The organism is Kitasatospora griseola, assembly GCF_014648555.1.
In the GTDB taxonomy this organism is placed as follows: Bacteria; Actinomycetota; Actinomycetes; order Streptomycetales; family Streptomycetaceae; genus Kitasatospora; species Kitasatospora griseola.
On record NZ_BMRI01000001.1, the window covers coordinates 464,851 to 522,239 of the forward strand.

A 57,389-nucleotide genomic window follows, 5' to 3' on the forward strand; every position below is an offset into this window, starting at 1 on the left:
GCCTTGGCCTGCTTGGAGAGGTTGACCAGGACGCCGGCGAGCGCGCTCTCCGGCAGCGACGGGTCGGGGACGGAGTTCATCCGGTGCACGTCCTCGGTGGCGTCCGCCATGGTGACCGGCATCGTGTTGATCACCGCCGCCATCACCTGACCGAAGCGGGCGAGCTGGGCGTCCCGGGTCTCGCCGGGTGCCTGCAGGGTGGCGTAGTCGACGGCGGCACGGCCGCTCAGCAGAACGTCCTTGCCGACCGCGGCGATCACCTTGCCGTCCGGCTTGTTGTTCTCGCGCACCTCGGCGTTGGTGTCCACCCGGACGCCGCCGAGCTGGGCGACCAGCAGTTGCAGATAGGGGGTGTCCAGCCGCCAGGTGCCGGCCACCTTGGCGCCGAGCACGGACGACAGGCCGTCGCGGGTGGCGGAGGCGCCGATCGCGGTCGGGGCCTGGCCGACGGTCGTGATGTCGCCGTTGCTCGGGAGCTGGAGGGTGTCGGGGAGCAGCAGTACGGTCGCCTTCTGCCCGTCCCGGTCATCGACCAACAGCGCGGTGGTGACCTTGCCCTGCGGGTCGATCAGGTGCACCACGTTGACGTACCGGCCGCCGACCGCCTTGTTCGCGTCGTTGTCGTCGCCGAACTTGCCGGACCACCACAGGTAGCCCACCGCACCGGCCGCCAGCACCGCCAGCACCACCAGCAGCGCGACCAGCCGGTTGCGCAGCCGTCGGCGTCGCTCGGCCCGGACCTCGCTGCGGGACTCGGCGAACTTCAGCCAGTCGATGGCGTCCTCGGAGTCCTCCGTCTCCTCGTCGACGAAGTTGAACTCGCCCGTGGTGTAGGAGTCGTCGGCCGCGCCCTTGGCCCGGGCCGCCGCCGCGGCAGCCGCCCGCCCGCCGACCATCTCGGACGGCTCGGGCACCGCCTCGGTCTCCGGCACCGGTGCCGCGGCCGCTCGCGCCCGGGGCGGCATCCCCGCTCCGGCCGGCGCCGCGACCGCACTCACCGGCGGCACCACCCGCCCGGCGGCACCGGCCTGCGTCGGCACCCGGCCGTCGAGCACCTGCCCGCCCGGCGTCTGCCCGCCCGATGTCTGCGTGCCTGATGTCTGCGTGCCCGGCGTCTGCCCGGGCAACTGCGACTGCTGCTGGTAGAACCCCTGCGCGGGCTGCTGCCCGTAGTAGGAGTCATGGGTCTGCTGCCCGTAGACGTCCCCGGTCGGCGACTGCCCGGCCCCCGGCCGGCCGCCGAACTGCTGCCCGTAGCCGCCCTGTTCGAACGCCTGGGCCTCATGGCCGCCGCGCTGCGCGTACCCGGCCTGCTGCCCGTACCCGGGCCGGTCGCCGTGGTCACCGCCGTACGGGTCCGGCGCGTACACCCCGGGCTGCCCGGCCTGCTGCCCGCCCCGCTGGTCGTATCCACCGTACGGATCGGCCTGCCCGTACGACTGCTGCTGCTCGTACCCCGACTGCCCGTACCCCTGCTGCCCCGGCTGCCCGGTCTGCTGCCCGTACCCGGCACCCCCGTACCCGGCCTGGCCGTACCCACCCTGGTCGTACCCGGATGCGTCGTATCCGGACGCGTCGTACCCGCCCTGGTCGTAGCCGTGCTGCTCGAACGACTGCTGCTGGTAAGGCTGTTGTTCGACCGGCTGCTGCTCGTACCCCTGCGGGGGGTAGTACCCGGGCTGCTGCTGGTAGGGCGGTTGGGGCTGGCGGCCGTACCACTGTTCGTCGTCGGACGTTCCGGTCATGCCTTCCCTCCCGGGGATCAGGGCCGGGCCGACGCGTACAGCGCCCGCTTGTGGATGTAACGGACCACGCCGTCCGGCACCAGGTACCAGATGGGTTCGCCCTTGGCGACGCGCATCCGGCAGTCGGTGGAGGAGATGGCGAGGGCGGGCACCTCGACCAGCGAGACGCCGCCGACCGGCAGGCCGGTGTCGGAGAGAGTATGGCCCGGCCTGGTGCAGCCGATGAAGTGGGCGAGGTCGAAGAGTTCCTCGGAGGAGCGCCAGGAGATGATCTGGGCGAGGGCGTCGGCGCCGGTGATGAAGAAGAGCTCGGCGTCGGGGTGCAGGGCCTGCAGCTCACGGAGGGTGTCGACGGTGTAGGTGGGGCCGTTGCGGTCGATGTCGATCCGGCTGACCGAGAACTGCGGGTTCTCGGCGGTGGCGATCACCGTCATCAGGTAGCGGTCCTCGGCCGGTGAGACGTCCCGGTCGGACTTCTGCCAGGGCTGGCCGGTGGGGACGAAGATGACCTCGTCCAGGTGGAAGGCACTGGCCACCTCGCTCGCGGCGACCAGGTGCCCGTGGTGGATGGGGTCGAAGGTGCCGCCCATCACGCCCAGCCGGCGTCGCCCGCGCGGCGCACTGCCCGGCGCGGGGGTGCCCGGCGCCGTGTCCGTCCCGGAGGTGTCGACCTGCTCTCTCATGGCGCCACACCTTACGCGACCCGGATGTCCCGGGGATTCCGCCCGCTCGCGGGCCCCGGGCGCTCCGTGTCCGGTCGCCGCGGACGGCGGCGCGGCCGGGTCAGCGGTCGCGGTTGAAGCGGGTGGTGACGAACAGCAGCAGGAGCAGGATGGCCAGCGCCGCGCCGCCCGTCAGGAAGGGGTTGAGGCTGTCGTGGTTACCGCCCTCCTCGGCGAGGTGGACGAGGGTGGGCAGGGCAGCAGAGGTCATGATCGGCGGGACCTTCTCGGCTCGGTGTGAGGACCAGGCGGTCACGGACCGTGCGGCCCGCGGGCTCATCGTACGGGGGCCTGACACGCAACCGCGCGGCGGCCCACCGCGTCTGACCACCCATGAGCCGTTCCGGGCCCCGCCCGGCCGCCGGGCCCGCCGCCCGAGGCGGCACCGGCCCCGGTTCAGCCCTGCCCGGCACCGGTACGAAACCCTGCCCGGCCCCGGGTTCAGCTCTGCTCGGCGGCCTCGGCCCGGGCCTGCTCGCGCGCGGCCTCGCGCTTGTCGCCGTCGCGGCTCGCCCGGGCGATCGCCCACACCAGCAGTCCGACTCCGACGAAGGAGGCGATCACGATGATCCTCAGGAACAGGCCGGGGCCGTTCTCGCTGGAGATCGGTCCGGCGAGCTGGACCAGGTCGGCAGGGGACATCACGGGGCTCCTTTTCGGTACGGCACAGCCAGGGTAGACCCGTTTATCGCCGTTCCCGCGCCGCACCCCGCCCCGTACGCCCGCCCGGGGGCAGTGCGGGCCGACGGCGTACCGTGACGTCCGGGGACGAGTACGGACACAGCGACGTTAAGAGGAAAGCAGCGGGGGCCGGCCACGGGAGCCGGTGCCGGCGTCGATCCAGGAGGGTACTCAATGACCGACATGACCAAGGGCAACGCGCCGAGCCGCCGCCGCCAGCGGTTCCCGGAGATCTCCACCCGCGCCTGGGAGCACCCGGCGGACCGTTCGGGGCTGGTGGCGCTGCGCAGGCTGAGCGGTTTCGACGACATCCTGAAGAAGCTGGCCGGGCTGGTGTCCGAGCGCAGCGTGCGGCTGCTGTTCCTGGCCACGGCGGTCAAGACGTCGGAGCGGCAGTTCCCTGAGCTGTACGACATGGTGCGGGACGCCGCGTACGTGCTGGACCTGGAGAAGGTCCCGGACCTGTACGTGACCCAGGACCCGAAGGTCAACGCGTACTGCATCGGCATGGACACCCCGGTGATCGTGGTGACCACCGGGCTGATCGACCTGATGGACGAGGAGGAGCTGCGCGCGGTGATCGGCCACGAGGTCGGTCACGCGATGTCGGGGCACGCGGTGTACCAGACGATGCTGCTGATCCTCACCAACCTGGCGGCCCGGATCGGCTGGCTGCCGCTGGGCAACCTGGCGATCACGGCGGTGATCACCGCGCTCAAGGAGTGGTTCCGCAAGGCGGAGCTGTCCAGCGACCGGGCCGGCCTGCTGGCCGGTCAGGACCTGCAGGCGTCGATGCGCGGCCTGATGAAGCTGGCCGGTGGCGCGAACATGGCCGAGATGAACGTGGACGCGTTCCTGGAGCAGGCCGCCGAGTACGACAAGGCGGGCGACCTCCGCGACAGCGTGCTGAAGCTGCTGCAGGTGCTGCCGCAGACCCACCCGTTCGCGGTGGTGCGGGTGGCGCAGCTGAAGAAGTGGGCGGAGAGCGAGGAGTACCGCTCGATCCTGGCGGGCGCGTACCCGCGCCGCGGCGACGACCCGGACACCTCGATCGGCGCGCAGTGGAAGGCCGCCGCCGACTCGTACTCGCAGTCGGTGAAGGAGAGCAAGGACCCGCTGATGGGCCTGCTGCGCGACCTCGGCAACGGCGTGGGCACGGTCGGCGGCAAGCTCCGCGACACCTTCACGGGTGCCGGCCGCAACAACGGGAGCAACGGCAGCGGCGGCGAGCAGCAGGACTGATCCGGGAGCGCTTCAGCGGGTGATCGGCCCGAGCACTCCGCAGGTCTGCCAGGCCGGCCGGCTGTGGTCGGTCGGGTTCACGGCGGGCGGGGTGCTCGGCTGCACGCCGCTCGCCGTGGCCAGCACCGGCTGCAGGTAGTCGCTCTGCACGGTGCCGCACGAGGTGGGCCCGGCCTGGACGGTGGAGCCGACCACCCGGACGCGGCCGGCGTCCAGGTCGGCCCGGTCGACGTCGATCCGCACCTCCCGGCGCACCGCGTACAGGGTGACCGAGGGGTCGCTGGTGGTGCCGGCCGGGCGCAGTGCGTAGACCAGGGTGTGGTCGGCGGTGATCTCCAGCGTGCCGGAGTCGACCTCGCCGACCTGGACGGCGCCGGTGACCTTCACGGTGTCGGTGGCCAGCGCGATCTGCCCGGGGTCGAAGCGGACCATCCAGCCGGTGGCGGCGTGCTGCTGGTCGTCGCGCGGCGTGTTGACGCTCGCGTCGTACTGGGCGAGTTCACCGGACGTGAGCAGCTCGCGGACCTGGCCGGTCTCGTTGGCGGTCAGCGTGGCGGGGGTCAGCTCGGAGACCACCAGGTAGTGCTGGACGGAGTCCAGGGCGCGCTGCACGTCGGTCCCGGCGAAGTGCGAGGTGGGCGAGGCGGGTGGCATGCCGAGGCCGGCCTGGCCGTCGGCGTAGCCGGGTGGCAGCGCCGCGAACGGGTGGGCCGGGTCGGGGACGGCGCCGACCGTGCCGGGCGGGCTGAGCGGGGTGACGGCGGCGGTCAGCTGGGTGCCGCTGGGCGGCACGACCTGGCCGTGCGGCGAGCTGATGCCGAAGTAGACGGCCGCGGCGAACGCCATCGTCACCAGCAGCAGGAGGATCACGGCCTGCCGGGGCAGCGACCCGAACCAGCCCCAGCCGCGCCGCCGGGTGGCCCGTCCGAACGCACCGGCCAGCCGCTCCTGCGCGGACAGCTCCTGGATCCGGGCAGCTTTCACGAACGATTCGTCGAAGACGACGGACCGGAACTCGTCATCATTGGAACCACCCTCGGGCGTGCCCTCGGGAGGCTCGCGCGGGTCACCCATGTGACCAGGGTAGGCTCGCCCGCCGCCCGCGACGAGAGGTGAAAGGGTAACGAGACTGCCACGGTGGGTGATCGACAGCAGTCCTGCGGGCCGGTCAGCCCGCCGGGACGGCCACCGTCACGACCGGGCGCGCGGAAGGCGTCGCGCCGGGGCTGCTGGTCCCGCTGGACGGCCGGGCCGGCGACTCCGGACTGCCGCCGACGCCCCGGTACACGGCGGCGACGGCCAGCGCGACCACGCCGACCCCCATCACCAGGGCCAGCACCCAGGCCACCGGCCGGTGCCAGCGCTGCTGGGCGACCATGCCGCCGCGCAGCGGGTCGAAGGCCCGCAGGCGCGAGCGGCGGGTGCGCCGGTGCTGGCGGTCGCCACCCGACCACGGGTCGGGGTAGAAGCGGTCGTCGTCCAGCCCGCCGGGCAGCGGGCGCAGCTCCAACGGCAGCACCTCGCTCCCGGAGGTGAACTCGTAGCTCCGGGCCGCTCCGGCCTGATCCGGCTCGAACCTGGTCTCGGCGGCGGCGAGTTGCCGCTCCCGGGCGCTCGGCTCGTGCACGGCGGCGGAGCGGACGAAGCTCTCGTCGAAGACCACGGTGGCGAACTCGTCGTCCGCACCACCGTGGTCGGCGCCGTCGGAGTACGGCGAGCCCCCCACATCCTCAGCCACGGACTCAATGTATTACCGGTCGGGGCTTTTGTCTGTGGGTCGGGCCGATCGGGTCTGCTCCGGCGCTCAGCCGCCGACGGTCTGCCGGGCCTCGCCGCGCACGTGGCCGTCGCCGGTGACGATGTACTTGGTGCTGGTCAGCTCCGGCAGGCCCATCGGGCCGCGGGCGTGCAGCTTCTGGGTGGAGATGCCGATCTCCGCGCCGAAGCCGAACTCACTCCCGTCGGTGAACCGGGTCGAGGCGTTGACGGCCACCGTGGTGGAGTCGACGAGCTGGGTGAAGCGGCGGGCGGCGGCCTGCGAGGTGGTGACGATCGCCTCGGTGTGGCCGGAGGACCAGCGGCGGATGTGCTCCACGGCGGCCTCCAGCGAGGGCACCACGGCGGCCGCCAGGTCCAGCGACAGGTACTCGGTGCCCCAGTCCTCCTCGGTCGCCGGGACGGCCGTCACGCCGGTGCCCTCGGCGGCCTTCAGCACCGCGTCGTCGCCGTGCACGGTGACGCCCGCCTCGGCGAGGGCGGCCAGCGCCAACGGCAGGAAGGCGTCCGCGACGTCCTGGTGCACCAGCAGGGTCTCGGCGGCGTTGCAGACGCTGACCCGCTGGGCCTTGGAGTTCAGCAGCACGCCGACGGCCATCGCCAGGTCGGTCTGCGCGTCCACGTACACGTGGCAGTTGCCGGTGCCGGTCTCGATCACGGGGACGGTGGAGCCCTCCACCACGGTGCGGATCAGCGAGGCGCCGCCGCGCGGGATCAGCACGTCCACCAGGCCGCGGGCGCGCATCAGCTGCTGCACCGACTCGCGGCTCTCCCCCGGCACCAGCTGGATCACGTCGGCCGGCAGGCCCGCCCCGGCGACCGCCGCGCGCAGCACCTCCACCAGCGCCGTGTTGGAGCGGTACGCCGAGCCCGAGCCGCGCAGCAGCACCGCGTTGCCGGACTTCAGGCAGAGCGCCGCGGCGTCCACCGTGACGTTCGGCCGGGCCTCGTAGATGATGCCGACCACACCGAGCGGCACCCGCACCTGGCGCACGTCGAGGCCGTTCGGCAGGGTGTAGCCCCGCACCACCTCGCCCACCGGGTCGGGCAGACCGACCACACTGCGCACGTCGGACGCGATGGCGGCGATCCGCTCCTCGGTGAGCGTCAGCCGGTCGATCACCGACTCGGCGGTGCCCGCCTCGCGGGCCCGGGCGACGTCCTCCGCGTTGGCGGCGGTGATCTCCCCGGCCCGGGCGACCAGCGCGTCCGCGATCGCCAGCAGCGCGGCGTCCTTCACCGAACGCGGCACTGGCGCCAGGGCGGCGGCCGCCTCCCGGGCACGGCGCGCGGCGGCGAGGACGGGGCTGTCGGCAGTGGCGGTGAGGTCGCTCATGCACCAAGCCTAGCGAGACACCCACCTCGCCCCGGGGTACATTTCGCCCGCTGAGACGCGGCCCTCCGGGCCGATCAGTACGGGTACACCCCGCCGAGCTGCGGCAGTGGGCCGCCGAAACCCTCCGCGACCCGCTTGTGGTACGTCGGGCGGTCCACCACCTCCAGGCCGACGATCTCCCACGCCGGGAGCTTGGCACTGGCCTTGTGCTTGCCCCACAGCCGCAGCGCGATCGCCGCCGCGTCGTGCAGGTCCCGCGCCTCCTCCCAGTACCGGACCTCGGCGTGGTCGGCGGCGTAGCGGGCCGTCAGGAAGAAGGAGTGGTCGTGCGCCAGCTTCTCCAGCGCCGCCCGCAGCTCCGGCAGCGGCGTCGCCGCCCCGGCCACACTCAGCACCACGTGCCACAGCCGACCCTGCTCCGACTCCTGCACGTCCTCCTGCTCCTCGACGCCCCGGCCGCCCTCGATGCTGGTGAGCCGCCGCTCGGACTTCTGTCCCGGCAGCGCTTCCTCCCGCCTGCGAACCACCGGCGGCCTCCCATTCAGCGTGTCGCGCGGGCCCCCCGGCCCGCTGCTCCCACCCCCCGTACCGGCCCCGCCACCAGCGCTCAGCCGCACAGCACCACCAGGTCGTCACGGTGGACGACCTCGCGTTCGTACGCGGCACCGAGCTCCTGGGCCAGGTCTCGCGTGGACCGACCGAGCAGACGGGGCAACTCCCTCGCATCAAAGTTGACCAGTCCGCGGGCGACGATGTGACCGTTTTCGCCAAGAAGGTCGACGGGATCACCCGCGACGAACTCCCCCTCCACCCCGGTCACTCCGGCCGGGAGAAGCGACTTCCCGCCGTGCACCACCGCCGCCACCGCCCCGTCGTCCAGGGTCAGCGTGCCGCGCGGCGTGGACGCGTGCTCCAGCCACAGCAGCCGGTCCGCGGAGCGGCTGCCGGTCCGCAGGAACAGCGTGCCGGTGCGCCGGCCCGCCAGCGCGTCGGCCGCCTGGCTGGCCGCCGTCAGCACCACCGGGATGCCCGCACCGGTAGCGATCCGGGCCGCCTCCACCTTGGTCACCATGCCGCCGGTGCCGACGCCCGCCTTGCCGGCGCTGCCGACCTCCACGCCCAGCAGGTCCGCCGGGCCGCGCACCACGTCGAGCCGGCTGCTGCCGGGCTTCGCCGGGTCGCCGTCGTACAGGCCGTCCACGTCCGACAGCAGCACCAGCAGGTCGGCCCGCACCAGGTGCGCCACCAGCGCCGCCAGCCGGTCGTTGTCGCCGAACCGGATCTCGGCGGTGGCCACCGTGTCGTTCTCGTTGACGATCGGCATCGCGCCCATCGTCAACAGCTGCTCCAGCGTCCGGAACGCGTTCCGGTAGTGCGCCCGCCGGCTGGCGTCCTCGGCGGTCAGCAGCACCTGCCCGACCCGCACCCCGTACCGCGCGAACGACGCCGTGTAGCGGGCCACCAGCAGGCCCTGCCCGACACTGGCCGCCGCCTGCTGCCGGGCCAGGTCCTTGGGCCGCTTCTCCAGCCCGAGCGGCGCCAGGCCGGCGGCGATCGCCCCGGACGAGACCAGCACGATCTCCGGCGCGTCCTTCCCCGTCCGCACCTTCGCCAGCGCGTCCACCAGGGCGTCCACCCGGTCCGCGTCCAGCCCGCCGGCGGCGGTGGTCAACGACGACGAACCGACCTTCACCACGATCCGCCGCGCCGAGACGACCTCCTCGCGGAGCAACTGATCCACCATCAGTCCGACCCTTCCGACACGACGTCCTGTACGCCCGCAATGTAGCCATCCGGCACGCGGGTAACGAAATCCGGGCGCGAAAGCAGTGGGAGCACACACAGGGGCGCGGGGAACTGCGCGAGCGGCCACGCACCGTCAGCAAGGTCGCGAACACGTGCAAGTCATTGCCCTGCGTCGCGATCTTGCCGGCGGGTGCCTTCCGCTGCGCGCAGTTCTCCGCGCCCCTGGCTTCGCTCCTGCTACTGCTCCAGCTCCTCGCGGCCGGAGCTGAGCGCCGAGAAGTCCAGGAACTCCTGCTCCGCGGCATCGCGCCCGCGCTGCTTCTCGCGGCGGCGGTCGACGGCGGGTCGCTGGGTCTCGAAGCGGTGGTCCTCGCCGCGGCGGCCGAGCATCTCGGCGCCGGAGGCCATGGTGGGCTCCCAGTCGAAGACCACGGCGTTCTCATCGGGGCCGATGATGACGGTGTCGCCTTCCTTGGCGCCGACCTTCCAGAGTTCCTGCTCGACGCCGAGCCGGGCGAGCCGGTCGGCGAGGTAGCCGACGGCCTCGTCGTTGGCGAAGTCGGTCTGGCGGACCCAGCGTTCGGGCTTGACGCCGCGGATGCGGTACGCGCCGTCCTCTTCCTCGATGGTGAAGCCGGCGTCGTCCACGGCGGTCGGCCGGATGACGATGCGGGTGTTCTCCTGGACCGGCTTGGCGGCGCGGGCGGCGGAGACGATCTCGGCGAGGGCGTAGGAGAGTTCGCGCAGGCCCTTGTGGGCGAGCGCGGAGACCTCGAAGACCCGGTAGCCGCGCTCCTCCAGCGAGGCGCGGGTGAGGTCGGCGATGTCCTGGCCGTCCGGGACGTCGATCTTGTTGAGGGCGACCAGTCGCGGCCGGTCCTCCAGACCGCCGTACTGGGCGAGTTCGTCCTCGATGGTCTCCAGGTCGGTGAGCGGGTCGCGGCCCGGCTCCAGGGTGGCGCAGTCGAGGACGTGGACGAGCACCTCACAGCGCTCGACGTGCCGCAGGAACTCCAGGCCGAGGCCCTTGCCCTGGCTGGCGCCGGGGATCAGGCCGGGCACGTCGGCGATCGTGTAGACGGTCGAACCGGCGGTCACCACACCGAGGTTGGGGACGAGGGTGGTGAACGGGTAGTCGGCGATCTTCGGCTTCGCGGCGGAGAGCACCGAGATCAGCGAGGACTTGCCGGCGCTCGGGTAGCCGACCAGCGCGACGTCGGCGACGGACTTGAGCTCCATCACGATGTCGCGGGCCTCGCCGGGCTCGCCGAGCAGGGCGAAGCCGGGGGCCTTGCGACGGGCGGAGGCGAGTGCGGCGTTGCCGAGGCCGCCGCGGCCGCCCTGGGCGGCGACGAAGGTGGTGCCGTGGCCGACCAGGTCGGCCAGCACGTTGCCCTTGCGGTCGAGGACGACGGTGCCGTCCGGGACGGGCAGGACCAGGCCCTGGCCCTCGGCGCCGGTGCGGTGACCGCCGGCGCCGGGCTTGCCGTTGGTGGCCTTGCGCTTGGGCGAGTGGTGGTACTCGAGCAGGGTGGTGACCTGCGAGTCCACCACCAGCGTCACCGAGCCGCCCTCGCCGCCGTTGCCCCCGTCGGGGCCGCCGAGCGGCTTGAACTTCTCACGGTGCACGGAGGCGCAGCCGTGGCCCCCGTTACCCGCGGCGACGTGCAGTTCGACGCGGTCCACGAAGGTGGTCATGTGTCTGCCTCCAGTGCGATGAGAAAAGTGGTCCTGCTGGTAAAGCACGAAGGGTGGGCCCGGATAGTCCCGGCCCACCCTTCACAGCGAGTCTGTACAGACTCAGGCCTCGACGGCCACGATGTTGACGACCTTGCGGCCGCGACGGTTGCCGAACTGCACGGCACCGGCGGTCAGGGCGAACAGGGTGTCGTCGCCACCACGGCCGACGTTCGCACCCGGGTGGAAGTGGGTGCCACGCTGGCGGACGATGATCTCGCCGGCGGAGACGACCTGACCACCGAAGCGCTTCACGCCGAGGCGCTGAGCGTTCGAGTCACGACCGTTGCGAGTGGAACTCGCACCCTTCTTGTGTGCCATCTGGCTATCCCCTTTCTAGGAAGACCGCAGTAAGTGTGATTACTTGCTGACCGAGTCGATGCTGGTGATGCGCACCGCGGTGTACTTCTGGCGGTGGCCCTGACGACGGCGGTAGCCGGTCTTGTTCTTGTAGCGCAGGATGACGATCTTGTCGCCCTTGGTCTGGTCGACGACCTCGGCGTGAGCCTTCACGCCACCGAGCACCCACGGGTCGGAGGTGATGGACTCACCGTCGACGATGAGGATGGTCGAGAGCTCGACCGAGTCACCCGGCTTGGCTTCGATACGGTCGATCTCCAGCACGTCGCCCACGGCAACCTTGTGCTGGCGGCCGCCGGCGCGAACGATCGCGTACATGCGGTACCTACTTTCCTAACTCGGTCGGAGCTCCGGATGCCAGCAGCCTGGGTATGGACACAGGCCGCCTCCCCCGAAAAGAGCCGGAACCGGCCCTCGTCCAGGAGGTGAGGTGCTCAGGAGCATGGCGTCAACACGCCGAGGGTCAAGAATACGGACCGGTCCAGCCGAAGACAAACCGGGCCGTACAGCGGGCCGGGACCGCCACCGGATCGGTGGCGGTCCCGGCCCCGGGGCTCACTCTGCGGCGCCGTCACCTTCGGCGGCCGCGGCCTTCTTGGCCGCCGCGCTCGTCCGCTTGGTGGCGGTCTTGCGGGCGGTGGTCTTCTTGGCGGCCGTGGCGGTGGTCTTCTTCGCCGCGGCCTTCTTGGCGGTGGTGGTCTTCTTCGCGGCCGTCGTCTTGGCAGCCGTCGTCTTGGCGGCCGCCTTGCGGGGGGCCCGCTTCTTCGGCGCCGGCTCCTCGACGGGCTCCTCGGCCTCGGGCTCCACCGCGGCCACGGCCTCGGCCGTCACCTCGGCAGCGGTCTCGGCGACCGGCTGCTCGGCGGCGGACTTCTCCGCGGCGCTCAGCGCGGCCTCCATCGCGGCCTCGGCGCGGGCCTGCAGCACCACGATCTCGGCCTCGCCGGACGCCCCGGCCGGAGCGGTGGCCTTGCGCACCGCGCGGCGCCGGGTGCGAGCCGGGGCCGCCGCGGCCGGCGGGATCTCCACCAGGCTCGGCTTCTCCTCGACGACCGGCTCGGCCGCCACGGGCTCCTCGACCGCGACCGGCTCGACGATCTCCTCGACCTCGACGACGGGCTCCTCGACGGCCTCGACCGGCTCGACGCTCTCGACCGTCTCGACGGCCTCCGCCTCGGCCTGCCCGGCCCCGCCGCGGCCCCGGCGACGGCGCTTGCCGCCGCCCTCGCCCGCAGCGGCGGTGGTGGTGGTCGCCGCGGCGGCGCCGCCGCCGTGGCTGTGCGGCTGGTCCATGTGGACGATCACGCCGCGGCCGTTGCAGTGCACACAGGGCTCGGAGAAGGACTCCAGCAGGCCCTGGCCGACCCGCTTGCGGGTCATCTGGACCAGGCCGAGCGAGGTGACCTCGGCCACCTGGTGCTTGGTGCGGTCGCGGCCCAGGCACTCCAGCAGGCGGCGCAGCACCAGGTCCCGGTTGGACTCCAGCACCATGTCGATGAAGTCGATCACGATGATGCCGCCGAGGTCGCGCAGCCGCAGCTGGCGGACGATCTCCTCGGCCGCCTCGATGTTGTTGCGGGTGACGGTCTCTTCGAGGTTGCCGCCCTGGCCGACGAACTTGCCGGTGTTGACGTCGACGACGACCATCGCCTCGGTCCGGTCGATCACCAGCGAGCCGCCGGAGGGCAGCCAGACCTTGCGGTCCAGCGCCTTCATCAGCTGCTCGTCGATCCGGTACGTGGCGAACACGTCGACATCCGAGGTCCACTTCTGCAGGCGCTCGGTGAGGTCGGGGGCCACGTTGGAGACGTAATCGTGGATGGTGCTCCACGCGTCCGCGCCGCTGACGATGACCTTGGTGAAGTCCTCGTTGAAGATGTCGCGGACCACGCGCACCGTCATGTCGGGCTCGCCGTAGAGCAGCGCCGGGGCGTTGCCGGAGGCGGCCTTCTTCTGGATCTCCTCCCACTGCGTCTGCAGGCGCTGGACGTCGCGGGTCAGCTCCTCCTCGGAGGCGCCCTCGGCGGCGGTGCGGACGATCACGCCCGCGTCGTCCGGGACGATCTTCTTGAGGATCTGCTTGAGGCGGGCCCGCTCGTTCTCCGGCAGCTTGCGGGAGATGCCGGTCATCGAGCCCTCGGGCACGTACACCAGGTAGCGGCCGGGCAGCGAGATCTGGCTGGTCAGGCGGGCGCCCTTGTGGCCGATCGGGTCCTTGGAGACCTGCACCAGCACGGACTGGCCGGACTTCAGCACCGACTCGATCCGGCGCGGGCCGCTGTGGCCGCCGAGCGCGCCGAAGTTGACCTCGCCGGCGTACAGCACGGCGTTGCGGCCCTTGCCGATGTCGACGAACGCGGCCTCCATCGACGGCAGCACGTTCTGCACCTTGCCCAGGTACACGTTGCCGACGTAGCTGGTGGCCTGCTCCTTGTTGACGTAGTGCTCGACCAGCACGCCGTCCTCGAGCACGCCGATCTGGGTGCGGGTGCCGGTCTGGCGGACCACCATGACCCGCTCGACGGACTCGCGACGGGCCAGGAACTCGGCCTCGGTGATGATCGGCACCCGGCGGCGGCCCAGCTCGCGACCCTCGCGGCGGCGCTGCTTCTTGGCCTCCAGGCGGGTGGAGCCCTTGATGGACTGCACCTCGTCCGGGTCGAACGCGGGCTCGGTGGAGCGGCGGCGCGGCTCGCGGACCTTCACCACGGTGCGCACGCCGTCCTCGGTGGTCTCGCCTGCGTCGGCACCGCCCTCGCCGCTGCGGCGGCGACGGCGACGGCGGCGGCGCGAGGAGGACAGGCCGGCGGCCAGGTCGTCCTCGCCTTCGTCCTCGTCCTCGTCGTGGCCGTCCTGGGCCTCGGACTCCTCGTGGGCGCCCTCGACCTCGGTCTCGACGGTCTCGGTCGGCTCGCCCGCGTCCTCGGCGTCACCGCGACGGCGGCGGCGGCCACCCCGACGGCGGCGGCGGGACGGACGGTCGTCCTCCCACTCCGACTCCTGCTCCGGTCCGGCAGCGGGCGCCTCGACCTCGGCCGGGGCCTCGGCCTTCACCGGCGGGGCGGCCTTCACCGGCTCCGCGGCCTTCGCGGGCTGAGCGGCGGCCTTGGCGCCCCTGCCGCCCTTCCCGGCCTGCTGGACGCGCACCTGGGTGCGCACCCGGCGGCGGCGGCCGACGCCGCTGTACTCGAACTCGTCGTCGCCCTCGCCCTCGTCCTCGACCTGCGGCGCGGCGGCCTGGGCCGGCTCGGCCTTGGCAGCGGGCGCGGCCTTGGCAGCGGCGGCAGTGGGCGCGGGCTCCTGGAAGACCGGGGCCTGGAAGATCGCGGTGGAGGGGCGGACGGCACGGCGGCGGGCGCGCGGCGGCTCGGCGGAGGCCTCGACGACGGGCTCGGCGACCGGCTCCTCGACGACCGGCTCGGCCTCGGGCTCCTCCTCGACGACCGGCTCCTCGGCCGCGACGGGGCTCTGGGCGGGCGCGGAGACCCGCTTACGCGCTCGGCGGGCACGAGCGGGCTTCTCCTCGGCGACCGGCTCGGCGGCGGGCTCCTCGGCCGCGGGCTCCTCGACGACCGGCTCCTCGGCCGCGACGGGGCTCTGGGCAGGCGCGGAGACGCGCTTGCGCGCCCGGCGGGCACGAGCGGGCTTCTCCTCCGCGGCCGGCTCGGCGGCGGACTCCTCGACGACCGGCTCGGCGGCGACGGGGGCGGTCTCCGGCGCGCCGGCCGGGGACTCGGCGCGCTTACGGGTGCGCCGGGCCCGGGCGGGCTTCTCGGCGGCCGGCGGCTCCTCGGCGCTCGCCGGGGCGGCCGCGACGACGGTCTCGGCGCCCTCGGTGGCAGCGCCCTGCGGGGAGCCGGCCGGGCGGGAGACCGCCCGGCGACGGCGGCGCGGCGGGGCGGCGGAGGCGCCGTCGTCGGTGTTGTCGGTGTTGTCGGCCGCAGCGGACTGCGGTTCGGTGTTTTCGAGCATGCGGGTGTGTCTCCCGTCAGGCCCCCGGGCTCCGCATCCGGGCACGACGTGCCACCGCTTTCACCAGCCGGCCGCGCCTTTCGGGCGGTTCCGGCTCCCACGGTGCCGTCGTTCGGACGCGAGGCCGCACAGGGGCTCGTAGTCTCGCTCGACCCCCGCACGGCGCGGGAAGTCGAAAAGTCTTCTGGTCTGACCAGTCTTCTCAGTTTTCAAGCGGCCGGGCCGAGGGTGGCCGGGCCTGCACGCAACGACGCTCGCTCCCCTGGGGAGCCGCGGAGGCCGGGGAGCCGCAGGCCCGGAGATGAGCTCCGTGCCTGCGCTCCCGCCCACTCGGCGGACGGCGGATGCGCGCGGCGGGGCGGCCTACCGGCCGACCTCGGCCGCGGCGCGGTCGAGCGCCAGCGGGTCGGTCACCGTGCCGGTCTGCTCGTCGAGCGGCCCCTGCGCCAGCCTGGTCACCTCTGCGGGGACCGGCGGCGCGAGGTCGGCCGTCGAACGGAGGCCGGACAATACGTCGTCGGGTCGTACGGCGGGTGTGGCGTGTCGTACTACCAGGCGCAGTATCGCACAGGGAGCAGCCGTACGAACATCGTCCGCACCCTGGGTGAGTGTGTCGTCACCGATCCCGACCTGCACGGAGCCTTCCGGGAGCAGTTCCATGGCGGCGACGGCGGCACGCGCATCGAAAGTGCGCAGGCCGTTCTTGGTCATCCGCTGCACCTCGACCGCCTCGGCGGCCAGGAAGACGCCGGCGGCCCGCTCGGCCTCCGCGGGCTCGACGCCGGGCAGGCGCAGCAGCCACTCGGACGCCTCCAGCCGCTCGACGAAGTTGCTGGTGCGGACCTCGACGGCGTCGGTGATGTCCAGACCGGGCGGCAGCGACTCGTCGAGTTGGCGACGCAGCGCCTCCGGGTCGCGGGCAGCGGCGAGGCCGATCTCCAGGTACTCGGCCTCACTGGCGGTACCGGTCGGGGCGGCGTTCGCGTAGGAGACCTTCGGGTGCGGGGTGAAGCCCGCGGAGTAGGCCATCGGGACGGCCGAGCGGCGGAGCGCGCGCTCGAACGCCCGCTGGAAGTCCCGGTGGCTGGTGAAGCGCAGACGGCCGCGCTTGGTGTAGCGCAGACGGATGCGCTGCACCGTCGGCGCGGGCGGCGGACCGTCGGGCGTGCGGCGTGCCAGGGAGCTCAGTCCTTCGTCAGTGTGTCCCCGTCCGGCCTCGCACCGCTTGCGGCTCCGGCCGAACTCTGTCGTTCCAAGGGTACGCGGTACCCCACCCCACCCGCGCCGGGCGTCAGGCGACGGTCCCGGGCTCCGCCAGCCAGCGGGTCTTCAGCTCGCTGTGCTCAGCCAGGGTCTCGAAATCCCGGTCGTAGTGCAGCACCGCGAGCCCGTGGTGCATCGCGGTGACGGCGACCAGCAGGTCGACCGTCCCGGCGGAACGGTGACAGCCGGCATCGCCGAGTGCCGTACGCAGCTCCGCGACCCTGCGGCCGGCATCCTCCGGCAGCGTCCACCAGGTGTAGAGCGCGGAGAACTGCGTTGCCATGGCCCGCAGTTCGGCACCGGAGCGGGCCGAGTACAGGAGTTCGTCCTCGGTGGGCCAGCACATCCCGATCAGTCCGGCCGAGAGTTCGTAGCCCCAAGCGGCCAGCAGCGCCGGGGAGCGGGGCAACCTCGCCGCAGCCGAGGTGTCGATCAGGAACTGCTCCCGGCTTCCCATGCCCCGCCCTGCTTTCCGCGCCTGACCTCGGCCTTGAAGCCCGGCTCCACCGCCTTGTCGAACGCACCGTCCTCAGCAAGCCGCACCAACTCCTGCAGCGCGAGCTCCCTGCGGCGCCGCGCCCCTATCTCAGCGAGGGCGGCGTTGACGGTGTCCTTCTTGGTCTTGGTGCCCAGGACCTCGGCGGCCAGCGCCAGGGCCTCGTCATCGATGTCGATCAACGTCTTGGACATATCCTATAGCGCTCCAAGTCATATACATTCCACTGCTATCAGTGTATGTCCAAATCCAATACAAGCACGAGGCCCCCGCCGCAGCGAGTGCGACGGGGGCCAACTTCCGCTTCGGGGACGTCAGTTGTTGACGACCGTCAGGGGCAGGAGCTTCTTGCCGGTGGGGCCGACCTGGATGTGGGTGTCCATCTGGGGGCAGACGCCGCAGTCGAAGCACGGGGTCCAGCGGCAGTCCTCGACCTCGACCTCTTCGAGGGCGTCCTGCCAGTCCTCCCAGAGCCAGTCCTTGTCGAGGCCGCTGTCGAGGTGGTCCCAGGGGAGGACCTCCTCGTAGGTGCGCTCGCGGGTGGTGTACCAGCCGACGTCGACGCCGGTGCCGGCGAGGCCCTTCTCGGCGGAGGCCATCCAGCGGTCGTAGGAGAAGTGCTCGCGCCAGCCGTCGAAGCGGCCGCCGTCCTCGTAGACGGCGCGGATGACGGCGCCGATGCGGCGGTCGCCGCGGGAGAGCAGGCCTTCGACGATGCCGGGCTTGCCGTCGTGGTAGCGGAAGCCGATGTTCTTGCCGAACTTGCGGTCGCCGCGGATGGAGTCGCGGAGCTTGGTGAGCCGCTCGTCGGTGGCCTCGGCGGACAGCTGCGGGGCCCACTGGAAGGGCGTGTGCGGCTTGGGGACGAAGCCGCCGATGGAGACGGTGCAGCGGATGTCGTTGGTGCCGGTGACCTCGCGGCCCTTGGCGATGACGTTCTTCGCCATCGCGCCGATCTGGAGGACGTCCTCGTCGGTCTCGGTGGGCAGGCCGCACATGAAGTACAGCTTCACCTGGCGCCAGCCGTTGCCGTACGCGGTGGCCACCGTGTTGATGAGGTCCTCCTCGGACACCATCTTGTTGATGACCTTGCGGATCCGCTCGGAGCCGCCTTCGGGGGCGAAGGTGAGGCCGGAGCGGCGGCCGTTGCGGGAGAGCTCGTTGGCGAGGTCGATGTTGAAGGCGTCGACCCGGGTGGAGGGCAGCGAGAGGCCGATCTTGTCCTCGGCGTAGCGGTCGGCGAGGCCCTTGGTGACGTCGGCGATCTCGGAGTGGTCGGCGGAGGACAGCGAGAGCAGGCCGACCTCCTCGAAGCCGGTGGCCTTCAGGCCGCGCTCGACCATTTCGCCGATGCCGGTGATGCTTCGCTCCCGCACGGGGCGCGTGATCATGCCGGCCTGGCAGAAACGGCAGCCGCGGGTGCAGCCGCGGAAGATCTCCACGGACATCCGCTCGTGCACGGTCTCGGCGAGCGGGACGAGCGGCTGCTTGGGGTAGGGCCACTCGTCGAGGTCCATGACGGTGTGCTTGGACACCCGCCACGGCACGCCGGGGCGGTTGGGGACGACCCGGCCGATCCGGCCGTCCGGCAGGTACTCGACGTCGTAGAACCGCGGGATGTACACGCCGCCGGTCTTGGCGAGGCGCAGCAGCAGTTCGTCGCGGCCGCCGGGGCGGCCCTCGGCCTTCCAGGCGCGGACGATGTCGGTGATGTCGAGGACGGCCTGCTCGCCGTCGCCGATGACGGCGGCGTCGATGAAGTCGGCGATCGGCTCGGGGTTGAACGCGGCGTGGCCGCCGGCCAGCACGACCGGGTCGTCCATGGTGCGGTCCGCGGCGTTCAGCGGGATGCCGGCCAGGTCGAGCGCGGTCAGCATGTTGGTGTAGCCGAGCTCGGTGGAGAACGACAGGCCGAACACGTCGAAGGCCTTGATCGGGCGGTGCGCGTCGACCGTGAACTGCGGGACGCCGTGCTCGCGCATCAGGGCTTCGAGGTCGGGCCAGACGCTGTAGCTGCGCTCGGCGAGGACGCCCTCGCGCTCGTTCAGCACCTCGTAGAGGATCATGGTGCCCTGGTTGGGGAGCCCGACCTCGTAGGCGTCGGGGTACATCAGCGCCCAGCGGACGTCGCAGGCGTCCCAGTCCTTGACGGTCGAGTTGAGCTCGCCACCGACGTACTGGATCGGCTTCTGGACGTGCGGGAGGAGGGCCTCCAGGCGTGGGAAGACCGATTCGACAGTCATGCGCAAGGACCTTTACGGCAGAAAAAGCAGTGACCCTTCAGGGTAGCCGAGCCCTGAGGGTCACTGTTTCGCCGCGTGGAGGGTCAGATCGCTATCGGCCGCTGCGAGCGGACGGACTGCAGCAGTCCGATCGCGATCCACACCGCGAACATCGACGAGCCGCCGTAGGAGACGAACGGCAGCGGGATGCCCGCGACCGGCATGATGCCGAGGTTCATGCCGATGTTCTCGAAGGCCTGGAAGGCGAACCAGGTGACCGCGCCGGCCGCCAGGATCGTGCCGAACAGGTCGGTGGCCTGACGCGCTATCCGGCAGGCCCGCCACAGGATGACGCCGAGCAGGCCGATCATCACCAGGGCGCCGATGAAGCCGAGCTCCTCGCCGGCCACACTGAACACGAAGTCGGTCTGCTGCTCGGGCACGAACTGGCCGGTGGTCTGGGTGCCGTGGAACAGGCCCATGCCGGTCAGGCCGCCGGAGCCGATGGCGATCCGGGCCTGGGCGGTGTTGTAGCCGACGCCGGACGGGTCGAGCGCCGGGTTGGCGAACGCCGCGAAGCGGTCGATCTGGTACTGGTCGAGGACGCCGAGCTTCCACACCGCGAGGGCGCCGGCCACGCCTCCCGCCAGCAGGCCGAACGTCCAGCGGTTGGCGGCGCCGGAGGCCGTCAGCACGCCGAGCGTGGTGACGGCCATCACCATCACCGAGCCGAGGTCGGGCATCAGCATGACCACGCCCATCGGGAACGCCGCCACGGCCAGCGCCTGCAGCACGCTGCGGGTGGGCGGGTACTCCCGCTCGCCGGCGTCCACCCGCGCGGACAGCAGCACGGCCATCCCCAGCACGATCGCCAGCTTGGCGAACTCGGCGGGCTGGATGGAGAATCCGCCGCCGAACTGGATCCAGGAGTGCGCGCCGTTGATGGTCGAGCCGAGCGGGCTGAGCACCGCGAACAGCATCAGGACCACGGCCAGGTAGACGAACGGCACCGCGGTGCGCAGCCGCCGGGTGCCCAGCGCGATCACCGCGACGCACAGGCCGACGCCGATCACCAGGTTGGTCAGGTGCCGGTACAGGAAGTACTGCGGGTCCCCGTGGGTCAGCGAGTCGCGGCCGCGGGTGGCGGACCAGACCAGCAGCGAGCCCATCAGGGAGAGCGCCAGCGCCGCCAGGATCATGATCCAGTCGAGCCGGCGCAGCGGGGAGTCCTTGGCCAGCGCCCGGGACAGCGAGGAGCGCCGCGGCGAGAGCCGGACGGTCCGGTACGAGCCGTAGGAGGTCATGACCGGCCCCTTCCGTTGCTTCCGGCCCGGGTGGGTTCGAGCGCGGCCAGCGCCACCGCGGTGGCCGGGTCGGCCTGGGCCGGGCGGGCCGGGTCCAGGAAGGTCCGGTCGCCCTCGTAGGTGTACGCGGTCGGGACGATCGCGGTGCCGTCCGGGTTGAACTTGGGCAGTTCGGCCTGCGGCCGGGGCAGCAGCGCCTTGGCGTTGTCGATGTTGCCCTTGTCGTCGACGCCGTACAGCGCCTGGTAGATCCGGCGCACCGAGTCGCCGGAGCCGCCGGAGCCGGTGCCGCCTTGACTTATCGTCATGACCACCGCGTAGTCCTTGCTGTAGGTGGTCAGCCAGGAGGTGGTCTGCTTGCCGACGACCTCGGCGGTGCCGGTCTTGGCGTGCAGTTCGATCTTGCCCTGCGGCCAGCCGGCGCCGGTGAACTTCCAGGCGGCGGTACCGGCGGTGACGACGCCGGCGGTGGCCTGGTCGATGTACTCGAGCAGCTGCCCCTGGGCGGGGATCTTGCCGTCCTCGTGCGGGGCGATGTCGCGCACCAGGGTGCCGTCGGGGCTGACGATCGCCTTGCCCACGGTGGGCCGGTACAGGGTGCCGCCGTTGGCGAGCGCCGAGTAGATCCGGGCCATCTGCAGCGGGGTGACCAGGGTGTCGCCCTGGCCGATGGCGAAGTTGACCATGTCACCGGCGCGCATCTGGTTTCCGTCCGCGCAGTTCTCGCGGGCGATCTCGTCGGTGTACTCGTGGCCGCCCTTGGCCGCCTGGTCGCACCAGGACTGCTTCATGGCGTCGTAGTAGGACTGCTTCCACTGCCGGTCGGGGACCCGGCCGGCCACCTCGCCCGGCAGGTCGACGCCGGTCTTGGCGCCGAGGCCGAACTCGTGGGCGGTCTTGAAGAACCAGTCCGGGGCGTCCTTCTTGGGCTTGAGGCCGCCGTCCTTCATCCACTGGTCGTAGGCCAGGCCGTAGAAGACGGTGTCGCAGGAGACTTCGAGTGCCTTCTCCAGGGAGATGTCGCCGAACTGCTCGGACTCGAAGTTCTTGAACTCGCGGCCGCCGATGGTCAGCGACTTCGGGCACGGGTAGTGCCCGTTGAGGTCGTAGCCGGCCTGCACGGCGGCGGTGGTGGAGATCACCTTGAAGGTCGAGCCGGGGGCGGACTGACCCTGTATGGCCCGGTTGATCAGCGGGTAGTTGGAGTCCTTGCTGTTCAGCGCCTCGTAGTCCTTGGCGGTGATGCCGCCGACCCACAGGTTGGGGTCGTAGGTGGGGGCGCTGGCCATCGCGACGATCCGGCCGGTGTGCACGTCCATCACCACGGCGGCGCCGGAGTCGGCGACGTAGTTCTTGCTGGTCTCCTTGTCGTAGACCTTGCGGGCCTCGACCATGGCCTGGTTGAGCTGGTCCTCGACCACCTTCTGCACCCGGGCGTCGATCGAGGTGACCAGGTTGTTGCCGGACTGCGCGGGCGTGGTGCCGGCGCTGCCGATCACCCGGCCGAGGTTGTCGACCTCCAGCCGGTCGACGCCGGTGGTGCCGCGCAGGTCGTCGTCGTAGACGGACTCCAGGCCGGCCCGGCCGATCTGGTCGGACGGCAGGCGGCGTTCGCGGCCGGACTTGTCGGCGGTCTTGGTGACCTCCTCGTCGGTGACCGGCGACAGGTAGCCGAGGATCTGGGCGGCGCTGGCGCCCTCCGCGCCGGTGTAGCGGCGCAGCGCGGTCGGCTGGGCGGTGACGCCGGGGAAGTCCTCGCGGCGCTCCATTATCTGCATCGCCTGCTGGGTGGTGGCCTGCTGGGTGACCGGGATCGGCTGGTACGGGGAGCCGTTCCAGCACGGCTGCGGGGTCTTCGCGTCGCACAGCCGGACCTTGTTCTTCACCTCGTCGGCGGGCACGCCGAGGACGTCGGCGAGCCGGGTCAGCACCGCCTTGCCGTGGTCCTTCTGCTGCATCAGCGCGGTGCGGGACACCGACACCACCAGCTTGGTCTCGTTGCCGGCCAGGATCCGTCCGGAGGCGTCCAGGATCTCGCCGCGGACGGCGGGCTCCACCACCTCGCGGATGTGGTTGCCCTGGGCCTTGGCGGTGAACTCCTTGCCGTTGCGGATCTGCAGGTACCACAGCCGGCCGCCGAGGGTCGCCAGCAGCGACAGCACCAGGATCTGCAGCACCACCAGCCGGATCGTCACCCGTCGGGTGCGGCCGGTCTCGGGAATGTTCGTCACGTGTGCGGACTCCGTCCCGGACTCAGGGGCGCTTGGCGAGGCCGAGCGCGCGCCTCTTCTTGTAGGACGCGGTGGACGACGGATCGCGGGTCGTCTTGTAGCGGGCCAGCGCGCCGAGGCCGGAGCCGCCGTCCGCGCCGCGCACCGTCTCGTTGACCACCCGGTCGCCGTCGAAGCGGCGGGCCATCAGCATCACCAGCGGCACCGTGAACGGGGCCAGCAGCACGTCGTACAGCAGGGCGCTGATCACCAGGCCGGTCAGGCCGACGTGCCGGGCCGCGGTGTCGCCGACCAGGGCGCCGACGGTGGCGTACAGCAGGGTGGAGACCACCGCGGCGACCGCGACCACGCCGATCGCGCTGAGCGCAGAGCGCTGCCGGCCGCCCTCCGGGCGGAGCAGTCCGGCGCCGTAGCCGACCAGGCAGAGCACCAGCGCGTACCGGCCGACCGCGTGGTCGGACGGCGGGGCGAGGTCGGCCAGCAGGCCGGCGGAGAAGCCCGCCAGGCAGCCGCCGGTCGAGCCGTACACCAGGCCCAGGCCGACCACCACCAGCATCAGCAGGTCCGGGGTGGCGCCGGGCAGTTGGAGCCGGCCGAGGACGCTGACCTGGATCACCAGGGCGAGCACCAGCAGGACGGCGGACAGCAGGATCCGAGACGGACGAAACATCAGTTCCCCCCGGTGGTGGGCGGTACGACGGCGATCGGCGCCTGCGGGTTGCCCGCGGCGCCGGCGGAGGGGGCGGGGACCGGCGGCAGCACGGCGTCCCGCGGGTCGGTGCGCGGTGGGACGACCACCACGCCGATCAGGTCGAGGCGGGTGAACTGCACGTACGGCTCGACCAGGACGGTCTTGGTGAGCTGGCCCGGGGTGGCCTGCACCTCCTTGACGGTGCCGACCGGCACGCCGGGGACGAACGGGCGTCCGCTCTGCGAGCCGAAGGTGACCAGCCGGTCGCCGGCCTTCACCTGGGCGCGGCCGTTGAGCAGCTCGATCTTCATCGGCGAGGCGCCCTGGCCGGCCGCGAAGCCGATCTCGTTGTTGCCCTCCAGCCGGACGCCGGCGGTGAAGCCGGGGTCGGAGGCCAGCAGCACGGTGGCGGTGGTCGGGGCGACGGTGGTGATCCGGCCGACCAGGCCCTGGCCGTCGATGACGGTCATGTCGCGGGTCAGGCCGTCGTCGCTGCCGGCGTCGATGGTGATGGTCCAGGAGAAGCCTTGGGCGGCGCCGACCGCGATCACCTGCGCGGCCTTGATGGTGTAGCCGCCGGTGCCGGCGGTGCGCAGCATGTCGTCCAGCTGCTTGGTGCGGCCGGCCGCGGCGTCCGAGGAGGCCAGCTTCTGGCGCAGCTCGGTGTTCTCCCGGGTGATCTGGTCCAGGCGCTGCTGGTGGGTGCTGGCGTCGCGGATCGCCCGGATGTATCCGGCGACCGGGTCGACGGCGCCCGCCGCCGCGTTCTCCACCGGGCCGAGCACGGAAGCCGCCGCCCGGCGCGGGGCGCCGAGCGGCGAGTCCTGGCCGCCCTTGATGTCGACGGTGATCAGGGCGAATGCGAGCGCGACCAGGAGGACCAGCAGTAGTCGACTCTGTCGGGTGTCCCTCACGGTGCTGGTGCCGCCCCTTCGTGCCGATTGTCCATCTGCTGGTCCATCAGCTCTGTCAACTCTGTCTGTTCTTCAGTTGGAAAGTTGTCTAGCGACGCGGCTGGGCGTCGAGTACCTGCTGCAGTGCCTCGAACTCCTCGACGCACTTGCCCGCCCCCAGGGCGACCGAGTCGAGCGGGTTCTCGGCGATGTGCACCGGCATGCCGGTCTCCCGGCGCAGCCGCTCGTCCAGGCCGCGCAGCAGGGCGCCGCCGCCGGTGAGCACGATGCCGCGGTCCATCACGTCACCGGCCAGCTCCGGCGGGCACTGGTCGAGGGTGGTCTTCACCGCGTCGATGATCGAGTTCACCGGCTCGTCGATGGCCGCGCGGACCTCGGCGGCGGAGATCACCACGGTCTTCGGCAGGCCGGAGACCAGGTCGCGGCCGCGGATCTCGGCGTGCTCGTCCTTCTCGCCCTCCAGGCCGAACGCGGAGCCGATCGACATCTTGATCTGCTCGGCGCTGCGCTCGCCCAGCAGCAGGCTGTACTCCTTCTTGATGTGCTGGACGATCGCGTTGTCCAGCTCGTCGCCGGCCACCCGCAGCGACTGGGCGGTGACGATGCCGCCGAGCGAGATCACCGCGACCTCGGTGGTGCCGCCGCCGATGTCGACGACCATGTTGCCGGTCGGCTCGTGCACCGGCAGGCCGGCGCCGATCGCGGCGGCCATCGGCTCCTCGATGATGTGCACCTGGCGGGCGCCGGCCAGCATGCTGGCCTCCACCACGGCGCGGCGCTCGACGCCGGTGATGCCGGACGGCACGCAGACCACGACCCGCGGGCGGGCCAGGTAGCGGCGACGGTGGATCTTCAGGATGAAGTACCGCAGCATCCGCTCGGTGATCTCGAAGTCGGCGATCACGCCGTCCTTCAGCGGGCGGATCGCCACGATGTTGCCGGGGGTGCGACCGATCATCTGCTTGGCCTCGGCGCCCACCGCGAGGATGCCGCCGGTGTTGGTGTTCACCGCGACCACCGACGGCTCGTTCAGCACGATGCCCTTGCCCCGGACGTACACCAGTGTGTTCGCGGTGCCGAGGTCGATCGCCAGGTCCCGGCCGAGGAACGACAGGTTGTTCGCCATGGGATGTCGAATGCCTTCCCGAATGTGGATCAAGGGCGGGGGGAGAGCGCCGCCGCGCGGGCCCGACGGGCTGACGGCGGCTGAGCAGCCGCTCCGCGCCCGTGAGTTGGGGTCCATCGTAATCACGCCGAACAGTGCGAGCGGCGGGTACGGCGTGCCGCCCATTCTCCGGGGCCGGATCGGCTTCTCCTGGCATTGGGACGCCGTGTCGGAGAGTAGGGTTCCGTGATTTGAGGATTAACGCCCAGTTGGGCGAAGTGCCCCTGCCGAGGCAGGGGCACCGGGGTCGTGCAGGACTCCTACCGGGTCCTCGCCCTGCGTCCTCAGACGTGGGCCGGGAAGAAGATCTTGATCTCGCGCTCGGCCGACTCCGGGGAGTCCGAGGCGTGGATCAGGTTCTCGCGGGTGATCGTCGCATAGTCGCCGCGGATGGTGCCCGCGCCCGCCTGCAGCGGGTCGGTGGCGCCGGCCAGCGCACGGATGCCCGGGATCACGTTCTCGCCCTCGACGATCAGCGCGATCGACGGGCCGGAAGTCATGAACTCCAGCAGCGGCTCGTAGAACGGGCGGCCGACGTGCTCGGCGTAGTGCTGCTCCAGGGTGCCGCGGTCGAAGGTGCGGAGCTCCATCGCAGCGAAGCGCCAGCCGGCCTTGCGCTCGATCCGGCTGATGATCTCGCCGGCCAGGCCGCGCTTGACGGCGTCGGGCTTGAGCAGGACGAGAGTGCGCTGGGACACGGGGCGGCTCCTGAGGAGGTCGGCGGTGCGGTGTGTGCACCTGACACTACCCCGGGCGGGAGGCCGCCCCCGCGCCCAGCCCGGTCAGGCGGCGGCCGGGGCGGGCGCCTCGGCGGCCGCGGCGCGCTGCGCCTTGAACTCGTCGATCTTGCGTCCGTAGTGCACCGAGCACCACCACAGGCCGCCGAACACCACGCCGAAGGCGTACATCGTCGGCAGCACCAGGCCGCTGGCCAGCACGCCGAGTTGCAGCGCCCAGCCGACCCAGACCGCGCCGGGCCGGGTGATCACGCCGCACAGCAGCACGCACAGCAGGATGGCGACGCCGCTGACCGCCCAGATGGCGCCGGTGCCGACGTCGGTCAGCTTCATCGCGACCAGGCCGGCGAACATGATCAGCAGTGCCTCGCCGATCAGCGTGGAGGAGCACAGGGTGCGCATCGGCGGCTACTTCTTCCTTCCGAACAGCAGGCGCGCCTCGCCCACCGTGATGACGGAGCCGGTGACCAGGACGCCGGCGCCGCCGAGGTCCTCCTCCTCGGCGAGGGTGACCGCGGCGTCGATGGCGTCGTCCAGTCGGGGCTCGACCTGCACCCGGTCCTCGCCGAACACCTCGACGGCCAGCGCGGCCAGCTCGTCGACGGGCATCGCGCGGTGGGTGGAGTTCTGGGTGATGACGACCTCGGCCAGGACCGGCTCGAAGGCCTCCAGCAGGCCGGTGACGTCCTTGTCGCCGCTGGTGCCGATCACGCCGACCAGCTTGGTGAAGCCGAACGCCTCGCCGAGCGCGGAGACCGCGGCCTGCGCGCCGTGCGGGTTGTGCGCGGCGTCCAGGATCACGGTGGGGCTGCGGCGAACCACCTCCAGGCGGCCCGGGGAGGAGACGCCGGAGAACGCCTGCCGGACCTTGTCCTCGTCCAGGTGCTCGGCGCCGCCCTGGCCGACGCCGAAGAACGCCTCGACGGCGCTCAGCGCGAGGGCCGCGTTCTGCGCCTGGTGGTCGCCGTGCAGCGGCAGGAAGAGGTCCTGGTACTCGTGGCCGCCGAGGCCGCGCAGGGTGACCAGCTGGCCGCCGACCGCGACCTCGCGGCGCAACACGCCGAACTCCATGCCCTCGCGGGCCACCGTGGCGTCCACCTCGACGGCGTGGCGCAGGATGGTCTCGGCGGCGTCCAGCTGCTGCTGGGCGACCACGGCGAGCGCGCCCGGCTTGATGATCCCGGACTTCTCGACCGCGATCTTGCCGGTGGTGTCGCCGAGCTTGTCGGTGTGGTCCAGGCCGATCGGGGTGATCACCGACACCTGGGCGTCGATCACGTTGGTGGCGTCCCAGGAGCCGCCCATGCCGACCTCGACCACCGCGACGTCCACCGGGGCGTCCGCGAAGGCCGCGTACGCCATGCCGGTGAGCACCTCGAAGAAGGACATCGCGACCGGCTGCGCCGCGTCCACCATCTGCACGTACGGCTCGATGTCGCGGTAGGTCTCGACGAACTTCTCCGGGCTGATCGGCGCCCCGTCCAGGCTGATCCGCTCGGTGACGGACTCCACGTGCGGGGAGGTGTACCGGCCGGTGCGCAGTTCGAAGGCGCCGAGCAGCTGCTCGATCATCCGGGCGGTGGAGGTCTTGCCGTTGGTGCCGGTGATGTGGATGGACGGGTAGGAGCGCTGCGGCTGGCCCAGGATGTCCATCAGCGCCTCGATCCGGTCGAGCGAGGGCTCCAGCTTGTTCTCCGGCCAGCGGGTGGCCAGCTCCGCCTCGACGGCGCGCAGTTCGGAGTCGGTGCCGCCTGCGTCGGCGGGACGGACGGTGTAGGGGTTGGGCTCGGCCTTGTCGCTCACCCCGCCAGTCTAAGGACTCCCGACGCCGGGCCCCGACGGCCACCCCGGAGGCCGGCGAACCGGCCCGGGCCCTCTTGACAGCGGAATTGGTCTACTCCACCGTGTGAGTCGCTCGTCCCGCTCCTCGGCTCCCCCGCACCGCACCCCCATCGACACTCCCCCACATGGAGATGGCATGCGTGCACCACATCGACACCCGCGCGGCGCGCGGGCCCTGCTCGCCGGGCTGCTGTCGGCCGCGCTGGCCCTGGTCGGCATGGTGCTGACCGGCACCGGCACGGCCACCGCCGCGAACGTGGACGTGATCCAGAACGGCGACTTCTCGGCCGGCAACCACATCGCGCCGTGGACCTGCGGCCCGACCGTCACCGCGGTGAACAACTCCGCCACCGGCTGGGACCTGCAGGGCGCCCCGGCCGGCTCGGACTACGCCAACTGCAGCCAGCAGGTCACCGTGCTGCCCAACTCGACGTACACCCTGTCCGCGGCGGTGCAGGGCACGTACGTGTTCCTGGGCGCCACCGGCACCGGCGGCACCGACCCGTCCACCTGGAGCTCCAACACCGGGTGGAACACGCTCAGCAGCACCTTCACCACGGGCGCCGCCACCACCTCGGTGCAGGTGTGGTTCCACGGCTGGTACGGCCAGTCCGCGTACCTGGTGGACAAGGTGACGATGGTCGGCCCGGGCACCGGCTCGCCCAGCCCGTCCGCCTCCGGCTCGTCCTCGGTGTCGCCGAAGCCGTCCGACTCCGCCTCGCCGTCCCCGTCGACGTCCACCTCCTCGTCGCCGTCGCCGAGCAGCTCGACCACCACGCAGCCGCCCAGGCAGAAGCACACGCTGACCGGCTACTGGCAGAACTTCTACAACGGGGCGACGCCGCAGCGGATCAGTGACGTCCCGGCGGCGTACGACATCATCGCGGTGGCCTTCGCGGACGCCACCGGCACCCAGGGCGCGATCTCCTTCACCCTGGACCCGGCGCTGTCCTCGAAGCTGAACGGCTACACCGACGCCCAGTTCAAGGCCGACATCGCGGCCAAGCACGCGGCCGGCAAGAAGGTGATCATTTCGGTCGGCGGGCAGAACGGCACGATCTCGGTGGCGAGTTCGGCCGCGGCGAGCAACTTCGCCAACTCCGCGTACAGCCTGATCCAGACCTACGGCTTCGACGGGATCGACATCGACCTGGAGAACGGCGTCAACGCCACCTACATGGCGCAGGCGCTGCACACCCTGGCGGCCAAGGTCGGGACCGGGTTCGTGCTCACCATGGCGCCGCAGACCATCGACATGCAGTCCACCGGCACCGAGTACTTCAAGCTGGCGCTGGCCACCAAGGACATCCTGACCATCGTCAACATGCAGTACTACAACTCCGGCGCGATGCTCGGCTGCGACGGCGGCGTGTACTCGCAGGGCACCGAGAACTTCCTCACCGGCCTGGCCTGCATCCAGTTGCAGGGCGGCCTCGACCCGAGCCAGGTCGGCCTCGGGGTGCCCGCCTCGACCAGCGCGGCCGGCGGCGGCTACACCAGCCCGGCGACCGTGAACGCGGCCCTGGACTGCCTGGCCGCCGGCACCAACTGCGGTTCCTTCAAGCCCTCGAAGACCTGGCCGGGCATCGGCGGCGCGATGACCTGGTCCACCAACTGGGACGCCCTCGCGGGCGGCGGCATCGCGGGCACCGTCGGCTCCCACCTGCACGCCATGCCGTAACGACGGGTCAGCACCGGGCCCGGCGCGGGAGGTTCCGCGCCGGGCCCCGGCAGTGACGATCCGTCACGTCGTGACGCGGGGCGTGGGCAGTCGGGCGGCGTGGCGGCGGCGCAGTTCGGCGGCGATCTCCTCGGCCTCGCCGTCCGGCAGCAGCGGCAGCATCATCGCCACCGCCTGCACCAGGCCGCCCAGCAGGTAGGTGGTGTCGGCCGTACCGGCCACCAGGGCGCGGACCGCGGCGACGTCCCCGTCCGCGACGGCCTCCAGCAGCAGCGCGGCGCTCGCCGCCTCCTCGTCCACCGCGACCTCGCAGGCGCCGTACGGGGCGCGCCGGGCCAGGCCGCGCAGCACCCGGTCGGCGACGTCGGGGGCGTAGGCCTTGCGGACCGCCTCGGCGGCGATCCACACCAGCAGGGTGGTCGTCTCGCGCTCGGCGTCCTCGGCGAGCAGCAGGTCGAGTTCGGTGTCGAAGGCGAGCTGGTTTCCGTGCCGGAATGCCAGCAGGAGGGTCGCCGCCCGGGCCTTGGCCGCCTCCACCTCTTCCATCGGAAGTTCGTCGGCCAACTCCCTGGTCGCCACCATGCGTCTGCCCTCCGTTCGATGCCCCGCCCGAATGGGAACTCCGCCCACCGTACACATTCGATGTGCGAAGTTCGCTGAACGCGCGGGGGGCGGCAACCCGTTGTATTCCCTTTGGCGGAGTGCGCCAATTGCCGGGAATACCGGACGAATAGCCGCAGCGAAACCGTTACGACGACGCGCGGCCAAGGGAATTGACAAGCCGTCGGGGCCAACTCGGGAAAGGCGAAGGGCCGCCGCCCGCGCGATGCGGGAGCGGCGACCCTTCCTGACGCGCGGTCAGCCCTGCGGCAGCGCCGCGAGCTGGGCGGTGATCCGGGCGATGTCGGCCTCGGCGGCCTCCAACCGGGTGCGGATCTTGGCGACCACCTCGTCCGGCGCCTTGGCCAGGAAGGCCTCGTTGCCGAGCTTGCCGTTGCTCTGCGCCTTCTCCTTCTCGGCCGCCGCCAAGTCCTTCTGCAGGCGCTTGCGTTCGGCCGCCACGTCGATGGTGCCGGAGAGGTCGAGCGAGACGGTGGTGCCGGCGATCGGCAGCGAGGCGGTGGCGTGGAAGCCCTCCTCCGGCTGCGTCAGCCGCACCCGGGAGCGGATCGCCGCCTCGTGCGCCTCCAGCCGGTGGCCGGCCAGCTCCAGCTGCGCCGGGACCTTCTGGGTGTCGCGCAGGCCCTGGGCCTCGCGGAACCGGCGGATCTCCACGATCAGCTGCTGGAGCTGCGCGATCTCCGACTCGGCGTCGGCGTCCCGGTAGCCGGAGTCCTTCGGCCACTCGGCGATCACCACCGACTCGGCGCCGGTGAGCGTCGTCCACAGCGCGTCGGTGACGAACGGGACGATCGGGTGCAGCAGGCGCAGCGTCACGTCCAGCACCTCGCCGAGCACCCGGCGGGCGTGGTCGGCCTGCGCGCCGCCCTTGCCCAGGGTGGTCTTGGAGAGTTCGACGTACCAGTCGAAGACCTCGTCCCAGGCGAAGTGGAACAGCGTGTCGGAGACCTTCGCGAACTCGAAGTCCTCGTACAGCGCGTCGACTTCGGCGATGGTGGCGTTCAGCCGGGACAGGATCCAGCGGTCTGCGGCGGTGATCTCCTCCGGCGCGGGCAGCGGGCCCTCGACGGTGGCGCCGTTCATCAGCGCGAAGCGGGTGGCGTTCCAGATCTTGTTGCAGAAGTTCCGGGAGCCCTTGACCCAGTCCTCGCCGATCGGCACGTCGGCGCCGGGGTTGGCGCCGCGGGCCAGCGTGAAGCGGACGGCGTCGGCGCCGTAGGCGTCCATCCAGTCCAGCGGGTCGACCGCGTTGCCGGTGGACTTCGACATCTTCTTGCCGAACTGGTCGCGGACCAGGCCGGTCAGCGCGACCGTCTTGAACGGGATCTCGCCGTCCATCGCGTACAGGCCGAACATCATCATCCGGGCGACCCAGAAGAAGATGATGTCGTGGCCGGTCAGCAGGACGTCGGTCGGGTAGAACTTCTCCAGCTCGGGGGTCTTCTCCGGCCAGCCGAGGGTGGAGAACGGCCACAGGCCGGAGGAGAACCAGGTGTCCAGCACGTCCGGGTCCTGGACCCAGCCCTCGCCGGTGGGCGGCTCCTCGTTCGGGCCGACGCAGATCACCTCGCCGTCCGGGCCGTACCAGACCGGGATCCGGTGGCCCCACCACAGCTGGCGCGAGATGCACCAGTCGTGCATGTTGTCGACCCAGTCGAAGTAGCGGCGCTCCAGCTCCTTCGGGTGGATCTCGACCTTACCGTCGCGAACGGCGTCGCCGGCGGCCTTGGCCAGCGGCTCGACCTTGACCCACCACTGCAGCGACAGCCGCGGCTCGACCACGGTGTGGCAGCGCGAGCAGTGGCCGACCGCGTGCTCGTACGGGCGCTTCTCGGCGACGATGCGACCCTGCTCGCGCAGCGCGCCGACCACGGCGGAGCGGGCCTCCAGCCGGTCCAGGCCGAGGAACGGGCCGTGCACGGTGATCGTGCCGCGCTCGTCCATCACGGTCAGGTTCGGCAGGTTGTGGCGCTGGCCGATGGCGAAGTCGTTCGGGTCGTGCGCCGGGGTCACCTTGACGGCGCCGGTGCCGAACTCGGGGTCGACGTGCTCGTCGGCGACGACCGGGATCTCACGGTCCGTCAGCGGCAGCTTGATGGTCCGGCCGACCAGGTGCGCGTAGCGCTCGTCGGACGGGTGGACGGCCACCGCGGTGTCGCCGAGCAGGGTCTCGGCGCGAGTGGTGGCGACCACGATCGAGTTGTCCCCGTCGCCGTAGCGGATCGAGACCAGCTCGCCGGGGAGGTCCTTGTGGTCGACCTCGACGTCGGACAGCGCGGTCAGGCAGCGCGGGCACCAGTTGATGATGCGCTCGGCCCGGTAGATCAGGCCGTCGTCGAAGAGCTTCTTGAAGATGGTCTGGACGGCCTGCGACAGGCCCTCGTCCATGGTGAACCGCTCGCGCGACCAGTCCACGCCGTCGCCGAGACGGCGCATCTGGCCGAGGATCCGGCCGCCGTAGTTCTCCTTCCACTCCCAGACCTTCTCGACGAAGGCCTCGCGGCCCAGGTCGTGCCGGGACAGGCCGGACTCGGCGAGCTGCTGCTCCACCTTGTTCTGGGTGGCGATGCCCGCGTGGTCCATGCCCGGGAGCCAGAGCGCCTCGAAGCCCAGCATCCGCTTGCGGCGGGTCAGCGCGTCCATCAGCGTGTGCTGGAACGCGTGGCCCAGGTGCAGCGCGCCGGTGACGTTCGGCGGCGGAATGACGATGGTGTACGCGGGCTTGTCGCTCTTCGCGTCGGCGGTGAAATAGCCACGCTCCACCCAGCGCTCGTACAGCACGCCCTCTACCTCGGCCGGGGCGTAGGTCGTCGGGAGGGTGGCTGCTTCGTCCCCGGGCTTCGAGCTCTCGGGGCGCTGGTTCGTCGTGTCGGTCACGACGCACAGTTTACGGAAGCCGGAACACCGATCGTGACCCGACAGTGCACCGACCATGCGGGCGCGGCGGGGGGGCCGTACGGTAGCGTGCCCGCATACTCGATCGGACGGGGCCGCGCAACAGAGGCGGCGGGGGAGAACCAAGACGCATGTACGGCCAGGGTCAGGGACCGCAGCAGTATCCACAGGGACAGCCGCAGCAGCCGTACGACGCTCCTCCGCAGCCGCCCGGCTACGGCGCCCCGCAGCAGCAGCCGCCGGGGTACGGCGCACCCCAGCCGCCCGCGTACGGCGCTCCCCAGCAGCAGCCGCCGGCCTACGGCGCACCCCAGCCGCCCGCGTACGGCGCCCCGCAGCAGCAGCCGCCGGCCTACGGCGCACCCCAGCCGCCTGCCTACGGCGCTCCCCAGCAGCAGCCGCCGGCCTACGGCGCACCCCAGCCGCCCGCCGGGCAGCCCGGTTACGGCTACCCGCAGCAGGTGCCGCCCCAGCAGCAGTGGGGCGGCATGCCCCAGCAGCCGGGTCAGCCCGGTCAGCCCGGCTACGGCGGCTACCCGCCGCCGCCCGCCCCGTCCAAGGGCAAGGGCGGGATCATCGCCCTGGTGGTGGTCCTGGTGCTGGCAGTGGGCGGCGGCGTCGGCTGGTGGGCGCTGAGCGGCGGCAAGGGCTCGGACACCGAGGGCAAGTACAAGCTGGCGGCGCCGGAGAGCGCGGCCGGCTACACCAAGAAGAACGCCTCCGAGAAGGGCGAGCTGAAGGGCCTGGACGGCGTCGGCACCTTCGAGGGCTCGCTCACCGCGACGTACCAGAAGACCGCCACCGACGTGGCCAGCTTCAGCGGCTCCTGGGGCAAGGTCCCGGACCCGGCCAAGGCGCTCGACACCGCCACCCAGAAGCTGAACGAGGGCGACGGCTCGGCCAAGGACAAGCCGGTCTGGAAGCAGGAGTTGGCGGACGTCGACGCGAGCGACCCGACCGACCCGGGCGCCAAGCTCCGCTGCGGCGTGGGCTCCTCGGACACCGGCAGCGGCAAGGCTTCGATCGGCGTCCCGATCTGCATGTTCGCCAGCCACTCCACCATCGGCGTGGTCGCGTTCGTCTCCATGGACTCGACCGGCAAGACCATCAACACCACCGAGGCCGCGGCCCGCACGCGTCAGCTCCGCGACGCCGCGACCGTCGCCAAGTAAGCCTCACCGCAGCACACTTCACGCTCGAACGGAGCCCCCGTGTCCGACAACCAGTTCGGCCCGCCGCAGCCCGGCTTCGGCCCGCCCCAGGACGGTCCGATACCCCCGCAGGGCGCGCCCGGCGCGCCCCAGGGTGGCTACGGCCAGCCCGTGCCGCCGCAGCAGCAGGCGTGGGGCGGCGGCGCCGTCCCGCCGCCGGGCTTCCCGCCCGGCGCCCCCGGCGGCTACCCGCCCGGCGTGCCGATGGCGAAGAAGTCCCGCAAGGGCCTGTGGATCGGCCTGTCCGTGGTGGCCGCGGTGGTCCTCGGCGGCGCCGCCACGATCGGCTACCTGATCTACGACACCGCGTCGAACACCGGCAAGAACAAGGTCGTCCTGCCGCAGTCCTTCAAGGACCTGAAGAGCGACCCGGAGGACGCGGACGCCAAGCGCCTGTCCAGCACCCTCCAGAGCGGCCTCGGCGAGGACAAGAACTCGTTCACCAACGCCGAGCCGGTCAGCACCATCTACCGCTCCTCGGACCAGCAGAAGATGCTGCTGGTGTCCGGCATGACCGGCAAGGTGCTGCTCCCGTCCAAGCAGGTCGACGCGGCGTTCAGCAGCTTCTCGGCCGGCGGCGACGGCATCAAGGACCGCAGCGACGTCGACCCGGGCCCGCTGGGCGGCCGGCTGTCCTGCGGCACCACCGAGATCGCCGGCGAGCAGGGCGGCATCTGCGTGTGGGCCGACAGCTCGTCCGTGGTGGTCGTCCTGGAGCTCGACGGCTCCAGCGACTCCGGCGTCTCGAAGGACAAGATCATCGCCGACACCCAGGAGCTGCGCAAGCTCTCCGAGGTCCCCAAGTAGCCTGTGCCGCACGGGACATGAAAGCGGCCCCGCACCGTTCACCGGTGCGGGGCCGCTTTCGTGTCCCGTCGTGGCGCCGTCGTGGCGCCCGGGTCAGGCGCTCTTGTCCCGGCGCTCGCGCTTGATCGTGTCGCGCGGGACCAGGGTCGGGATGGCGTGCTTGGAGACCACGTCCCCGGTGACCACCACGCGGGCGACGTCCTGACGGGACGGCACCTCGTACATCACGGACATCAGCACCTCCTCCATGATGGCCCGCAGACCGCGCGCGCCGGTGCCCCGCAGGATCGCCTGGTCGGCGATCGCCTCCAGCGCGTCCCGGGTGAACTCCAGCTCCACGCCGTCCAGTTCGAACAGCTTGCGATACTGCTTCACCAGCGCGTTCTTCGGCTCGGTGAGGATCTGCAGCAGCGCCTCGCGGTCCAGGTTGTGCACGCTGGTGATGACGGGCAGTCGGCCGATGAACTCCGGGATCATCCCGAACTTCACCAGGTCCTCCGGCATCACCTGACGGAAGTGGTCCGAGGCGTCCAGCTCGCGCTTGGAGCGGATGGTGGCGCCGAAGCCGATGCCCTTGGCGCCCGCCCGGCCCTCGATGATCCGCTCCAGGCCCGCGAACGCGCCGCCCACGATGAACAGCACGTTGGTGGTGTCGATCTGGATGAACTCCTGGTGCGGGTGCTTGCGCCCGCCCTGCGGCGGCACCGAGGCGGTGGTGCCCTCCAGGATCTTCAGCAGGGCCTGCTGCACGCCCTCGCCGGAGACGTCCCGGGTGATCGACGGGTTCTCGCTCTTGCGGGCGACCTTGTCGATCTCGTCGATGTAGATGATCCCTGTCTCGGCCTTCTTGACGTCGTAGTCGGCCGCCTGAATCAGCTTCAGCAGGATGTTCTCGACGTCCTCGCCGACGTAGCCGGCCTCGGTCAGCGCCGTGGCGTCCGCGATCGCGAACGGCACGTTCAGCATCCGGGCCAGGGTCTGCGCGAGCAGCGTCTTGCCGGAGCCGGTCGGGCCCAGCAGCAGGATGTTCGACTTGGCCAGCTCGATCGCGTCGTCCCGGCCGGAGCCGGAACGACCGGCCTCGCCCGCCTGGACGCGCTTGTAGTGGTTGTAGACCGCGACCGACAGCGCCTTCTTGGCGAGGTCCTGGCCGACCACGTACTGGTCCAGGAACTCGTAGATCTCGCGGGGCTTCGGGAGTTCCTCGAAGCGCACCTCGGAGCTCTCGGCGAGCTCCTCCTCGATGATCTCGTTGCACAGGTCGATGCACTCGTCACAGATGTACACGCCTGGCCCGGCGATCAGCTTCTTCACCTGCTTCTGCGACTTGCCGCAGAACGAGCACTTGAGCAGGTCGCCACCGTCTCCGATGCGTGCCACGAGGTGCTTCCCCTTCGCCAGGGGCCCCGCGGGGGTCGGGGCCTGGTGCTGTGAGACCGGCTTCGCCGTCGGCGGTCGGTCTGGTATCCGACGGTACTCTGCCGAGCCGTTGTTTCCGTCGACTTCGGCCGCTCTGCCCTACGCCCTGGGCGAATTGATACCGAACAGATGCCGTCGCGGGTGCATGACCCGACAGCCATTGTGCCGGGGCGGCGGCCCCGACCGGAACGCCCCGGGGCGGGGCGTACGTCACGTACGCACCGCCCCGGGGCGAGCGATCACTCCATGTAGGAGTTCTTGCGGGTCGAGATGATCTGGTCGATCAGGCCGTACTCCAGCGACTCCTCGGCGGTGAGGATCTTGTCGCGCTCGATGTCCTCGCGGACCTGCTCGACCTCCTTGTTGGAGTGCTTGGCCAGCATGGTCTCCAGCTGCTCGCGCATCCGGAAGATCTCCTTGGCCTGGATCTCCAGGTCCGACACCTGACCGCGGCCGGTCTCGGTGTACGGCTGGTGGATCAGCACCCGGGCGTTCGGCAGCGCCATCCGCTTGCCGGGGGTGCCGGCGGCCAGGATGACCGCGGCGGCCGAGGCGGCCTGGCCCATGCAGACCGTCTGGATGTCGGGCTTCACGAACTGCATGGTGTCGTAGATCGCCGTCAGCGCGGTGAACGAGCCACCGGGCGAGTTGATGTACAGCGAGATGTCCCGGTCCGGGTCCATCGACTCCAGGCAGATCAGCTGCGCCATGATGTCGTTCGCGGAGACGTCGTCCACCTGCGAGCCGAGGAAGATGATGCGCTCCTCGAACAGCTTGGCGTACGGGTCGTACTCGCGGATGCCCTGCGAGGTGCGCTCGACGAACCGCGGGACGATGTAGCGGCCCTCGGCCCGCATGTCCTCCAGGCGGGCCTTGGCACCGGACAGGCTGGGGATGTTCATGTTCTCTGGTCCTCCGAAGCGTGCGGTCTGGGTTCCGATGCCGGTCAGCCGGCCTGGCCGGCGCCGGTGCCGCCGCCGCCCGGGACGTCCGCGGCGCTGTGCATGATCTCGTCGATCAGGCCGTACGCCTTGGCCTCCTCCGGCGTGAACCAGCGGTCACGGTCGGAGTCCGCGGTGATCTGCTCGAAGGACTGGCCGCTGTGCTGGGCGATCAGCTCCGACATCCGCTTCTTGGTGCGCAGCAGCTGCTCCGCCTGGATCCGGATGTCGGTGGCGGAGCCGCCGAGGCCCGCGGAGGGCTGGTGCATCAGGATGTTGGCGTTCGGCAGCGAGAAGCGCTTGCCCTTGGCGCCCGCGGTCAGCAGGAACTGGCCCATCGACGCGGCCATGCCCATGGCGATGGTCACCACGTCGTTCTTGATGTACTGCATGGTGTCGTAGATCGCCATGCCGGCCGAGATCGAGCCGCCCGGGGAGTTGATGTAGAGGTAGATGTCCTTCTCGGGGTCCGCCGCGAGCAGCAGGAGCTGGGCGGTGATCTTGTTGGCGATGTCGTCGTCGACCTGCTGGCCGAGGAAGATGATGCGCTCGTTGAGCAGCCGGTTGTAGACCTGGTCGCCCAGGCCGCCGCCCACGTCGCCGCCGGCGGCGTGCGGTGCCATCGGGCCAGGCATCTGCATCTGCGGGAACGTCACTTAGCCACCTGCTCAGTCGATCTGCGTGTGTGTCGCTGTCCACCGACCCTAACGCGCAGGCCCCGCCGCTGAATCCCCCACGCAGAACTGTTCGCTGTGAGCGCAGGGTGACCGGGCCCGACGCGGACGGGCCCGGGCACCATGCGGTGCCCGGGCCCGTCCCGGTGCTGCGTTCCGCCGGATTCCCGGCGGTTACGAGGCTCAGGCCTCGGTGGTCTCCTCGGCGGCGGCCTCGGTGGTGGCGGCCTCGGCGGCCTCCTCCTCCTCGTCCTCGAAGGAGACGACCTCACCGTTGGTGTCGGTGACCTTGGCGGCCTCGACGACCAGGGCCAGCGCCTTGCCGCGGGCGACCTCGCCGACCAGCAGCTGGACCTGGCCGCCCTGGACGACCTGCTGGGCGAACTGGTCCGGGGTCATGCCGGAGCCGGCGGCGCGACGGATGAGGTGCTCGGTGAGCTCCTCCTGGTTGACGCCCAGCTCCTCGTTCTTGACGATCTGGTCCAGGACGAACTGGGTCTTGATGCCCTTCTTCGCCTGCTCCTCGGTCTCCTGGTCGTAGTCCTCGCGGGACTTGTCCTGGGAGGCGAGGTAGGTGTCGAGGGTCAGGCCCATCGGCTCCAGCTGGTGGTGCTCCAGGTTGTGCTTGCGGGTGCCGATCTCGTCCGCGAGCAGCTTCTCCGGGTAGTCCATCTCGACCCGGGTCAGCAGCTCGTCCAGGACCTTCTCCTGGGCCTGGGTGGCCTGGTCGAACTCCTTCATCCGCTCAAGGCGCTTGCGGGAGTCCCCGCGCAGCTCCTCCAGGGTGTCGAACTCCGAGGCGAGCTGCGCGAACTCGTCGTCCAGCTCGGGGAGTTCCTTCTCCTGGACGGTGGTCACGGTGACGGTGACCTCGGAGTCCTGGCCGGCCTGGGTGCCACCCTTGAGGGTGGTGGTGAAGGTCTTGGCCTCACCGGCGGACAGGCCGACCACGGCCTCGTCGATGCCGTCCAGCAGGCGGCCGGAGCCGATCTCGTAGCTCACGCCGGTGGCGGTGCCGTCCTCCGGCACCTCACCGTCGACCTTGGCCTCGAGGTCGACGACCACGACGTCGCCCTCGGCGGCGGCGCGCTCGACGTCCTTCACGGAGCTGAAGCGCTCGCGCAGCTGCTGCAGCGACTTCTCGATGTCCTCGTCGGTGACCTCGACCGGGTCCACCACGACGGCGATCTCGGTGAAGTCCGGCAGGGTGACCTCGGGACGGACGTCGACCTCGGCGGTGAACTTCAGGTCACCGCCGTCGGCCAGGTTCTCGACACCGGCGATGTCGGTGATGTCCGGCTGGCCCAGCACGTCGATCTGGCCCTCGTCGACGGCCTGCGTGTAGAAGCGCGGAAGCGCGTCGTTGACGGCCTCCTCCAGCACCGCGCCACGGCCGAAGCGCTGGTCGATGACCCGGTTCGGGATCTTGCCCTTGCGGAAGCCCGGGACGGTGACCTGCTGGTTGATCTTCTTGTACGCCGCGTCGAGGCTGGGCTTGAGCTCCTCGAAGGGCACCTCGACGGTGAGTCGAACCCGGGTCGGGTTCAGAGTCTCGACGGCGCTCTTCACGGTTGGGTCTCCTAGGGGGGCTTGCGGTCAGGGCGATAGGCGGTTGGGGCTGAAATGCTGTCCGTACTACCGCCAGCGGTCCATCCTACCGGTACCACGAAAGCGACTGCGCCCGGCACCGGGTGCAGGTCGGGACGACTCCCCCCGAACCCGCGCCCACAACGACAACAGGGCCCCGCCCACCGACGAGACCCTGCCGCACGGTCGGGGTGACCGGATTCGAACCGACGGCCTTCCGCTCCCAAAGCGGACGCGCTACCAACCTGCGCCACACCCCGTGGTGCCGAGCAGAAGAGTACACGTCGGCCACCCCTCGACCGGGGCGATATCCGCGAGCCGACAACGCGGAAGAAGTGTGCAATCCACCGGCGCGACCAGGTACCCTGATCCAGTCCTCGCCACCGCGACTGCGGTGCGGGTACGCCTTTGCGGGTGTAGCTCAATGGTAGAGCCCCAGTCTTCCAAACTGGTCACGCGAGTTCGATTCTCGTCACCCGCTCCAGCAGGCCGACGGCCCCGACTGCCCACGCAGTCGGGGCCGTTGGCGTTCCGGCCGGTCACCCCGTCGACCACGCGCCCGGCCACACCCCTCTGTCACACCCCTCCGTCACACCCGCTGCCGCACCCCGGCCGCCCGCCCGGAGCGCCGGACCCCGGGCAGCCCGAAGGCCCCGGGCGGCCGGGTGGCTGCGCGGGGCCTTCGGGGGGTGAGGCGTGGATCAGACGTTGACGCCGTGGGCCGCCAGGTAGGCGACGGGGTCGATGTCGGAGCCGTAGTCCGGGGTGGTGCGGATCTCGAAGTGCAGGTGCGGGCCGGTGACGTTGCCGGTGGCGCCGGAGAGGCCGATCTGCTGGCCCGCCGTCACGGCCTGGCCGGCCGAGACGGAGATCGAGGACAGGTGGGCGTACTGGGCGTACTTGCCGTCGGCCAGCTTGATGACGACCTGGTTGCCGTAGGCGCCGCCGTTGCCGGCCGAGACCACGGTGCCCGCGGCGACGGCCTTGAGGCTGGTGCCGGTGGCGACCGGGAAGTCGATGCCGGTGTGGTAGCCGCTGGACCAGTTGGAGCCGGCCACCTTGTAACCGGTGGTGACCTTGCCCGGCGCGGGGGCCACGTACGCGGCGTTGGCGCTGGTGGTCGCGGCGACCGGAGCGACCGGCACGGTGGTGACGGCCGGAGCCGGGGTCGACGCCTTCGGGGCCGGGGCCGCCTGCTGGGTCTTGGCGGTGTCGGCGACGGCCGGCTTCGTGACGGTGACGGCCGGCTTGGTGGCGGGCTTCGGCGCGGCGGCGGGCTTCGCGGCGGTGTCCGAGGAGGTGGACTTGGCGGCCGGGGCCTTCGCGGGGGCGGCGGCCTGGCCGTTGATGGTCAGCTGCTGGCCGGGGAAGATCAGGTCGGGGTTGCCGCCGACCACGGAGTGGTTGTCCTGGTAGAGCTTCTCCCAGCCGCCGTCCACGTGCTGCGCGGCAGCGATCTTGGACAGGGTGTCGCCGGAGACGACCCGGTAGTCGTGCGCGGAGGCGACCGGCGTCGCGTCCGTCGAGACCTGGGACGCCGGGCGGTTGGCGCCCTGCTCGGTGGCGGTGTGCGCGGAGGCGGCGGTGACCGGGAGACCGATCGCGGCGCCGGCCACACCGGCGGCGATGGCGATGCGGGCGACGGTGGCCAGGCGCGGCTTGCGGTGCTTGCCCTGAACGGACATGAAGCATTCCTCTCCGACGCCTGCGAGGTGAGCTGTCGGGTTCGGGCGAGAGTTGCCCGGCCGCAGAACTGCGGCTTCACCCCGAGCCGTTCCCGGATGTTCCCGGGCCCGGCGACTTACCTGTGGTTCCCCCGCTCCTGCCGTGGCGTGGTATCTGGTCGGCACCGGACGACGGCAGGACTAGGCGTTCCGTCCGGTGGCCCGCCCGGTCACTGGCCGGGCTGCGGACGAAGCAAATCCCACGGCCCGCGAGGCTGGCAAACGCCGACCGGCCCCGTTCCCAAGATCGGGAAGGGGCTGACGGTCCACCAGGTCACGCGGTGTCGACCGGGCCGCTGCGGTGCGCGTACGGGATCATGACGGTGCGCACACGAACCCCGCACGGTGGGCGACTTCGGCCACCGTGCGCGTTCGGTCGTGGACCCGGCGTGACGCCGTGGGTGACCCTGGTCACCTGCGGGCAGGCCGAATGGACGGCGCGGGGGTGCCTCCCGCCCGTCGTGGCGTGTCGCCGGAGAGCCGACGCGGCGTCAACCCGCGATCGAGGCGATGGCCTTGGAGACCGAGGTGAGGAACTGCTGGATCGGGCCGGCCATGGTCGACTGGCTCAGCATGAAGCCGAACAGGGCGGCGACGATGGCGTGCCCGGACTTCAGCTGCTTGTTGCGAATGAAGATCGCGACGATGATGCCGAACAGGACAAGCGCGGAGACGGAGAAGGCCACCGGGACTCACTTCCTCGATTCGTGGCGGGGGTTCGGGTGAAAGCCGGCGATGGCTCCCAGGCGGAAACCGGCCCCAGCCCCCCGTGTCCCCACCACTCCATCCGGACTCAGTGTGGTCGCTCGTGCGGAGTGCGTAAAGAACTTGCCCGGGGCTCCTGCGCCCGAACCCGCCTGGTAGGACTGATTTTCGCCGACCGCGACGATAGCGGACGGGTTCTGACGGTCCGTCGGCGGGCGGCGGTCCGCGCAGGCCGGCGCGGTAAACCGGCAGGCAGATCCGGGGTCACCGGCAGGCCCGGACACCGCACCGGAATTGGCCGAAGATCAACGCCCGGGTTTGACACTCCGTGGACACTCCGCGCTCACCGGGTCTGCACTCGCCGCGGGTTCAGCGGCGCCAGATCAGCAGCACCGCGCGGTCGTCGTTGACGTGCTTGGCGACGGTGTCGATCAGCCGGACCGCGGCCCCGGACCGGATCGCCGCCGGTGCGGCGGCGACCAGCCGGTCGGCCTCGCCCATCAGCCGGTCCATGCCCTCGGCGAGGTCGCGGCCGGGGATCTCCACCATGCCGTCCGTGCACAGCATCAGGACGTCGCCGGGGCCGAGGGTGCCGCGCACCCCCTCGAACTTGGCCTCGTCGTAGACGCCGAGCAGCGGGCCCTCGGCCTCCTTGACCTCCCAGTAACCGGCCCCCGCGAGGCGGTGCATGCCGGGCAGGTGCCCGGCGGAGAGCAGTTCGTACTCGCCGGTGTCCAGGTCCACCACCAGATGGACGGCGGTGGCGAAGCCCTCCGCCCAGTCCTGGCGCAGCAGGTAGCCGTTGGCGGCGGGCAGGAAGTCGTGGGCGGGCAGCGAGCCGAGCAGTCCGCCGAAGGCGCCGGACAGCAGCAGCGAGCGGCTGCCGGCGTCCATGCCCTTGCCGGAGACGTCGGCGAGGACGATTTCGAGCACCCGCCCGCCGGGGCCGGTGCGGGCTGCGGCCATGAAGTCACCGGAGAAGGACTGGCCGCCGGCCGGGCGCAGCGCGGTGTCGGTGTGCCAGCCGTCGGGCAGTTGCGGGATGCGGCCCTGGACCCGGATCCGCTCGCGCAGGTCGAACAGCATGGTGGAGCCGCCCCGCCAGGGCACGCCGATCCGGCGGCGGAACTGGGCGACCAGCAGTCCGGCGACGCCGACCGCGCCGACCACCAGGGCGGCACCCGGGGTCACGCCGTGGGTGTAGGCCTCGGGCTGCGCGCTGGCGACGCGCTCCCCGGTGTGCACCAGGGACTCGGCGATCAGCCCGCCCGCCGCGACGGCGTACAGCAGCACCAGGGTGCCGGGGCGCAGCAGCAGGGCGCCGGCCAGCACCGGCAGCACCAGGGCGGTGGGTGGGGCCCAGTCGGGGATCGCGATGTTCAGCAGTACCAGCACGGGCACGGCGAGGGCGAGGGCGGCGAACGCCCACCAGTCGGCGCCGTCACCGCGGAAGTAGTCGACGCCGGTGCGGCGCAGCCTGCGTCGGGCCCGGTACAGCGCAGCGCGCAGCCGGGCCGTCACGGGCTCGCGGGGCGGTCTGCCGCCCCGGCCCGTCGCTCCGGTGCGCGCGCTGTCGGCCATGGGGACCGACCTTATCCACCGGCGGTGCCCGCGTCGACGGCCCGGGTGGCACCGAGTGCAACGGGAGCGGCACTCTCCGGTGGGTTTCGGCCGCGAGCGCCGCGACGGGGAGCACCGGAGACCGGAGCACGGCATGGGCGCGACAAATCGGTCGCACGCTTCCGGTTCGGGTGGTAGGCAGGGCCTCATGACGATTCGACACCCCGAACTGACCCTGCGACCGTTGCGCGCCGAGGAGTGGGAGACCTGGTACAGCACCCTGGACGTGGCCTTCGGCGGCAGCGGGGAGGCCCCCGCGGAGCGCGCGCTGTGGCACGAGTTGACGGAGGTGGAGCGTTCGCTGGCGATCTGCGAGGGCGAGCGCATCGTCGGCGGCGGCTCGGCGTTCAGCTTCCGACTGGTGGTGCCGGGCGGCGCGGTGGTCCCGGCGGCGGGCGTGACGATGGTGGGCGTGCTGCCCACCCACCGGCGCCGGGGCGCGCTGACCGCCATGATGCGCCGTCTGCTGGCGGACGTACGGGCGGCCGGGGAGTCGCTGGCGGTGCTGACGGCGTCCGAGCCGGCGATCTACGGGCGGTTCGGCTACGGGCAGGGCACCCGCAAGGCGGTGGTGTCGATGCTCCGCGGCCGGGTGAAGGTGCACACGCCGGAGCGCCGCGGCGAGCTGGTGCTGCGGCTGGCCGATCCGACGGCCGAACTGGCGCGCTGCGAGGAGCTGTACGCCCGCCTCGCCACCCGCCGCCCGGGCACCCTGCTGCGGCAGCCCGGCTGGGAGAAGCTCCCGGTGCTGGACGCGCCGGAGTCCCGCAGCGGCTTCTCCCCGCTGCAGTCGGTGCTGGCGGAGGACCCGGAGACCGGTGAGCTGCTCGGCTACGCGCGGTACGCGGTGAAGGACGACTGGAACGAGCGCGGCGCGGCCGGCGTGGTCCGGGTCCGCGCGGTGCAGGCGGAGCAGCCCTGGGTGTACGCCCGGCTGTGGGAGTTCCTGCTGGACCTGGACCTGACGGAGCGGGTGGAGGCGTTCAACCTGCCGGCGGACGACCCGCTGCTGCACCTGGTGTCGGACGTCCGGCACCTGACGCCCCGGATGGTGGACGCCATGTTCGTGCGGCTGGTGGACCTGCCGAAGGCGCTCGGGGCGCGCGGCTGGGCGCAGCCGGTGGACGCGGTGCTGGAGGTCACCGACGCGTTCTGCCCGTGGAACGCGGGCCGTTGGCGGCTGACGGCCTCGCCGGGTAAGCCGGCCTCCTGCGTGCCGACCGACGAGCCGGCCGATCTGGCGCTGGACGTGCGCGAGTTGGGCTCGGCCTACCTGGGCGGCACCTCGCTGACGGCGTTGGCCGCGGCGGGTCTGGTGCACGAGCTGCGGCCGGGTGTGCTGGAGCCGGTGTCGGCGGCGTTCCGCTCGGGGCTGGAGCCCTGGCTGCCGCACGGCTTCTGACCGGCTGCCGGAAGACGCGCGCCCGCCCGGAGCAACTCCCGGGCGGGCGCGGTGCGTTGTGGCCGGATCAGCCCTGCGGGTGGTGCGCCGGAATGGGCGGCAGCTCGCCGGTGGTCTCGTACTCGGAGAGCATCTCGATCCGGCGGGTGTGCCGGGGCTCGCCGCTGTACGGGGTGTTGAGGAAGATCTCGACGAACTTGGTGGCCTCGTCCAGGGTGTGCATCCGGCCGCCGACCGAGATCACGTTGGCGTTGTTGTGCTCGCGGCCGAGGGCGGCGGTCTGCTCGCTCCAGGCCAGCGCGGCGCGGACGCCCTTGACCTTGTTGGCGGCGATCGCCTCGCCGTTGCCGGAGCCGCCGATCACCACGCCCAGCGCCTCGGGGTCGGCGGCGGTGCGCTCGGCCGCCCGCAGGCAGAACGGCGGGTAGTCGTCCTCGGCGTCGTAGATGTGCGGGCCGCAGTCGACCGGCTCGTGCCCGGCCTCCTTCAGCCACTCGACGAGGTGGTTCTTCAGTTCGTATCCGGCGTGGTCGGAGCCCAGGTAGACGCGCATGGACACGAGTGTGACATGCCACCGGGCCCGCGCCCCGGCAGGGGCGGCGGGCCCGGTTCGGACGGGTCGTCAGCGGCGGCCGAGGAGCTTCCAGGTGAGCGGCAGGGCGCCCATCGCGAGCGCCATCTTCAGCGCGTCGCCGATCAGGTACGGGTACATGCCGAGGCTTGCGGCCCTGGCCAGCGGGACGTCCAGGGCGAACGCCAGGTACGGCACGCCGACCGCGTAGATCACCAGGCTGCCGAGCGCCATCGCGCCGGCGGTGCGCAGCGGGCTGCGGTCGGCGCCGCGGCGGGCCAGCGCGCCGGTGAGGGCGGCGGCCAGCACGAAGCCGATCACGTAGCCGAAGGTGGCCATGCCCGCGCCGGAGGCGCCCTCGGCGAACCAGGGCAGGCCGGCCGCGCCGGCCGCCAGGTAGAGGCCGAGCGCGGCGGCGCCGCGGCGGGCGCCGAGCGCGGTGCCGACCAGCAGCGCGGCGAAGGTCTGTCCGGTCACCGGCACCGGCGAGCCCGGCACGGGGACGGACAGCTGGGCCGCGATGCCGGTCAGCGCGGCGCCGCCCACCACCAGGGCCAGGTCGCGGGTCCGCGCGCCGATCCGGGTGGACGCCTGCGGCAGCAGGTCGGCAAGGACGGCGGTGGACGGTGTCGACGCGGCGATGGCCATGGCTGCTCCCGGGATTCCGACGGAATGGATCATCTGTGAACCTACGCGCTGTCAGGGCTCCGCCACCGCGTCGGGGCACGACAAAGCCGACCGGGCCGGGCTTGTCGGGTCCGGCCTGTGACCAAGCCCTCACCGGGTGCTCACGGTGGCTCCGCCGTCACTGTCCGTCGGAACGGCGTCCGGATGCCGGTCCCGGTTGGGGCGTCCACGTCACATGCCGAATAGTGGACAGATCCCTCCGAAATGGTCGGACCGTCACACAGTCTGGAAAACCCTCCGCATGACCCGTACTCCCCCCACCGCCAAGGCGACCGCCCGGCCGGCCGTCGACGGCGCGGCCGAGGACACCGGCCTGGCCCACGGACTCAAGCAGCGCCACCTGTCGATGATCGCGCTCGGCGGAGTGATCGGCGCCGGCCTGTTCGTCGGCTCCGGCTCCGGCATCGCCGCCGCCGGCCCCGCCGTGGTGCTCGCCTTCGCCGCCTCCGGGCTGCTGGTGATGCTGGTGATGCGGATGCTCGGCGAGATGTCCGCGGCCCGGCCCGCCTCCGGCTCGTTCTCGGTGCACGCCGACCGGGAGATCGGCCCGTGGGCCGGCTTCACCGTCGGCTGGCTGTTCTGGGTGCTGCTGTGCGTGGGCGTCGCGGTGGAGGCGATCGGTGCGGCCGGCATCGTCTCCGGCTGGCTGCCCGCCGTGCCGTCCTGGGCCTGGGTCGCGATCTTCATGGCGTTCTTCTGCGCCACCAACCTGGCGGCCGTCCGCAACTTCGGCGAGTTCGAGTTCTGGTTCGCCGCGATCAAGGTGCTGGCGATCAGCGCCTTCCTGGTGATCGGCGTGCTGGCCGTGCTCGGCCTGCTGCCCGGCACCGCCTCCCCCGGCGCCGACAACCTGACCGGCCACCACGGCTTCCTGCCGCACGGCGCGAGCGGGCTGGTCACCGGCCTGCTCGCCTCGGTCTTCGCGTACGGCGGTCTGGAGACCGTCACCATCGCCGCCGCCGAGTCCGAGAACCCCCGGCGCAGCGTGGCCCTCGCGGTGCGCACCGCGATGTGGCGGATCGCCCTGTTCTACGTCGGCTCGATGGCGGTGATCGTCACCCTGGTGCCGTGGGACGACCCGGCCGTGGTCCGGCCCGGCCCCTACGTGGCCGTGCTGCAGACCCTCGGCATCCCGGGCGCCGCGCAGCTGATGAACGTGGTGGTGCTGATCGCGCTGCTGTCCGCGATGAACGCCAACATCTACGGCTCGTCCCGGATGGCGCACTCGCTGGTCGCCCGCGGCCACGGCCCCCGGGCGATGGCCCGGCTGTCCGGCGGCGTCCCGCGGCGCGCGGTGCTGGCGTCCTGCGCGTTCGGGTTCCTCGCCGTGCTGCTCTCCTACTGGTGGCCGGAGACGGTCTTCACCTGGCTGCTCAACATGGTCGGCGCGGCCGTCCTGGTGGTCTGGGCCTTCATCGCCGTCGCCCAGCTCCGGATGCGCCGCCACGTGCCCGCGGCGCAGCTCCCCGTCCGGATGTGGGCGTTCCCGTACCTGACGTACGCCGCGCTGGCGGCGATCGCGGTGGTCCTGGTGCTGATGACGATGGACTCCGCCAACCGCATCCAGCTGTACTTCACCGCCGGCCTGACGGTCGCGCTGGCGGTCGTCGGCCACCTGCGCAGCCGCCGACCGGCGGTCTGACGCACCTGGCGGAGCCCCCGCACCCCGGAGCGGGTGCGGGGGCTCCGCCGTGCCCGGCTACTCGAACGAGGGCCCCGCGGTGCGGGTGCGCTTGATCTCGTAGAAGCCGGGCGTCGACGCCACCAGCAGCGTGCCGTCCCAGAGCCGGGCCGCGGCCTCGCCGCGCGGCGTCGGGGTGACGACCGGGCCGAAGAAGGCGACCCGGTCGCCGTCCGGGCCCTCCACGGCGATGACCGGGGTGCCGACGTCCTCGCCGACCAGGCCGATGCCCTCCCGGTGGGAGGCGCGCAGCTGCTCGTCGAACGCGTCCGTGTCGGCGGCGTCCGCGAGCTCGGCGGGCAGCCCGGCGGCGGTGAGCGCGGCGACCACGGTCTCCCGGGTGTTGGGCAGGCCCTGGTTGTGGAAGCGGAGGCCGAGTTCGGTGTAGAGCCGGCCGAGCACCTCCTCGCCGTGCGCCTCGGCGGCGGCGATCAGCACCCGGACCGGGCCCCAGCCGGCGGCCAGCAGCTCGCGGTACTGCTCGGGCACGTCGTCCCGGTCCTCGTTGAGGACGGACAGGCTCATCACGTGCCAGCGGACGTCCACCGGGCGGAGCCGCTCGACCTCCAGCATCCAGCGGGAGGTCATCCAGGCCCACGGGCAGATCGGGTCGAACCAGAAGTCGGCGGTCTTGCGGCTGTCGGCAGTGCTCACGTGCGGTGTCCCCATGAATCGGCGGTCGAGCGGTGCGGGGTCTCCCCCGCGGAGCTGCAACCCGGACCCGGCCGTGATGATTCCTCGCCCAGTGCAATGGCACCGTGGGGAGGGCGTGAAAGGATTGCCCCCGACGGGGTGCCATGAACACTCCGAAAGCCGTGTGTTCCGTACAGAGGAGTACCGCCGTGCCGGGCAAGAACCTGAGCCGTGAGGAGGCCCGAGACCGGGCCGGGATCATCCGGGTGGAGAGCTACCGCGTCCACCTGGACGTGAGTGCGGCGGCCGACCCCGGCCGACCCACCTTCCGTTCCACCACCCGGATTTCGTTCGACTGCAGCACCCCGGGCGCGTCGAGCTTCGCCGACCTGCTCGCCCCCGAGGTGGTCTCCGTCGAGCTGAACGGGCGCCGGCTCGACCCGGCCGAGGTGTTCGACGGGGCCCGGGTCGCGCTGCCGGAGCTCGCCGCGCACAACGAGCTGACGGTGGTCGCCGAGTGCGCCTACAGCCGCACCGGCGAGGGCCTGCACCGCTTCGTCGACCCGGTGGACGGCGAGACCTACCTGTACACCCACTACGAGCCGGCCGACGCCCGCCGGGTGTTCGCCGACTTCGAACAGCCCGATCTGAAGGCCCCGTTCAGCTTCACGGTGACCGCTCCCGCGGCCTGGGACGTGTACGCCAACGCGGTGCACGAGAGGATCACCGAGGACGGCGCCGCCCGCACCTGGGAGTTCGCGCCGACCGAGCCGATCTCCACCTACCTGACCGCCGTGGTGGCCGGCCCGTACCACGTGGTGCGCGACCACTACTCGCGCAGGCTGGCCGACGGCAGCGTGCTGGAGATCCCGCTCGCCGCCACCTGCCGCCGGTCGCTGGCCCCCTACTTCGACGCCGACGAGATCCTCACCGTCACCAAGCAGGGCCTGGACTTCTTCCACGACGAGTTCGACTACCCGTACCCGTTCGGCAAGTACGACCAGTGCTTCGTCCCCGAGTACAACATCGGTGCGATGGAGAACCCCGGCTGCGTGACCTTCCGCGAGGAGTTCATCTACCGCTCGAAGGTCACCGAGGCCGCCTACGAGGCGCGCGCCAACGTGATCCTGCACGAGATGGCGCACATGTGGTTCGGCGACCTGGTCACCATGAAGTGGTGGGACGACCTGTGGCTGAAGGAGTCGTTCGCCGACTTCATGGGCTCCTTCGCGCAGATCGAGGCCACCAAGTACAGCGCCGCCTGGATCACCTTCGCCAACCGCCGCAAGGCCTGGGCGTACCGGCAGGACCAGTTCCCCACCACCCACCCGATCACCGCGGACATCCGCGACCTGGAGGACGCCAAGCTCAACTTCGACGGCATCACCTACGCCAAGGGCGCGTCCGTCCTCAAGCAGCTGGTCGCCTACGTCGGCCGGGACGCGTTCTTCGAGGGCGCCCGCCGCTACTTCAAGAAGCACGCCTTCGGCAACACCGTCCTCGGCGACCTGCTGGACGCCCTGGAGGAGACCAGCGGCCGCGACCTGCGCAGCTGGTCCGCCGCCTGGCTGCAGACCTCCGGCGTCAACACCCTCACCCCCGAGATCACCTACGACGCCGAGGGCCGGATCACCGAACTGGCGATCCGCCAGGACGGCGAGGTCATCCGCCCGCACCGGATCGCGGTCGGTCTGTACGACCTCGCCGAGGACGGCGCGCTGCGCCGCACCGACCGCTACGAGCTGGACGTCACCGGCGCCCGCACCGTGGTCGCCGACGCGGCCGGCCGTTCCCTGCCCGCGCTGGTGCTGCTCAACGACGACGACCTGACGTACTGCAAGGTCCGCTTCGACGAGCGCTCGCTGGAGACCCTGCGCACCGGCCTCGGCGACCTCACCGGCGAGACCGGCCTGGCCCGGGCGCTGGCCTGGTCCGCGGTGTGGAACCTGACCCGGGACGGGCTGATGCCCACCCGCGACTACCTCGACCTGGTGCAGCGCTTCGCCGGCCGGGAGTCCGACATCGGCGTGCTGCAGTCCCTGCACCAGCAGGCCGGCACCGCCCTGGAGCTGTACGCCGACCCGGCCCGCCGCGCCGAGTACGGCACCGCGCTCGCCGAGGTCGCGCTGCGCGAGCTCTCGCAGGCCGCCCCCGGCAGCGACCACCAGCTCGCCTGGGCCCGATTCCTGGCCGACACCGCCGAGCGCGCCGACCACCTGCAGCTGCTGCGCGGCCTGCTGGAGGACACCGCCCGGATCGACGGCCTGACGGTGGACCAGGAACTGCGCTGGAGCTTCTGGCTGGCCCTCGCCGCCAACGGCGACGCCGGCACCGAGGAGCTGGCCGCCGAACTGGCCCGCGACAACACCGCCAGCGGCCGCCGCCAGCACACCCAGTGCCTGGCCGCGCTGCCCACCCCGGAGGCCAAGGCCGCGGCCTGGAGCGCCGTGGTCGACTCCGACGAGCTGCCCAACGCCCTGGTCGAGGCGCAGATCGCCGGCTTCGGCCAGGCCGGGCAGCGCGAGCTGACGGCCGGCTACGCCGAGCCGTACTTCGCGATGCTGGAGTCGATCTGGGCGGACCGCTCGATCGAGATCGCGATGCGGATCGTCGGCGGCTTCTTCCCGCAGTACCAGACCACGCCCGAGACCCTGGCGGCCACCGACGCCTGGCTGACCGCCCACCAGGACGCCGCGCCCGCGCTGCGCCGCCTGGTGCTGGAGTGCCGCGACGACCTGGACCGCGCCCTGCGCGCCCAGGCCTGCGACGTCCAGTAGCCCACCCGCGCACAACGGCCCGGCCCCCGCTCCGAGTTGGAACGGGGGCCGGGCCTTCTGCCGTACGGCGGGCGCTACTTGAGGGTGGCGGAGGTCAGACCCGCCTGGACCTGGCGCTGGAAGGACAGGTACACCACCAGCACCGGCAGCATCGCGATCGTCATGCCGGCGAACAGCGCCGGGGCGTCGCTCTTGTAGCCGGACTGCAGGGCCAGGTTGACCAGGCCCTGGGCGAGCATCGAGTGGTCGGCCTCGCCGGCCGTGGTGGGCTGCATCAGGGTGACCGGCAGGATGTACTGGTTCCACTGGCCGAGCACGTTGAAGATGCCCACGCTGATCAGGCCGGGCTTGGCCATCGGCACCATGATCTGGAAGAACGTCCGGGTGTGCGAGCAGCCGTCCAGCATCGCGGCCTCGTGCACCGCGCTCGGCAGGGTGCGGAAGAACGAGTACATGAAGAACACGGTGAACGGCAGCGAGTAGGCGACGTACACCAGGATCAGGCCGGCGTAGCTGTTCAGGCCGAGGTACGGCGAGATCTCACCGAGGTTGCGGACCATGAAGAACAGCGGCACCAGGGCCAGGTACACCGGGAACATCGAACCCGCGACGAACAGGTAGTAGATGAACCGGTTGCCCTTGAACTCGTAGCGGGCCAGCACGTAGGCGGCCATCGAGCCGAGCAGCATGGTCAGCGTGACGGAGCCCAGCAGCACGATGACGGTGTTGGCGAAGAAGCCGCCGATGCCCTTGGACCAGGCGCGGGAGAAGGCGTCGAAGCCCCAGTGGGCCGGCCAGCTCCAGGCCGAGCCGTTGATCTGCGCGTCGGTCTTGAACGAGCCGAGGACGACCCAGAGCAGCGGCAGGAGGATCAGCACGGCCCAGACGGCCAGGAAGCCGTGCGAGAAGACGTTCAGTACGCCGCCGCCGTCGGCGAAGCGCTGGTCCTTGCCCGGCTCGGGCTTGGTGCCGCGCTGACCGGGGACGCTCGCGGTCTTGTCGAGAGTGGTCATGTCCGGTCCCCGCTCAGTACTCGATCTTGTCGCGCTTGGTGGCCCACAGCGAGACGATGGTCAGAATGAGGGTGAAGAAGAAGATCACCACACCCATCGCACAGGCGTAGCCCGCCTCGCCGTTGCGCAGGAAGCTGCGCATCAGGTAGGTCGAGATGAGCTCGCTGTGGTGGTCGGGACCACCGCCGAAGTACGCGCCGGGAGTGATCGAGGAGACCAGCGCGAAGGCGTCCATGGCGACGATGGCCAGGTAGACCCAGGCGGTCTGGACGGTCTCCCAGAGCAGCGGCAGGGTGATCTTGAAGAAGGTCTGGCCGCGCTTGGCGCCGTCCAGCAGGGCGGCCTCGTAGATGTCCTTCGGGATGCCCTGCATGGCGGCCGAGAACAGCACCAGGTAGAAGCCGACGCCGGACCAGACCAGCACCGCCAGCACGCACCACATGACCAGGTCGGGGTCGGACAGCCACTGCACCGGGTCGTTCACGGTGGCCAGGCCGAGCTTGATCAGGATGCCGTTGGCCAGGCCGGACTGGTCGGTGCGGTACACCGCGCCCCAGAGCACGGCGAGGATGGCGATCGACAGCACCTGCGGGAAGAAGAAGACGACCTTGTAGAACGGCGCGCCCTTGACGCCCTGCACGCCGCCGGTGCCGCCCTTGCCGCCGACGTTCAGCATGAAGGCGAAGAACAGCGCGATCAGGATGGTGACGACCGGCAGCAGGATCAGCAGCAGCAGGTTGTGCCAGAGGGCACCGGCGAAGACCTCGTCATCGAGGAGTCTCGTGTAGTTGTCCAGGCCGATGAAATCCATCTCCTGGCTCGCCCCGGACCAGTTGGTCAGGGAGTATCCGAAGGTCTGCAGGTACGGCCAGAGCACCAGGCCGACGTACAGCACGATCGGAAGGAAGAGGAACCCCACGATGAAGGGGTACTTGCCGTGACGCATGGTCACTTTCTCCTGTCCGTCAGGAAGACGCACCGGGGGCGTCTCGATGCCCCCGGTGCGTTGATCGAGTGACCGATCAGGCGGTCTTGTTCTTGGTGGCCGATTCCTTGGCGCGCTTGATCCACTCGGCGGGAGTGATGCGCTTGGCCATCAGCTCGCCCGAGGCGTTCTGCAGGTCCTCGTCGAACTTCGAAGCGGTGTTCGGGTACTGGAAGTTGAAGGTCTTGTCGCCCGCGGCCTTCAGTGCCACCACGGTGGAGGCGGTGCCCGGCTTCAGCTGGACCTCCGGGCCGACACCGTCCTTCAGGCAGGTGAGGCTGTTGGCGGTCTGGGCGAACTTGCCCGAGGCCTCCTTGGTCAGCATCATCCGCAGGAACTCCAGGCCGCCGGCCACGTTCTTGGCCTTCGACGGGACGATGAACGGCTCGCCTGCGCCGGCCCGGATGGCCTCGAAGGGCAGCTTGTCGCCGGGCAGCGACGGCATCGGCAGGAACTTCATGTCGAAGTCGGCCGGGGTGGTCGGCAGCTGCTCGTTCTCCAGCCAGGAGCCGGACGGGATGAACGCGGCCTTGTACTGGTTCCACGCCGTCTGCGACTCGGTGTGGGTCATGCCGTTGGTGCCGGGGAGCAGGAAGTCCTTGTCGACGATCTGGTAGAACGCGTCGAGCACGGTCTTCACGGCCGGGTCGTCCCACGCGGCGGCGTCGAGGGAGTCGATCCGCTTCATGAGGTCCAGGCCGCCCTGCTTGGCGATCATGTCCATCATGACGACGTTGATGTAGTACGGGTACTTGCCCTGGTGCGCGACCGGGGCGATGCCCTTGGCCTTGATCTGCTCGCACAGGGTGATGAACTCGGCCCAGGTCTTCGGCGCGGTCCAGCCGTTGTCCTTGAACAGCTTGCCGGAGTACCACCAGCCGAACACGGTGTACACGTAGGACAGGTTGTAGACCTTGCCCTTGACCGTGCCGGAGTCGATCGTGCCGGGCATCAGCACGTCGCGGATCTTCTTCGACGGGTCGTCGATGTACGGCGCGTCCAGCAGCGGGGCCAGGTCGGTGAGCTGGTTGGAGTCCGCGAGGACGTCCAGCTTCATCTGCTTGGCGCCCGAGTCGTCGATGACGTCCGGCGGGGAGCCGGCGTTGAAGCGCGGCTGCAGCTTGCCGGTGACGTCCTTGTCGGCCTGGTGGTTGATCTTCGCACCCGGGAACTGCTTCGAGTAGATCGCCTCGAACGCCTTGGCGTACTCGTTGCCGTAGCCGCCGTCGAAGATGAAGACCTCAAGACCGTCGGCGTCCTTCACCCCGAACGGGTTCTTGGCGTCGCTCAAGTTGTAGCCGCCGGCCGCCTTGGTGCCCTTGTCGGAGCTCCCGGTACCGCCGGCGCAGGCCGCGAGCAGCGAGCTGCTGCCGGCCGCCAGGACGGTGATCGCGGCCGCGCGCTTGAACAGGTCGCGGCGGTTGTACTCAGTTGCAGAGCCCATGCGTGCCCTAACCCCTCAGTTCCAGAAGATGTGAGCCGAAGCTGACGTCACGTCAACTTCCTTGGCCCGAAAGGTGCCCAGCGGCGAAGATGCCGGTCAGAGGCTGTGTGATGATGCGCAAAGGTATAGTCCACTGTTCATCTGACAGCAATAGGCCGCCGGTCTGATAACAAACCTGACAGTCAAAGCGTTGTCGGCGGTGCAGCATGTGCAATGTGCAGGGACCCTGCACATTACGTGTCCGCGCCAGCCATGAGCGCGAATCTAGCGCGCAAATGTTCGTTTGAACATAGAAATGCGCAGCTTCGCGCATTACGGTTCGAGAACCGTGACGACGAAGCCGCGCATCGGTGAGCGCCTGACGAACCCTCAGTTATCCTCAGTCGTCCCGAAGCCCCTTGTCCAGCGCGGCGATCATGCCGCCCTGGGCATCGTCGCCGTCCAGCGACCAGACCATCACCCCGCCCAGGTCGTTCTCCCGGACGTAGCGGGCCTTGCGGGTGGCCAGCTCCGGGGTGTCGTACGTCCAGAAGTCGGTGCCGTCGAACTTCCAGCTCGCCCCGTGCGCCCGGTCGTTGTGGACCGTGCCGGGCAGCTCCTTGATCTGCTTGTAGGACAGGGTGCCGCCGCGGGCCAGCCCGGTGGCCGACTGGTACAGGCCGCTGCCCCGCGGACCGCCCGGCACGCCCGTCCAGCCGAAGCCGTAGAGCGGGACGCCCACCACGGCCTTCTTCGACGGCAGGCCGCGGTCCGTGTAGGCGCCGACCAGCCGGTCCACGCTCAGCTGCAGCCCGGTGGGGTCGTTCGGGTCGGAGTACAGGTTCGACTCGTGGTTGGTCGGGCCCTTGGTCTCCCACGGGCCGTGCAGCTCGTAAGCCATCAGGTTCAGCCAGTCCACCGACCTGGCGACCTTGTCGATCTCGAACTTGTCGACCGCGGACTCGCCGGCCGGCACCGCCGCGGTGAGCAGGTAGTGCGGGCCCTTCCTGCCGGACAGCGCGTCCAGCTGGGTGCGGAACTCCTGCATCAGCAGGGTGAAGTTCCGCCCGTCCTCGGGACGCACCACGTTGCCCTCGTCGCCCGGGCTGCCCGGGTACTCCCAGTCGATGTCGATGCCGTCGAACACGCCGGCGCCCGCGCCCGCGCCGCCCTCGGCCGAGCCCAGCTGCGGCAGGTTGCCCTTGAGGTACAGGTCGATGCAGGAGGAGACGAACTTCTTCCGGGAGGCGTCGGTGAGCGCCGCGTCCGAGAAGTGCTTGGACCAGCTCCAGCCGCCCAGCGAGATCACCGCGCGCAGCTGCGGGTTCTTCGCCTTCAGCTTGCGCAGCTGGTTGAAGTTGCCCTTGAGCGCCTGGCCCGGGGCGTCCGCCACGCCGTCCACCGACTCCTCGGCGCCCACCGGGCGCTGGTAGTCGGCCCAGGCGTCGCCCACCCCGGCCGCGTTCGCCTCGAAGCAGGAGCCGTCGGCGGAGACGTTGCCGAAGGCGTAGTTGATCACGGTCAGCCGGCCGGCCTGGCCGCTGTCCTGGACCTTCTTGGCGGAGAACCCGCTGTAGATGCCCCACTGGGTGAAGTAGCCGACCCGCTGGCCGTTCAGCCGGTGGCCCTTCTCCTGGGCCTGCGCGGTGGCCGGGGAGACGAGCAGGGCGCCGATGGTCGCGGCGGCGAGGAGTGCGGAGGTTCGTCTGGTGGTCATTCCGTGAATCTCTCCGATTCAGCGTCAATTGGTATGGACCAAGTGCTGATGGAGAGGTCTAGTCCACCCTGCGGGCGCCGCACAAGGGGATGGCCGGGATTCCTCCAAGAAATGGCAAAGAGCCGCACCGCCCCTCGCGGGGCAGTGCGGCTCTTCGGTGACGCCTTGTCAGCCGATCAGGCTGCGCAGCACGTACTGCAGGATGCCGCCGTTGCGGTAGTAGTCCGCCTCACCGGGGGTGTCGATGCGCACCACCGCGTCGAACTCGACAGCACCGGCCTTGACCTTGACGGTCTTCGGGGTACGACCCTCGTTCAGCTCGGTGACACCGGTGAACTCGAAGGTCTCCTCGCCGGTCAGGCCCAGCGAGTCGGCGTTCTGGCCGGCCGGGAACTGCAGCGGCAGGACGCCCATGCCGATCAGGTTGGAGCGG

Annotated in this window: 49 protein-coding genes, 2 tRNA genes and 1 riboswitch (1 of these 52 running past the window's edge); of the genes, 8 read left to right on the plus strand and 43 right to left on the minus strand. The window is 71.2% G+C overall.

What is annotated here, in order from left to right:
• The 4 genes from IEZ12_RS02080 to IEZ12_RS02095 all read right to left on the minus strand — a co-directional run.
• Positions 1–1,745 (minus strand): hypothetical protein (locus IEZ12_RS02080; protein WP_189270450.1); only part of this gene is annotated, 1,745 nt, incomplete at its 3' end.
• Positions 1,746–1,762: 17 nt separating this feature from the next.
• Positions 1,763–2,428, minus strand: coding sequence for a nicotinate-nucleotide adenylyltransferase (gene nadD / locus IEZ12_RS02085; RefSeq protein WP_189270451.1), 666 nt, complete (start codon positions 2,426–2,428; stop codon positions 1,763–1,765).
• Positions 2,429–2,528: 100 nt separating this feature from the next.
• A complete protein-coding gene (locus tag IEZ12_RS02090) occupies positions 2,529–2,678 on the minus strand; it encodes a hypothetical protein (protein ID WP_167349406.1) in 150 nt (49 codons plus the stop codon).
• Between the two features lie 230 nt (positions 2,679–2,908).
• Positions 2,909–3,109 (minus strand): hypothetical protein, encoded by a 201-nt coding sequence (locus IEZ12_RS02095; protein ID WP_043913958.1) that lies wholly within the window; start codon positions 3,107–3,109, stop codon positions 2,909–2,911.
• Positions 3,110–3,322: 213 nt separating this feature from the next.
• Between IEZ12_RS02095 and IEZ12_RS02100 the strand changes: the two genes are divergently transcribed.
• On the plus strand, positions 3,323–4,390 hold the full coding sequence (locus tag IEZ12_RS02100) for a M48 family metallopeptidase (RefSeq protein ID WP_189270452.1): 1,068 nt from the start codon (positions 3,323–3,325) through the stop codon (positions 4,388–4,390).
• A gap of 12 nt (positions 4,391–4,402) precedes the next feature.
• Here IEZ12_RS02100 and IEZ12_RS02105 read toward each other — a convergent pair whose 3' ends face one another.
• From IEZ12_RS02105 to folC, 21 genes are all read right to left on the minus strand, one after another.
• Positions 4,403–5,464 carry an SCO2583 family membrane protein gene (locus tag IEZ12_RS02105; protein ID WP_189270453.1) on the minus strand — a complete coding sequence of 354 codons (1,062 nt, stop codon included), beginning with the start codon at positions 5,462–5,464 and terminating at the stop codon, positions 4,403–4,405.
• A 94-nt stretch (positions 5,465–5,558) separates the two neighbouring features.
• Positions 5,559–6,128: an SCO2584 family spore wall biosynthesis protein gene (locus tag IEZ12_RS02110; RefSeq protein WP_043913961.1), complete on the minus strand. Its 570-nt coding sequence runs from the start codon at positions 6,126–6,128 to the stop codon at positions 5,559–5,561.
• Positions 6,129–6,194: 66 nt separating this feature from the next.
• The gene (locus tag IEZ12_RS02115; protein ID WP_189270454.1) at positions 6,195–7,502 is read right to left on the minus strand and encodes a glutamate-5-semialdehyde dehydrogenase; all 1,308 of its coding nucleotides are present in this window, start codon (positions 7,500–7,502) and stop codon (positions 6,195–6,197) included.
• 74 nt (positions 7,503–7,576) lie between these two features.
• Positions 7,577–8,029: a DUF8830 family protein gene (locus tag IEZ12_RS02120; protein ID WP_189270455.1), complete on the minus strand. Its 453-nt coding sequence runs from the start codon at positions 8,027–8,029 to the stop codon at positions 7,577–7,579.
• Positions 8,030–8,109: 80 nt separating this feature from the next.
• On the minus strand, positions 8,110–9,246 hold the full coding sequence (gene proB / locus IEZ12_RS02125; protein WP_189270456.1) for a glutamate 5-kinase: 1,137 nt from the start codon (positions 9,244–9,246) through the stop codon (positions 8,110–8,112).
• 239 nt (positions 9,247–9,485) lie between these two features.
• Positions 9,486–10,946: a GTPase ObgE gene (gene obgE, locus IEZ12_RS02130; protein WP_043913964.1), complete on the minus strand. Its 1,461-nt coding sequence runs from the start codon at positions 10,944–10,946 to the stop codon at positions 9,486–9,488.
• A gap of 102 nt (positions 10,947–11,048) precedes the next feature.
• Complete coding sequence (rpmA, locus tag IEZ12_RS02135) at positions 11,049–11,306, minus strand: 50S ribosomal protein L27 (RefSeq protein WP_014135732.1); 258 nt, start codon at positions 11,304–11,306, stop codon at positions 11,049–11,051.
• 39 nt (positions 11,307–11,345) lie between these two features.
• Positions 11,346–11,663 (minus strand): 50S ribosomal protein L21, encoded by a 318-nt coding sequence (gene rplU, locus IEZ12_RS02140; RefSeq protein WP_043913967.1) that lies wholly within the window; start codon positions 11,661–11,663, stop codon positions 11,346–11,348.
• Between the two features lie 237 nt (positions 11,664–11,900).
• Positions 11,901–15,317: an Rne/Rng family ribonuclease gene (locus tag IEZ12_RS02145; protein WP_189270457.1), complete on the minus strand. Its 3,417-nt coding sequence runs from the start codon at positions 15,315–15,317 to the stop codon at positions 11,901–11,903.
• Positions 15,318–15,680: 363 nt separating this feature from the next.
• Positions 15,681–16,454: a TIGR03936 family radical SAM-associated protein gene (locus tag IEZ12_RS02150; RefSeq protein WP_043913969.1), complete on the minus strand. Its 774-nt coding sequence runs from the start codon at positions 16,452–16,454 to the stop codon at positions 15,681–15,683.
• A 154-nt stretch (positions 16,455–16,608) separates the two neighbouring features.
• Entirely contained in the window at positions 16,609–17,037 is a 429-nt protein-coding gene (locus tag IEZ12_RS02155; RefSeq protein WP_189270458.1) for a PIN domain-containing protein, read from the minus strand.
• Positions 17,013–17,270 (minus strand): type II toxin-antitoxin system VapB family antitoxin, encoded by a 258-nt coding sequence (locus tag IEZ12_RS02160; protein WP_189270459.1) that lies wholly within the window; start codon positions 17,268–17,270, stop codon positions 17,013–17,015. Before IEZ12_RS02160 ends, IEZ12_RS02155 begins: the two co-directional genes overlap by 25 nt.
• 120 nt (positions 17,271–17,390) lie before the next feature.
• A complete protein-coding gene (locus tag IEZ12_RS02165) occupies positions 17,391–19,319 on the minus strand; it encodes a TIGR03960 family B12-binding radical SAM protein (RefSeq protein WP_189270460.1) in 1,929 nt (642 codons plus the stop codon).
• Between the two features lie 83 nt (positions 19,320–19,402).
• Positions 19,403–20,602 (minus strand): rod shape-determining protein RodA, encoded by a 1,200-nt coding sequence (gene rodA / locus IEZ12_RS02170; protein WP_189270461.1) that lies wholly within the window; start codon positions 20,600–20,602, stop codon positions 19,403–19,405.
• Positions 20,599–22,833 carry a penicillin-binding protein 2 gene (gene mrdA / locus IEZ12_RS02175; protein WP_189270462.1) on the minus strand — a complete coding sequence of 745 codons (2,235 nt, stop codon included), beginning with the start codon at positions 22,831–22,833 and terminating at the stop codon, positions 20,599–20,601. Before mrdA ends, rodA begins: the two co-directional genes overlap by 4 nt.
• Positions 22,834–22,855: 22 nt before the next feature.
• Complete coding sequence (gene mreD / locus IEZ12_RS02180) at positions 22,856–23,503, minus strand: rod shape-determining protein MreD (RefSeq protein WP_189270463.1); 648 nt, start codon at positions 23,501–23,503, stop codon at positions 22,856–22,858.
• Entirely contained in the window at positions 23,503–24,438 is a 936-nt protein-coding gene (gene mreC, locus IEZ12_RS02185) for a rod shape-determining protein MreC (protein WP_189270464.1), read from the minus strand. Before mreC ends, mreD begins: the two co-directional genes overlap by 1 nt.
• A gap of 88 nt (positions 24,439–24,526) precedes the next feature.
• Complete coding sequence (locus IEZ12_RS02190) at positions 24,527–25,552, minus strand: rod shape-determining protein (RefSeq protein WP_043916362.1); 1,026 nt, start codon at positions 25,550–25,552, stop codon at positions 24,527–24,529.
• A 335-nt stretch (positions 25,553–25,887) separates the two neighbouring features.
• Positions 25,888–26,301 (minus strand): nucleoside-diphosphate kinase, encoded by a 414-nt coding sequence (gene ndk / locus IEZ12_RS02195; protein ID WP_043913981.1) that lies wholly within the window; start codon positions 26,299–26,301, stop codon positions 25,888–25,890.
• An 84-nt stretch (positions 26,302–26,385) separates the two neighbouring features.
• A complete protein-coding gene (locus IEZ12_RS02200; RefSeq protein WP_043913983.1) occupies positions 26,386–26,742 on the minus strand; it encodes a DUF4233 domain-containing protein in 357 nt (118 codons plus the stop codon).
• 6 nt (positions 26,743–26,748) lie between these two features.
• Entirely contained in the window at positions 26,749–28,143 is a 1,395-nt protein-coding gene (gene folC / locus IEZ12_RS02205) for a bifunctional tetrahydrofolate synthase/dihydrofolate synthase (RefSeq protein WP_189270466.1), read from the minus strand.
• A gap of 175 nt (positions 28,144–28,318) precedes the next feature.
• On the opposite strand from folC, the gene IEZ12_RS02210 reads away from it, so the two are divergent.
• Entirely contained in the window at positions 28,319–29,863 is a 1,545-nt protein-coding gene (locus tag IEZ12_RS02210; RefSeq protein WP_189270467.1) for a chitinase, read from the plus strand.
• Between the two features lie 63 nt (positions 29,864–29,926).
• On the opposite strand, the gene IEZ12_RS02215 is transcribed toward IEZ12_RS02210, so the two are convergent.
• Positions 29,927–30,445 carry a hypothetical protein gene (locus IEZ12_RS02215; RefSeq protein ID WP_100585685.1) on the minus strand — a complete coding sequence of 173 codons (519 nt, stop codon included), beginning with the start codon at positions 30,443–30,445 and terminating at the stop codon, positions 29,927–29,929.
• A 276-nt stretch (positions 30,446–30,721) separates the two neighbouring features.
• Entirely contained in the window at positions 30,722–33,361 is a 2,640-nt protein-coding gene (locus IEZ12_RS02220) for a valine--tRNA ligase (protein ID WP_189270468.1), read from the minus strand.
• A 149-nt stretch (positions 33,362–33,510) separates the two neighbouring features.
• Here IEZ12_RS02220 and IEZ12_RS02225 point away from each other — a divergent pair, with 149 nt between their 5' ends.
• Entirely contained in the window at positions 33,511–34,551 is a 1,041-nt protein-coding gene (locus IEZ12_RS02225) for a hypothetical protein (protein WP_189270469.1), read from the plus strand.
• Positions 34,552–34,590: 39 nt separating this feature from the next.
• Positions 34,591–35,397, plus strand: coding sequence for a hypothetical protein (locus tag IEZ12_RS02230; RefSeq protein ID WP_052509562.1), 807 nt, complete (start codon positions 34,591–34,593; stop codon positions 35,395–35,397).
• Positions 35,398–35,490: 93 nt separating this feature from the next.
• Here IEZ12_RS02230 and clpX read toward each other — a convergent pair whose 3' ends face one another.
• From clpX to IEZ12_RS02255, 5 genes are all read right to left on the minus strand, one after another.
• Positions 35,491–36,777, minus strand: a complete 1,287-nt coding sequence (clpX, locus tag IEZ12_RS02235; protein WP_189270470.1) for an ATP-dependent Clp protease ATP-binding subunit ClpX — start codon at positions 36,775–36,777, stop codon at positions 35,491–35,493.
• Positions 36,778–37,055: 278 nt separating this feature from the next.
• Positions 37,056–37,718 carry an ATP-dependent Clp protease proteolytic subunit gene (locus IEZ12_RS02240; protein ID WP_043913990.1) on the minus strand — a complete coding sequence of 221 codons (663 nt, stop codon included), beginning with the start codon at positions 37,716–37,718 and terminating at the stop codon, positions 37,056–37,058.
• 44 nt (positions 37,719–37,762) lie between these two features.
• Positions 37,763–38,380, minus strand: a complete 618-nt coding sequence (locus IEZ12_RS02245; RefSeq protein ID WP_100586005.1) for an ATP-dependent Clp protease proteolytic subunit — start codon at positions 38,378–38,380, stop codon at positions 37,763–37,765.
• 234 nt (positions 38,381–38,614) lie between these two features.
• On the minus strand, positions 38,615–40,000 hold the full coding sequence (gene tig / locus IEZ12_RS02250) for a trigger factor (RefSeq protein WP_189270471.1): 1,386 nt from the start codon (positions 39,998–40,000) through the stop codon (positions 38,615–38,617).
• A gap of 204 nt (positions 40,001–40,204) precedes the next feature.
• Positions 40,205–40,278 (minus strand) — tRNA-Pro (locus IEZ12_RS02255).
• Between the two features lie 150 nt (positions 40,279–40,428).
• On the opposite strand from IEZ12_RS02255, the gene IEZ12_RS02260 reads away from it, so the two are divergent.
• Positions 40,429–40,502: transfer RNA gene (locus tag IEZ12_RS02260), tRNA-Gly, on the plus strand.
• A gap of 217 nt (positions 40,503–40,719) precedes the next feature.
• Here IEZ12_RS02260 and IEZ12_RS02265 read toward each other — a convergent pair.
• The 3 genes from IEZ12_RS02265 to IEZ12_RS02275 form a co-directional block, all read right to left on the minus strand.
• Complete coding sequence (locus IEZ12_RS02265) at positions 40,720–41,703, minus strand: M23 family metallopeptidase (protein ID WP_189270472.1); 984 nt, start codon at positions 41,701–41,703, stop codon at positions 40,720–40,722.
• Between the two features lie 2 nt (positions 41,704–41,705).
• Positions 41,706–41,861, minus strand: a riboswitch (cyclic di-AMP (ydaO/yuaA leader).
• A 372-nt stretch (positions 41,862–42,233) separates the two neighbouring features.
• Positions 42,234–42,428, minus strand: a complete 195-nt coding sequence (locus IEZ12_RS02270; protein WP_043913995.1) for a hypothetical protein — start codon at positions 42,426–42,428, stop codon at positions 42,234–42,236.
• Between the two features lie 388 nt (positions 42,429–42,816).
• Positions 42,817–44,028: a PP2C family protein-serine/threonine phosphatase gene (locus tag IEZ12_RS02275; RefSeq protein ID WP_189270473.1), complete on the minus strand. Its 1,212-nt coding sequence runs from the start codon at positions 44,026–44,028 to the stop codon at positions 42,817–42,819.
• Positions 44,029–44,215: 187 nt separating this feature from the next.
• On the opposite strand from IEZ12_RS02275, the gene IEZ12_RS02280 reads away from it, so the two are divergent.
• Positions 44,216–45,469 carry a GNAT family N-acetyltransferase gene (locus IEZ12_RS02280; RefSeq protein WP_189270474.1) on the plus strand — a complete coding sequence of 418 codons (1,254 nt, stop codon included), beginning with the start codon at positions 44,216–44,218 and terminating at the stop codon, positions 45,467–45,469.
• Between the two features lie 67 nt (positions 45,470–45,536).
• Here IEZ12_RS02280 and IEZ12_RS02285 read toward each other — a convergent pair whose 3' ends face one another.
• Both IEZ12_RS02285 and IEZ12_RS02290 read right to left on the minus strand, forming a co-directional pair.
• Positions 45,537–46,022, minus strand: coding sequence for a ribose-5-phosphate isomerase (locus IEZ12_RS02285; protein ID WP_100585677.1), 486 nt, complete (start codon positions 46,020–46,022; stop codon positions 45,537–45,539).
• A gap of 69 nt (positions 46,023–46,091) precedes the next feature.
• Entirely contained in the window at positions 46,092–46,688 is a 597-nt protein-coding gene (locus tag IEZ12_RS02290) for a biotin transporter BioY (protein WP_189270475.1), read from the minus strand.
• Between the two features lie 280 nt (positions 46,689–46,968).
• Here IEZ12_RS02290 and IEZ12_RS02295 point away from each other — a divergent pair, with 280 nt between their 5' ends.
• A complete protein-coding gene (locus IEZ12_RS02295) occupies positions 46,969–48,369 on the plus strand; it encodes an amino acid permease (protein ID WP_189270476.1) in 1,401 nt (466 codons plus the stop codon).
• A 57-nt stretch (positions 48,370–48,426) separates the two neighbouring features.
• Here the strand turns inward: IEZ12_RS02295 and IEZ12_RS02300 are convergent, their stop codons facing one another.
• Entirely contained in the window at positions 48,427–49,062 is a 636-nt protein-coding gene (locus IEZ12_RS02300; protein WP_268250226.1) for a mycothiol-dependent nitroreductase Rv2466c family protein, read from the minus strand.
• A gap of 188 nt (positions 49,063–49,250) precedes the next feature.
• On the opposite strand from IEZ12_RS02300, the gene pepN reads away from it, so the two are divergent.
• Positions 49,251–51,818 (plus strand): aminopeptidase N, encoded by a 2,568-nt coding sequence (pepN, locus tag IEZ12_RS02305; protein WP_189270478.1) that lies wholly within the window; start codon positions 49,251–49,253, stop codon positions 51,816–51,818.
• 74 nt (positions 51,819–51,892) lie between these two features.
• Here the strand turns inward: pepN and IEZ12_RS02310 are convergent, their stop codons facing one another.
• From IEZ12_RS02310 to acnA, 5 genes are all read right to left on the minus strand, one after another.
• Complete coding sequence (locus tag IEZ12_RS02310) at positions 51,893–52,831, minus strand: carbohydrate ABC transporter permease (protein ID WP_189270479.1); 939 nt, start codon at positions 52,829–52,831, stop codon at positions 51,893–51,895.
• 13 nt (positions 52,832–52,844) lie between these two features.
• Positions 52,845–53,777 carry a carbohydrate ABC transporter permease gene (locus tag IEZ12_RS02315; protein WP_043914005.1) on the minus strand — a complete coding sequence of 311 codons (933 nt, stop codon included), beginning with the start codon at positions 53,775–53,777 and terminating at the stop codon, positions 52,845–52,847.
• A 76-nt stretch (positions 53,778–53,853) separates the two neighbouring features.
• A complete protein-coding gene (gene ngcE, locus IEZ12_RS02320; protein ID WP_043914007.1) occupies positions 53,854–55,260 on the minus strand; it encodes an N-acetylglucosamine/diacetylchitobiose ABC transporter substrate-binding protein in 1,407 nt (468 codons plus the stop codon).
• Between the two features lie 379 nt (positions 55,261–55,639).
• Complete coding sequence (locus IEZ12_RS02325) at positions 55,640–56,956, minus strand: glycoside hydrolase family 18 protein (RefSeq protein ID WP_189270480.1); 1,317 nt, start codon at positions 56,954–56,956, stop codon at positions 55,640–55,642.
• A gap of 168 nt (positions 56,957–57,124) precedes the next feature.
• A protein-coding gene (acnA, locus tag IEZ12_RS02330) for an aconitate hydratase AcnA (protein WP_189270481.1) crosses the window boundary here: on the minus strand, positions 57,125–57,389 show its 3' portion. Its footprint extends 2,381 nt past the window's final position; 265 of the gene's 2,646 nt are visible here — the last part of the coding sequence; the start codon falls outside the window, past its right edge; it ends in the stop codon at positions 57,125–57,127.

What these genes read in the sequence shown, in the direction of transcription:
- nadD (WP_189270451.1), bottom strand. Translation starts at nt 2,428, where the DNA reads ATGAGAGAGCAGGTCGACACCTCCGGGACGGACACGGCGCCGGGCACC.
- IEZ12_RS02090 (WP_167349406.1), bottom strand. Translation starts at nt 2,678, where the DNA reads ATGACCTCTGCTGCCCTGCCCACCCTCGTCCACCTCGCCGAGGAGGGC.
- IEZ12_RS02095 (WP_043913958.1), bottom strand. Translation starts at nt 3,109, where the DNA reads ATGTCCCCTGCCGACCTGGTCCAGCTCGCCGGACCGATCTCCAGCGAG.
- IEZ12_RS02100 (WP_189270452.1), top strand. Translation starts at nt 3,323, where the DNA reads ATGACCGACATGACCAAGGGCAACGCGCCGAGCCGCCGCCGCCAGCGG.
- IEZ12_RS02105 (WP_189270453.1), bottom strand. Translation starts at nt 5,464, where the DNA reads ATGGGTGACCCGCGCGAGCCTCCCGAGGGCACGCCCGAGGGTGGTTCC.
- IEZ12_RS02115 (WP_189270454.1), bottom strand. Translation starts at nt 7,502, where the DNA reads ATGAGCGACCTCACCGCCACTGCCGACAGCCCCGTCCTCGCCGCCGCG.
- proB (WP_189270456.1), bottom strand. Translation starts at nt 9,246, where the DNA reads ATGGTGGATCAGTTGCTCCGCGAGGAGGTCGTCTCGGCGCGGCGGATC.
- obgE (WP_043913964.1), bottom strand. Translation starts at nt 10,946, where the DNA reads ATGACCACCTTCGTGGACCGCGTCGAACTGCACGTCGCCGCGGGTAAC.
- rpmA (WP_014135732.1), bottom strand. Translation starts at nt 11,306, where the DNA reads ATGGCACACAAGAAGGGTGCGAGTTCCACTCGCAACGGTCGTGACTCG.
- rplU (WP_043913967.1), bottom strand. Translation starts at nt 11,663, where the DNA reads ATGTACGCGATCGTTCGCGCCGGCGGCCGCCAGCACAAGGTTGCCGTG.
- IEZ12_RS02145 (WP_189270457.1), bottom strand. Translation starts at nt 15,317, where the DNA reads ATGCTCGAAAACACCGAACCGCAGTCCGCTGCGGCCGACAACACCGAC.
- IEZ12_RS02155 (WP_189270458.1), bottom strand. Translation starts at nt 17,037, where the DNA reads ATGGGAAGCCGGGAGCAGTTCCTGATCGACACCTCGGCTGCGGCGAGG.
- IEZ12_RS02160 (WP_189270459.1), bottom strand. Translation starts at nt 17,270, where the DNA reads ATGTCCAAGACGTTGATCGACATCGATGACGAGGCCCTGGCGCTGGCC.
- IEZ12_RS02165 (WP_189270460.1), bottom strand. Translation starts at nt 19,319, where the DNA reads ATGACTGTCGAATCGGTCTTCCCACGCCTGGAGGCCCTCCTCCCGCAC.
- rodA (WP_189270461.1), bottom strand. Translation starts at nt 20,602, where the DNA reads ATGACCTCCTACGGCTCGTACCGGACCGTCCGGCTCTCGCCGCGGCGC.
- mreD (WP_189270463.1), bottom strand. Translation starts at nt 23,503, where the DNA reads ATGTTTCGTCCGTCTCGGATCCTGCTGTCCGCCGTCCTGCTGGTGCTC.
- IEZ12_RS02200 (WP_043913983.1), bottom strand. Translation starts at nt 26,742, where the DNA reads ATGCGCACCCTGTGCTCCTCCACGCTGATCGGCGAGGCACTGCTGATC.
- IEZ12_RS02210 (WP_189270467.1), top strand. Translation starts at nt 28,319, where the DNA reads ATGCGTGCACCACATCGACACCCGCGCGGCGCGCGGGCCCTGCTCGCC.
- IEZ12_RS02215 (WP_100585685.1), bottom strand. Translation starts at nt 30,445, where the DNA reads ATGGTGGCGACCAGGGAGTTGGCCGACGAACTTCCGATGGAAGAGGTG.
- IEZ12_RS02225 (WP_189270469.1), top strand. Translation starts at nt 33,511, where the DNA reads ATGTACGGCCAGGGTCAGGGACCGCAGCAGTATCCACAGGGACAGCCG.
- IEZ12_RS02240 (WP_043913990.1), bottom strand. Translation starts at nt 37,718, where the DNA reads ATGAACATCCCCAGCCTGTCCGGTGCCAAGGCCCGCCTGGAGGACATG.
- IEZ12_RS02245 (WP_100586005.1), bottom strand. Translation starts at nt 38,380, where the DNA reads ATGGCACCGCACGCCGCCGGCGGCGACGTGGGCGGCGGCCTGGGCGAC.
- IEZ12_RS02265 (WP_189270472.1), bottom strand. Translation starts at nt 41,703, where the DNA reads ATGTCCGTTCAGGGCAAGCACCGCAAGCCGCGCCTGGCCACCGTCGCC.
- IEZ12_RS02275 (WP_189270473.1), bottom strand. Translation starts at nt 44,028, where the DNA reads ATGGCCGACAGCGCGCGCACCGGAGCGACGGGCCGGGGCGGCAGACCG.
- IEZ12_RS02280 (WP_189270474.1), top strand. Translation starts at nt 44,216, where the DNA reads ATGACGATTCGACACCCCGAACTGACCCTGCGACCGTTGCGCGCCGAG.
- IEZ12_RS02285 (WP_100585677.1), bottom strand. Translation starts at nt 46,022, where the DNA reads ATGCGCGTCTACCTGGGCTCCGACCACGCCGGATACGAACTGAAGAAC.
- IEZ12_RS02290 (WP_189270475.1), bottom strand. Translation starts at nt 46,688, where the DNA reads ATGGCCATCGCCGCGTCGACACCGTCCACCGCCGTCCTTGCCGACCTG.
- IEZ12_RS02295 (WP_189270476.1), top strand. Translation starts at nt 46,969, where the DNA reads ATGACCCGTACTCCCCCCACCGCCAAGGCGACCGCCCGGCCGGCCGTC.
- IEZ12_RS02310 (WP_189270479.1), bottom strand. Translation starts at nt 52,831, where the DNA reads ATGACCACTCTCGACAAGACCGCGAGCGTCCCCGGTCAGCGCGGCACC.
- IEZ12_RS02315 (WP_043914005.1), bottom strand. Translation starts at nt 53,777, where the DNA reads ATGCGTCACGGCAAGTACCCCTTCATCGTGGGGTTCCTCTTCCTTCCG.
- ngcE (WP_043914007.1), bottom strand. Translation starts at nt 55,260, where the DNA reads ATGGGCTCTGCAACTGAGTACAACCGCCGCGACCTGTTCAAGCGCGCG.
- IEZ12_RS02325 (WP_189270480.1), bottom strand. Translation starts at nt 56,956, where the DNA reads ATGACCACCAGACGAACCTCCGCACTCCTCGCCGCCGCGACCATCGGC.